The following is a 57,671-nucleotide window of genomic DNA, read 5'->3' as shown; positions in this document are numbered from 1 at the left end:
GATTTTTACCCGCCCATCATCGATCAGGAGACCTTCGACAAGGCAGAAGCCATTCGTCTGGAACGTGCCGGTAAGCTCGGCCGGCTGAACCGGGTGAAAAAAGCAAAGCCTCTCACGGTGCCGACACACTTTCGGTTTGCAGAGGCAGAGGAACACTATGACAATCCGAGGCTACAGGCAGAATACCTCTACAGCCTCATTGAAAGCGAGGCGATCTAATGGGAAGCGTTATGGTCATCCCGGCCAAACGGCAGGTCGGGAACACAGTAAAACAATCCGAACAGAAAAAGCTCCGGGTGGCAGCCTACTGCCGTGTCAGCACGGATTCTGAAGAACAGGAAACCAGCTACGAGGCGCAGGTCACACATTACACGGAGTACATCCAGAAAAATCCGGAATGGGAGCTGGCGGGCATATTCGCGGACGACGGCATCTCCGGTACCAATACCAAAAAGCGTGACGAGTTCAACCGCATGATTGACGAATGCATGGCCGGGAACATCGACATGATCATCACCAAGTCCATCAGCCGATTTGCCCGAAACACTCTCGACTGCCTGCAGTACATCCGACAGCTCAAGGACAAGAATATCCCGGTCTATTTTGAAAAGGAGTCCATAAACACGCTGGATGCTAAGGGCGAGGTGCTCCTTACGATTATGGCGAGCCTTGCCCAGCAGGAAAGCCAGTCCATGAGCGAGAATATAAAGCTGGGACTTCAGTACCGCTTCCAGCAGGGAAAGGTACACATCAATCACAATCGTTTTCTCGGCTACACCAAGGATGCGGACGGTCACCTGATCATCGATCCGGAGCAGGCTGAAATCGTAAAACGCATCTACCGGGAATACCTCGAAGGCTCCAGCATGGACAAAATTGCCGCCGGACTTATGGCAGACGGAATCCTCACCGGCGCGGGCAAGGAAAAGTGGCACACCAGCACCATCAACAAGATTCTCCGCAACGAGAAGTACATGGGCGATGCCCTGCTTCAAAAGACCTACACCACGGACTTCCTGACGAAAAAGCGTATCAAGAACAACGGCATCGTGCCGCAGTACTACGTCGAGGACGACCACGAAGCAATCATTCCAAAGGAGCTGTTCATGCAGGTGCAGGCCGAGCTTGTCCGCAGGCGAGTCGTCCACACGAGCCCTTCCGGGAAAAAGCGCACATTCTCCTGCAATCACTGCTTTGCACAGATGGTTTTCTGCGGCGACTGTGGCGAGTTTTACCGGCGCGTCCACTGGAACAACCACGGCTGCAAATCCATCGTCTGGCGCTGCATCAGCCGCTTGGAAATCACCCACGCAGAAGTGCCCTGTGAGAACCGAACGGTCAACGAGCTCCTGCTGCAAGAGGTCACGGTCAAGGCCATCAATCGGATTCTGACGGAACGTGGCACCTTTCTGAAGCAGCTGCAGGCGAACATCGCCAAGGCCGTGGTCAGCGCCGACACCCTCTCACCGAACGGCATTCAGGCAAGACTGGAAGGGCTGCAAAAAGAGCTCATCAAGAAGGCCAACAACAAGCAGGACTACGATGCCATCGCCGATGAGATTTTCCGGCTCCGGGAACAGAAGGAAAAGTCCGAGGTCGATAGCCACAACCGGGAAGAAGCCATGAACCGGATCAAAGAGCTGCAGGACTTCATCGCTAAACAGAAAACTGACATCACGGAGTTTGATGAGGCTCTTGTCAAAAAGCTCATCGAGAAAATTACGGTCTATGCCGACCACTTCACCGTGGAATTCAAGTCCGGCCTCACAATCGAAATCGAAGCGTAAAAAGACTCCTCGCCACTGAACCGAATCAGTAGTGAGGAGCCTTGGTCTGTCTTAATCTTCTTTTGTTAGAACTTTTTTCTGCCAGCTGCGCTTTCCGCATTCAGGGCATTTCATGTATCTCGTCCGCCCCATGTGCATGGCAAGGTTTGTCTGCCAGTATGTAGGAACATATCTGTGGTGGCAATTCTGGCATTCATAGTATCCAGCCTTTTGCTCGATCCCCACAGCGATAAAAGCGACCGTAAACATCATTACGAGAGCAAATACGATAAGTGCGATTCGCAGCCAGACCGGCATCTCTATAAATGAAGCCACAAACACCATGACCAGTCCGGCAATGACGGCAGGAATCGCAATCAAGTATTCCGTCCGAAGCATCTGCCTGTTCTTTTCTTCAACCTCTCGTCTCATCGCCAGCAGGTTTTCTTCTGCCCGTTTGTCATATACTTCTGCCATAATTCTTTCGCCCGACAGGAGTTCGTTGACGTTGATTTTCAGAAGCTCGCACAGCTCCAGCATAATCCCGGAATCCGGCATGGACTTTCCAGTCTCCCATTTTGATATTGCCCGGTCACTGATTCCGAGCTTCTCGGCAAGGACTGCCTGAGTCATGCCCTGTTCCTTCCTGCAGGATGCCATGAATTTTCCAATTTTGATTTGATCCATATCGGGCACCTCCTTTCATGACTCAAGCATAGTCGGAATTGATGTGAATTTACACGAACCGGCAGTTGATTTTTGCCCACTCTACCACTGGTTGAGTCCAGTAAAATGCGCTTCTCACCTCCACTGATGGCAATGTAGGAGTCTTGGTCTGTCTTAAAAAATAAGGGATATGTTCCCGTGTAGCGCAGGCCTGATGAGCCCGATCACAATACTTTTATCTGATTTGCATTTAGCTTCTTTTGTCTCTCCAAGTTATATCTCTCCAAAGTTCAAAAAATTTCTGACATCTATCTCGAACACTCAACTACCCTGACATCTAATCCACTAACTCCACTTATTGACATCTATCTCGGCAACTCCACTCTCACATTTTTCCGACCGTGCCGCCGTAGATAAGTTCTCTCAGAGCGTTCACCGTCTCCACCTGCTCGAAGCTGCCGGAAGCCGAAAAGTGCCTGAAATCAAGGGCTTTCGAGCCTATTTTCCTTCGACCCTTGACATCAATACCACCGTCTCCACATGTTTCGTTCGCGGAAACTGGTCAAAAGCCGTTATTTTCTCGATGCGGTAGCCGCCGTCGCGAAAGAGCGCCAGGTCGTGGACCTGGGTGGTGGGATTGCAGGAGATGTAGACGATGCGTTCGGGTTGGGCGGCAAGGAGGTGCTGAATGGCTTTGGGGTGAATGCCCTGGCGCGGAGGGTCGAGGAAGACGACGTCGGGGCGTTCGCCGATGTCGGCAAGACGGGTCAGTTCGGCCAGGACGTCGGCAGCAATGAATTTGGCATTGGCCAGGTGATTACGCACGCAGGCTTCTTTTGCCTTCTCGACGGCTTCTTCGACAATTTCAACACCGATGACGCGCTGCGCATGGGCAGCGGCAATCTGGGCGAGGGTGCCTGTGCCCGAATAGAGGTCGTAGACCGTTTTTCCGCTGATGTCGCCGGCAAATTCCAGGGCCTTGGCATAGAGGTTCTTGGCGCCGGGGACGTTGGGCTGAAAGAAGGAAAAGGGCCCCACATGGAAGGTGAGCTCAAAAAGTTTTTCCTCCAAATAGGCGCGACCGGCCAGAAGGTCGAGTGCATCCGCTTGAACCACATCGGCAGGGCTGTCATTGATGGTATGAAAGACACTCACAAGGCGCATGGAGAGAGGCAGAGCGCGCAGGCAGGACAAGAAGGCCTCCGTATCCGCCTGCGTCCAAGAATGGGCCGACGTGGTGACCAAATTGACCATAATTTCATCTGTCGTAAGCGATGCACGGAGCACGAGATGGCGCAGGTAGCCCGTTTTTTTCGAGCGATGATAAAACGTCCATTGCTGCTGTTGGCAAAAGTGCTCCACGGCCTTGCGCAGGGTATTGAAATCCGGCGGCACGATATTGCAGCAGGTCGTCGGTAAAATGTCGTAGAAATGACGCGGGCGATGCAGGCCGAGGGTCAGAGGGCCGCCGGGCGTGAGATCACCGAAGGCATATTCCATCTTGTCGCGATAGCCTTCGATCAGAGGTGAGCGATGCAAAGAAATATCTTCCGAAAAGCCGGCATTGCTGTAAAGCGCACGCATCTGCTGACTCTTTAACATCAATTCCGCCTCATAAGAAAGAGTCTGGTAATTGCAGCCGCCGCAAACGCCCGCATGCGGACACTTCGGGCGTCGCTCCATGGCGGAAGGCGCTAAAAGCTCCAAAGGATCCACTTCCTTCACGCCCTTATGGGAACGCTTCACACGGCATCGCCAGACTTGCCCCGGCAGCCCGCCCTTCATGCGCATGGGCGCCATGGCTTCACGGCTGGCGTGATCCACCGGCAGCTCCAGCAGTTCCCCCACCGGATCCGGCGGCAAGGGCGCCAGCACCACACCGGTGGCTAAATTTGGATACGCCAGATGCTCCAACCGCACATCGACAATGGGATGTTTCTTCTTCGTCATAATCGGACCCTTTCTATTGCTAAGCTACTATTGATTATAGCGAAAATTGCCCCTTTCGCCCATCGACAGTGGAGGTAGAAAGCAATGGCCAATTCGTGTATACTTATTTCGTAGCGACTCCTGTAACGGAGCCCTGAAGAGAGAGAGGAAAGTATGAAACAAAAAAAATTATTCCTCGCTTTGGCGCTAAGCAGTATGTTATTAACCGCTTGCAGCGGAAAGCCTGGTTTTGAGCTTGTCGATGTGAGCAGTGAAGACAGCAGCACCGAGGTTGAAGAAACGAAACAAGTGACGGAGAAGGTGGAACAGGAATTCCCGATTACGACGGAAGTCGACAGTTCCCTGTCTCCCGGCGAATATAAGATTGTACAAAAGGGCGAACGTGGGGAAAGCAATATCACCTACGAAATTTCCATGCGCGAAGGTCAAGAAGTTTCACGCAAAGCCATGTCCGAAGAAGTGCTCAAAAAGCCCGTGGCAGCCATTGTGAAGATTGCTCCCACGCAGGATTTTAGCGATGTCGGCGCGCGCGAAATCATTGCGTATTCCGAGCCGAAGTCCGACAAATACGCGGAACCGCCCCGTATCAATAATACCCGGACGGATCACGACTTAGTAAAGCGCATTCTGGCAGATCCCGCAGCCCTGGAGAAGGATGGCGATGAACAAGAAGCATCGTCCGATGCGTCATCGCAGCAGTCCTCCAAAGTCAAGGACATTCGCATTGTCCCGGCCGGTCCCGAGGACAAGCCGGCGCAATCTTCCAAGACCGGGAAGCCTTCCAAGCCCTCGAAACCTTCTAAACCCAACAGTTCTTCCCACACGGAACAATCCTCGAAGGCCCATTCGCAATCCAGCGCTCCTGCGCATTCCGAAGCGCCCCACACCGAAGAACCCGCCGAAGAGCCCCTGATCATTCCCGACACGGAGCAACCGACACCGCCCCAAGCCTCGAATTACATTCCGAGCATCCTGGATTAAATCCTATGTATCTAAGAGCCGCCCCAACCGGGGCGGTTTTTATGTGCCGTAGTTCGCTTTTCTCCTAGCGTGTAACTATTCTCCTGCTATACAATCCCTCGTCTGCCGCGTAACCCTTCGTCTGCCGCGTAACCCTTCGTCTGCTACGCAACCCTTCTTCTATCGCACAAAAAAAGAAGGGGCGTGCGCCCCTTCTTTCTTATTCTTTTTCTCCCCTTACTTGCGATACAGATGAGAGAGATCCTTCAGTTTGAAGTTAGGAGTATACTGAGGACCTTGTTGACCATAAACGGCATCCCAATAGAAATGACCATCTTCAGCCTCAAAGACACCAATGCCAATATTTGTAAATTTTTCATTAGTTACAGTATGACGATGAGGTGCATGATCCATCAAACTATTGATGAATTCTTCAGCGGTTTGCATCGAAGCCACTGACTCTCCCATATAGGTATACATGCCAGTTTTATCAAACTCACGCTTATAGTTATCTCCATTCGGACGAATATGAGTCATAAGTCCGGTAGCTTCGCGGGCACGCGCCTCAGCCAGCTTTTGCAACACAGGATCCATTTTTACTTCGGACACTCCATGTTTTCTTCGCTCAGCATTTAAAAGTGTTAAAACTTCACTTGCTTTCTCTGCATGATATTTACCATTCATAATACGGCGATATTGAGTGCCGCTACTTGCATTATTCAATGCACCACCCATATAAAAGCTCCATACGCCGTTATATTTTGCTAAACCGATCGAATCAATGGTCGCTGATCCGCCGCTTTGCAGAAACACGCGATTTAAGTTTTGCATCAAGTTCGGATTCATCCCAAAAACGCCTGTGACACGATAATATTCATCCCCAGACCAATACTGTCCACCTTCGGGCAGTTTTTTGGTTAACTGGGCTGTCATTAAACGATAAGCTGCTTCTATACTTAAATTAGGATCATATTTAAGGGGGCTAAGGCCAGCGTCTTTACGCAGCCGATTCAGCGCCGTTACGAATTGTTCGGCTCCCTCTGTGGACATATCCTGCTTTAACGTTTTTAATGCCTTCTGGACGTCTTTAGGCAATTTACTGATATCTACTACAGTATTCGGTCCTTTTATGTCCGAAATATCCGTTTCTTCGGGGTTTAAGATATTTTTGACCGTGTCCAGAACGCTCGGTGCAATCGTGTTGACACCGCCCATGACATAGAGCTTGCTGAGCTTGCTATTGTCTTTCATGGCATCCAATACGGCCGTTGAAATCACATGCTTCTGTGTCAAAAGGATCGGGGCGTTGAGCTTCTGTGCCGCTGAACTTGCGGAAAGCGCATCAGAGAAGACTTGGCCGCTAGCCAGGAACGCGTACTGCGCATTGCCAAAGTTCTTTTTAGCCAAAGAAGCGCTTACTTCATAACGATCGGCCCCGCCGATACGGTTCGGATACGTACCCGCAGAATAAGCAATCTCTTGTTCCATCGCAGCCGGTACATAGCGTTTGCCACCGATGATTTCCGTCTGTACTTTTGAAACCGAGTTCAAATAGTTTTTAGCACTCTGGGAAAGTGTGTTTCCGACCAATAATACGGTGGCTTTTTCCTTTTGCGCATACGGAGCCGCAATCAAAGCATCGGAATAGACCTGTCCGGTCGTAATCATCACCTTCTGCGGCGCCTTACGGAATTGCGCCGAATTTACACTGACTTCATAGCGATCTTTTCCGCCAACACGAACCGGTGTTTTTCCGATAATGTTCTTTACTTCTCCGGCAACTGCTTCGGATACGGAGTTCTTTCCGCCCATGATATACACCTCTGAGGGCTTCAGTTCCCGTAAGGCTTTTGCGGTCGCTTCCGGCATAGACGCCTTATGCGTATAGAGGATGGGGTATTGGCCTTGCGAAATATTCGTGGAGCTGATAGCATCCGCAAACGCTAAATCGTTAACGAGAATCACGCGATGCGCTTTAGTCGGCTTCGTAAAGAAGGTATCACTGACTTTCTTGGCCACATCCTCGCGGCGAGCGCCGGATAATCGGGTAACGGTAAACTTTTCTGCCGCCGCATTGGCCGTTGTGGCAAACATGCCGGTAAATGCTAACGCTCCGGCGAGCAGCAGAGACAGGGCTACCGATTGTATCCTTTTCTGTTTCATGAGGACTCCTTTCTGAGTCAAAGTAATGTAAACGGTTTGAATCAAGCGCAATCGATGGAAGAAAAAAGGAGGAGATTCCGAAGAACCTCCTCCGACGAGGTCACCATATTGGGTAAACCCCTTCATTCACACCAATAGCAGTGCGTTTTGACTCAATTACTTGCGTTTCTTGGAAGCAACGTATGCGCCTGCAGCCAATACAGCGGTTCCGGCATAAGCAAGAACGGCAATGTCACCGGTCTTCGGAGCTTTGTTGCTCTTCTTGGTGGCTTTCTTGTTGTCCTTCTTGTTGTCTTTCTTGTCGGTTGCCGGTTTGTCTTCCTTGCCCGGAACGACCGGAGCCGGTTTGTCTTCAGAAGTACCCGGTTTCTCTTCGTTTGGCTTGGATTCATCCGGTTTTTTGCTCTCTTCTTCCTGAGAAGATTCTGCCGGAGCTACCGAACCTTCATCCGCCAAAACATCATGATACTGTTTCAGCAAATCTTCAGAAAGATTCAGTTTCTTCAGAGTGCTTTCAGTGATGTACCAATCGTCAGCTTGCAGTTTAACTAAGAAATAGGTCAAGAAATCTTCTTTAGCCAGTTTTACCAAGGCAGGATTGGTTTCGTTCTTAATCGTCTTCTCAGTAAAGTAACCCTGTAGTTCTTTAATACGATTCAGATTGTCCTCTTCAGTTGCCAAGACATGCTTTTTGACAATCATATCTTTCCATGCTTGGGTCCACTTCTCTTGCGTTTCCTGAGCCCACTTTTCAGCATCATCATATTTAGCTTGTGCGATGTCCTTCTTAGTAGTAAGCGCTTTCAATGAAAGTTTGGCATTATCGATATCCTCTACCAATTTTTCATCTCTATCTTGGAACGGCTTAATTTTTACTAAGAAGTAGTCTAACTGCTCTTGTAATGCTGCAGCACCAGCTGCATCGTGAGTGTTCTTCGCATAAATGATGGCATCTCTGTATGCTTTTTCATTTCTTAACGGATTGGCTTTATTGAACTTCTTGGAATACTCCATCTCACTGTGGTCTTTTGCATTTCGAACATCCAATTGCAATGCAGAAAGCGCATCGATCTTGTCTTTTACCTCATCAATGGCGTCCTGTGCGTTTTTCAGATCAGCAGCTCTTTTAGCTTTCCACTGGCGAGCAGATTCATCTTCCTTCTTTGTTTCTGCTTCATATTTTACAGCCTTGTCATAATTGCTCTGTGCTTCTTCGACTGTGTTGGCCTGAGCCTCAACAATTTTTCCATAAGCTTCCGAAGTCTTTTTTGCAGTCAACTCTTCAAGTTTAATAGTTTCCGCATTCTTCGTTTCCTTCGCTTCCTCAGCAAATGCCGGGGTAACTGCACCCAGTGCCAGTGCACCGGCCAGTGCTAAAGCAACAATACGTTTTGTTTTCATAGTAATCCTCCGTAATGATTTCAACCTGCTTTACATATCAACTGCTATGGTTGTGCATGTAATCAGTGAAGCTTCCTCGGAAACTTCTTGATTTACAAGCTGATAATACCAATTTGAGTGAGTGTTGTCAACGCCTGAAGCACCCAATCGGGCAAATTATTACAAAAAAGTAACTATTTTTTGGCATAATTTGCCTTTGGGGCAACGTTTCCGTGTTTTTTCATCGGTTTTCGAAGAAAAAGGGGAATTTGCCCCCGTTCCCGTGCAAGAATTTAGCGCGAGCGGGTGGTTTCCGGCGTAAAATCGGTAAATGTCATCTTCCCGGTCTTCTTCTGCTGCCCGTGGTAGTAGGTGACGGTGACCGTATCGCCCTTCTTATACTTAAGAAGGAGGGTTTTTAAGGTATTCATGGATTCCACGGTCTCGTCGTTAATGGCCGTAATAATGTCATAGGGGGCAATGCCCATGGCGGCGGCGGGAGAACCGGCTACGACATCACGCACGACAACACCGCTGTCCGTGGGGAGACCTTCGACGCCGCTGGCCGCTACCAGCTTCGTGTTTGCGCCGTTGATGCCCATATAGAGGGGCGTATAGTTGCCTTCCGCCACGATCTTCTCCACGATGGGCTTGGCCGTAGAGACCGGAATGGCAAAGCCGATGCCATCCGCCGATTCCGGCTTGGCAGTATTGATACCAATGAGCTGGCCCTTGGCGTTTAGGAGCGCGCCGCCGGAGTTGCCACCATTGATGGCGGCGTCGGTCTGAATCAGGCCGTCCATAATGTTGCCGTCCTGCAGGGTAATGGAACGATTAAGGCCGGAAATGTAGCCGGAGGTCAGTGTGGATTGCAAATCCAGGCCCAGCGGGTTCCCGATGGCAATGGCCTTATCGCCCACCTTTACGTCGGCCGCATTGCCAAACTCGATCGTTGGTAGATTTTTCTTTTCGACCTTGAGCACGGCCAAGTCCAGCGTGGCATCGGCCCACAGCACCTTGGCTTCTTGTTCTTCCCCCGTGGAGAGGCGCACGCGGACGGTGCGGGCGTTGCCGCCGTTAACGACATGGGCATTGGTCAGGATATAGCCGTCGGGAGAAACGATAACGCCCGACCCGACGGATTCGGAATATTGGGGAGTGCCGTAAAGAAACGGATTGCGGCTTACGTTCTTGGAGACGGTCGTGATGCCCACAATGGCCGGGATGGCCTTGGCCGCAATGGCATTTTCAACGGTTCTTTCCCCTTCCTTCAGCGATATCTGTACCTTTTGTGTGCCGTTTTGTGTGCCGGTGGCTGTGTTTGTATATTGCGCGGGCAGGGGTACATTCCCCGATGCCACAAGGGCTGCTCCGCCGCCGGCACCGAGCAAGGCTCCCGCCAGCACAAGGGCTAAGCCGCGCGCCAGACCACCCTTCGGACGATAGTTGCGCGCAATTTCCTCACGCACAATGCGGCGCGTCGCCGCGTCTTCGTTCTGTTGTGTAAAGTTTTCATAGCTATCTTGGTCTGTCATGCTGTTCCCCTTTCCTTCTTTCATGGTGCCCTAAGCCTATCCGACGGCTTTGAAGGAAATATGTTACACAAAATTCACATATCCCGTGTGAGGCGGGTCAAGTAGCGAATCATGCGGCGACGCAATTGTTTCAAATCGCTCAGGGCGCGGTTCATTTCTTCTTGATACGCGAGTAGCGTTCGGCGCATCCGACGCGGATTGTCCGCTTGTCCCGGGAGCGGTTGGGGTGCAACCTTGAGCGGTTCCATGGCGGCTACCTCGTCGCGGAATGCCGTGTGGTTATGCACGAGGCTTAAAAACCTTTCCATAGTAGTTGCCGTCTGCAACAGTCTTTTGCGCAACAGATGCTGCTGTCCCGCTTCCGTCAGCGGATGCAGGGTGGAGAGGACAGGCTCCTCCCGCTCTTCCAAGCGCTGCCGCACACGACGAATCCCTGTCTCCAATGTAGCAATAAGCTGATCCGCTTCTTCAATCCGCTTCCACACCCACATCGGTTCCGTCTCTATGCTTTTACAAAACCGTTCATAATCCCGCACCCGCTCTCTTTCCTTGCGGCGATTGGGAAAGCGTCGCTGTACCTTGTCAAAGGCACGCAGCGGCTTTTGATCTCCATACATAATGCCTCCTTTCCTTTCCTTACTATGTGTACCCCATTCCGTCACGGACAAATTGCTCTTCCGCCCCCCCTGCGGAAATCCTTTTTCCATTGAGATTCCTCGCGCCTTGCGTTACTATATTATCAATGGTAATACGTCAGTTTGCCCCGCTTCGGGGCCGTACCGTAGAGAAGTGTCCCGCACTTCGGGCTTCTAGGATGCGGGCAACCGCATGGAACCTTGCCCCGCCAAGGCCACGCCTTGTCGACGGCATAGAAAGAGAACGCTATGTCCACAAAAACGAAATTTTCTCGTGAGGAATTAGGTCCCTCTCTGTCAGCGATGAGCGCTTTGCGCACCATCGTGGAAACGCCTTTCTATGGCAATAATGTCGTAGAGGTGAAAACGTTGGCGGAAGCCTATGAGATGGCCAAGAACTCCACCGGCACCGTCGTGACGGATCTTCCCATCGAGCAGCCGGAAAAGCTGGGCCTCCCCGCCGATGCCAAAGTTTTATTGTTCAACGATGGCGCCGTCACCGGCCGTACCGCTGCCGCGCGTCGCATCGTCGGTGATGAAGGCGTGGATTCGAACACCTTGAATCGCCGCGTGATGGAAGCGGTCTATGACACGCGCTGGGGCACGATGTATCACGCCCAGGTCTTTGTAGGTCTGGATACGGATTTCATGGTGCGCGCCCACCTCTTAATCCCCGAAGGAGAAGAAAACATCCTTTATAACTGGATGCTGAATTTCCAGCCCTGCACTCCCGAATACGAAGAACTCTATGCTAAATCCAAGCCCATCGATGGCGAGGGAGACATCTACGTTTTCTCGGATCCGCAATGGTCGCATGAAGAGCACCCGCTGGGTCTCACCTACTTCGATTCCCAGCACAACTGCGCTGCTCTCCTGGGCATGAGATACTTTGGCGAACATAAAAAAGGTACGCTGACGCTGGCATGGTCCATTGCCAACCGTCACAACTACGCCTGCTGCCACGGCGGTTGCAAGACCTTTAATCCGGACGGCGATTCCCCATTCACGCTGGCGGTCTTTGGTCTTTCGGGTTCGGGCAAATCCACCCTCACCCACGCCAAACACGACGGCAAATACGACATTCGCGTTCTGCATGACGATGCCTTCATCATCTCCACGAAGGACTTCAGCTCTGTGGCGCTCGAGCCGTCCTACTTTGATAAGACGGCGGACTATCCTGCTTCATCGCCGGATAACAAGTATCTCTTGACCGTTCAAAACTGCGGTGTCACCTTGGATGAAAATGGTAAGAAGATCATCGTCTCCGAAGATATCCGCAACGGCAACGGCCGCGCGGTGAAATCCCGCCTCTGGTCCCCGAACCGTGTGGACGTCCTGCATCAGCCGATGAGCGCCGTCGCATGGATCATGAAGGATCCGGTTCTGCCGCCGCTGGTACGCGTGCATGACCCGAAGATTGCTGCCCTTATGGGCGCCACTCTTTCCACGAAGCGCACCAGCGCCGAACGTCTGGCCAAAGGCGTTGACCCCAACAAACTGGTCATCGAACCCTACGCCAACCCGTTCCGCACCTATCCTTTGAACGACGACTACCGTAAGTTCCTGGCCCTCTTTGAGCAGGGCATTGATGGCTATATCCTGAACACCGGCTTCTTCCTGGATCAAAAAGTGCCCAAGGAAGTTACCATTGCTGCCATCGAAAGTCTCGTGGACGGCACCACGGAGTGGAAGCCTTTGAAAGCCATGAAGGGCATGGAATATGCCGTGATCCCGGGCTTCGAAGTTCCCGATGACGCCGACTATCGCCAAGGCGTCCATCACAGCCTCGAGAACCGCACCAACTTCCTAAAAGAGCAGAAGGGCTTCAACCGCCTGCCGGACGACGCCATTGCTCTGCTGCTGGATCTGGAGAAGTAAAAGCGCCGGCGATTGCTCGCAAGCGAGCGCGGCCTACAATTTGAATTAGGAAACGCCCCGCAAGGATCCCTTGCGGGGCGTTTTTACCATTAAGGAACGACGTCTGCGGCGTCTTAGTCACTACGGCGGCTAGGTAAAAAGCGTATATAGAAAAATACCTAGTCTCCATGGAGCACCTATGCGCAATTTCCGACTAGGTAAAAAGCGTATATGGAAAAATACCTAGTCGCCGTGCGGTGCCCGTGCGCAATTTTCGGCTAGGTAAAAAGCGAATTTGGAAAAATACCTAGTCGACACGCTGCATCCGTACGCGATTTTCGGCTAGGTAAAAACGGTATTTGAAAAAATACCTAGTCGCTGTGGGGCATTCATGCGCAATTTTCGACTAGGTAAAAAGCGTATTTGGAAAAATACCTAGTCGCTACGCTGCATCCGTGCGCAATTTTCGGCTAGGTAAAAAGCGAATTTGGAAAAATACCTAGTCGACACGCTTTGTTGCGCCGCACGAACCAGGCAAACAAATGCCGATCCTTGGGTATCTATAAAGAAAATATGGGAAATCGCCGCGGCGATGGCCATAACTGCAGGAGGAGCAATGATGCAAAGAGAGGATCAACAATTGGAGAAAACGCCTACGGCAAAGGTTCCGCGCGTCGCCGCGCGCCCTGCCTCGCGTGAAGATGCCTCCCGCCCCCCGCGAGGCAATAGCTCCCGCACTCAGCATGGCAATGCCACCCGCGCGCCGCTGCAGCAGCGATTCCTCGGTTTTCTGTTTGGCTTTTTGCATCGGATGCGCAACCAAGATCTGCTCTATCGCGCCTCATCGCTATCCTACGACCTTTTGATGGCAAGCATTCCGCTCCTGCTACTCTTTGTGATGCTTGCATCGCTATTCTTTGCCCATCCCACCAATTCCGTCTACAGCCTTCTGCGCCTGTTGCCAGACGCCATCGCAAAAATCCTCGCCGAAGTTCTGGCGGTTCTCACGCAAAATGTCAATCCCGGCACCATCGGGTTTGGCTTGCTCTCCGCCATTTGGCTGGGCTCCAACGGCTTTAACAAGCTCATCTTGGACGTCAATACATCGCTCGGTTTCCGTCTGCGCGGCAAAAGCCTCATGCGTCGCTCCTTTGCAATGGTCTATACGGTGCTCTTTCTGACGGCCATTTTGCTTCTGCTCGTCCTCTTCGTCTTTTATCGCGGCTTAATGGGCGTCGCCGACAAAGCGATTCACGAGTTTGGCATTCGTGAGTTGGATGTGCTTGTCCGCCTCCTGCGTTCCTTCCTGGGCCGCGCGCTCCCCCTCTGCTTCTTCCTCTTTACGCTAGTGCTCTTCTATCGCACCGCTCCCTTGGTCAGTCATGGCAACATCACCTGGCGAGAATCCGCTTACGGCGGCATCGTCGCCGGCATCGGCATTCTGCTTTTGACCGGGATTTACGGCTACGTCCTCGACCACGTCTCCCGCCTTTCCCTCTACTTCGGCTCCCTAGCTGGTATTCTTGGTCTTTTTGTCTGGCTCAAATACACCTGCCTCATTCTCATCATCGGCGCTGAAACCATTGCGGTAGCTCGTTTGCGGAAGGCGAAGGCTAAAGGCATGGCGATGGAAAAAGGCGGAGCGAAAAAGGGAAAGGCGCGTTAGACACGGCAACTGGCGATAGCGGAGCAGGCAAGGCACCGCACGGCGACTAGGTATTTTCCCATATTCGCTTTTTACCTAGTCCGAAATCACACACGGGCGCCGCGCAGCGACTAGGTATTTTTCCATATACCGTTTTTACCTAGTCGAAAATCGCACACGGGCGCCGCACGGCGACTAGGTATTTTCCCATATTCGATTTTTACCTAGTCCAAAATCACACACGGGCGCCGCACGGCGACTAGGTATTTTCCCATATTCGATTTTTACCTAGCTAACGAAGTTGCTGAAACGTGCTGCAACGCAATTTTCGGCGAATCCAAAATGCAACCATAAAAATGGTTCCGCCCAAAAGGTGTCTGCCTGGCGGCCGACGGTTATATAATAAGGAAGCCCGGCTTTGCCGGGCTTTAATAAAAATAAAAAAGGAAGGCGGCCCGAAAGGCCGCCTTCTGCTTCTTCTCTATTCGCCCGCTGCTGACGGGCATTGGCGTTGCTCAGCCGGCACAAGCGCCGGCGGGTAATAACCTTGCTCAGTCCGCAGGGCATTCACCTCCCTCAATCCGCCCAGGCGCAGGCGTGGGCAAAGACAATCTTGGCGCGCTTGATCATGGCTTCACGGGTAAAGTAGCCGATGTGCGGGGTGAGGAGGGTGTTGGGCGCGTGGAGGAGGGGCTCGGCGTCGGTGAGGGGCGGTTCTTGGTTAAAGACATCCACCGCCGCACCGGCAAGAACGCCATCGCTGAGGGCTTGGGCCAGATCGGTGGAGTTCACAATGGGACCGCGGGCGCAGTTGATGAGAATCGCGGATGGTTTCATCTGCGCAAATTCGCGGGCGGCAAGAAAATCTTTGGTTTCGGGGGTGCTTGGCAGGTGGACCGTGATGATGTCGGCGCGATGGAGGAGTTCGTCCAGGGGGACGTATTGAAGTCCGAGGGCTTTGACGTCGTCGTGTTCGGAGCGATTGGTGCCGATCAGGTTGGCGCCGAGGGCGGCAAAAAGTTGGGCAACGCGTTTTCCGATGTGGCCGGTGCCGATGATGCCGACGGTGCGGCCGGCAATTTCATTCCCAAGGAAGTCGGCGGCGCGGCCGCCGTGCCGAAGGGCTATGTCGGCTTCTCCCAGGCGGCGCAAGAGGCTAATGGTCATGCCGAGGACAAGCTCAGCAACGCCTTCGTCAGAGTAGCCGGCGGCATTGATAACCTGAATGCCCTTAGTTTCGGCTTGCGCCACGGGCACGTGATCCGTGCCGGTAAAAGCGATATTGATGTATTTCAGGTTGGGAGCGGCGTCCAGGACGGCTTCCGGCATGGGCGTATTGGCTAAAATGAGTTGGTCTGCATCGCCAAGGCGAGCGATCCATTCTTCGGGCGTGGCCGGCTTCGTGTCATAGGCGGTGAAAGTGTTGTTCCCATCGCGAAGCGGGGCGGAGAGAATGTCCAACAATTCTTTTGAAATATTTAACGGCTCCATCAATACGGTTTTCATAACAACTCCTTTCGTGGCATGGCGTGGCCATGTCGTGGCTGCCTTACGCTATCAATCTTTGGACGGGGTGTCTTTGCGTTCTTGTTCCTCCGGCGTCGGGTAACGCACGCAGGCTAAGGTGAGGCCGACGGCATAAAGACCGTTGGCATAGAGGGTGCTGAGGCCTTCCTGCATCGTGTGACCGGTGGTATAAAAATCATCGCAAAGGATACCGACGCCGGAAGGCGGTTGGCGGAGGGCATCGGGTAAGGGGCAAAATGCGCCTTCCACATTGCGAATGCGTTCCAGTGCGCCCGCCTTCTTTTGGGCACGGCGATGGCCGGCTTTTTCCAGCAATGGACGCAACGGAATGTGTAGGTCGCCGGAAAGGCGTGTGGCAAACGCTGCGGCCGGATTCGAGGCACGAAGCACTTCATTGCGATGGGTCTGCGGTATAAAGGATACCCAGCGCAGACGGGAGAGCAACGGGTGTTGCCGGACATAGGCGCTGAGCATGGCACAAAAGACGGATTCGTAGGCCGTTTGGCGCTGGAATTTATAGGCGCTGAAATGGTCGCGCAGGAAGCGATTATAAAAGTAGGCGCTGAAGGAATAAAAAGGGGGCGTGGTCGGCAGGCTGTGACAGGCGCCGACTGGTTCCAGGGCGTCGGTACAGGAACGGCAAAGACCGTAGGCGCCGTCAGCCACTTGACCGCAGAAGGGGCAGACGTCTTTGGAAAGAAATAAAAAGGACATGGCAACTCCTTATATTTCGCGATACCGCGTCAGAGCGTCGCGCAGACGTTCATCCAGCGATGCATTGCGTCGACGGGTGTAGTTGTTTTCGACCATGCGCTGAAGCGTTGCTGTATCGCCGACGCAAATGCATAGATTGCGGGCGCGCGTCATAGCGGTGTAGAGAATGTTACGGGTGAGGAGCATCGGAGCGCCGGGCACGATAGCAATCACGACGCAGGGAAATTCGGAGCCTTGGGATTTATGAATAGTGATGGCATAGGAAAGGTCCAGTTCGCGGAACTGCTTTGGTTCGTAGTGCGCCAGGCGCCCGTCATAATCCACGGTCATGGCATCGCCATCCGGATCGATGGCGGTAAGAACGCCAAAGTCTCCGTTGTAGACCCCTTCTCCTTCATCGCCATGAAGCTTCCATGGCAAGTCATAGTCATTTTTAATTTGCATCACCCGATCGCCTTCGCGAAACAGGTGATCGCCCACTTCCATTTCATTTTTGCCTTCGCGGGGCGGGTTTAATGCGCGCTGCAGGCGCTCGTTCAAGGTGATGACGCCGCATTCGCCCTTCTTCATGGCGGAGAGCACCTGAATGTCTTCAAAGGGAGAAAAGCCGTAATAGGCGGGCAGGCGGCGCGTGACGAGATCTTCGATGAGATCGGCGGCATCGCGCACATTGCGCGTGGGAAGAAAGAAGAAATCGCCGGCATCCTCGTTGGCCACGGGTGCTTGGCCGCGACGAACGCGGTGGGCATTTTGTACGATGCTTGAGCGTTCGGATTGGCGATAAATATGTTCGAGGCGCACGGTGGGAATGATGCCCGAAGCAATAAGATCATGCAGGACGTTGCCGGCGCCGACGGAAGGCAACTGATCCGTATCGCCCACGAGAACCAGACGGGCGGTATCGCTAAGAGCGGAGGTGAGGTGTGCCATGAGTTGCAAATCCACCATGCTGACCTCATCCACAATCACCGCATCCGCGTCCAAGGGGTTCTCGGCATTCCGTTCCGGAAGAGATGTTTCTTCCCCGCCGCGATAGCCGAGCAGGCGATGGATGGTCAGCGCTTCTCGGTCAGTGGACTGTTCCAATCGCTTTGCGGCGCGTCCAGTCGGTGCTGCCAGCGCTGTGGCCAAATGATTTTCATCAAAGAGTTCCAAGACCGCGCGCACGATGGTGGTCTTGCCGGTGCCGGGGCCGCCGGTGATGACTAAGACGGGTGATGCTGCCGCTTCAGCAATGGCCGCTTGTTGCTGTGCGTCGGCGGTGAGGCCGATAGCCCGCTGCAATGCCTCCAAGTCCACGGAAAGCGGCTCGCGCGGCTCCTCCAAGAGCGTCACAAGGCGCTGTGCCACGTCGTGTTCCGCTGTATCCAAGCGACGCAAATACAGTCGGCGGGTTTTCGTGTCGCGGACGAGTCTCTGCTTCAAAATCAGATCAAAGCATGCCTCTTCTTTTGAGGAAGGCACTTCGCCCAAGAGTTTCTCCAAGCCGCGATCCAGCTCCTTGTCCGTCAAATAGCAGGCGCCGTCGGAAAGTGCCGCGCGCTCGCAAAGATACGCAATCCCCGCTTTCGTGCGTTGTAAGGAGTCCTTTTGGACGCCGGTCTTTTGCGCAATGGCGTCGGCGGTGAGAAAGCCGATGCCTTCCACCTGATCCACCAATGCATACGGATCTTTCTCAATCTGTTCTTTGGCATCCTGCCCATAAACGCGATAGATTTCCTGGGCGGTGTGCGGACCGATGCCAAGCCCCTGGAGATAGAGCATGGTTTGCTGGGAGGCTTCTTGCGCAATGAGCGCTTCCTGAATTTCCGCGGCTTTCACGGGACCGATGCCGCGCAGCTGCAACAGAATGGAAGGCTCTTCCCGCAAAATCGTCAGCACATTCGTACCGTATTCTTCCACCAATTGGTGCGCACGTTTGGGACCGATGTGCGGAATGGCATCGGAGGCAAGATAGCGCTCCAACTGTTCTGTGGTCGTGGGCTCGATTTTTTGAAACTTTCTGACTGACAGCTGTTCACCGTATTTCGGATGGTAGACGAGATCGCCCTCAAAGGCCATATCCTCCCCTTCTGAAAGCGCAAAAAAAGTGCCTACGCAAGGGAGATCGCCATCCGGTGTGGACAGCACGCAAACGGTCCATCCACTCTCTTCATTGCGATAGCGGATTTTTGATACCGTTCCCTTCACTTGCATAGGCACCTCGTTTTTGATTGTTATTCGACAAAGCGCTCAATATCGGCGCCCAGTCCCTTGAATTTCTCTTCCAAATGGTAATAGCCGCGATCCAGATGGTAAATATTGTGGACTTGCGTTTCCCCATCTGCAACAAGGCCCGCCAAAATCAACGCAGCACCGGCCCGCAGGTCCGTTGCGTTCACTTTGGCGCCCACCAAATGATCCACGCCACGCACAATGGCTTCATTGCCATCCGTCACAATGAGCGCGCCCATTTTATTGAGCTCATCCACGTGCATGAAGCGATTCTCGAACACGGTCTCTTCAACGCGGCTTTGCCCTTTCGCAATGCACATCAGTGCCATGAACTGCGCCTGCACATCCGTCGGAAAGCCCGGATAGGGCAATGTCCGAATCTTCGTGGCTTTCAAACGCCCGTTGGACTGCACGAGAATCGTATCGTCATCATTATCTTGAATGGTTACGCCGACCTCTTGGACCTTCGCCAGAATCGGACGAATATGGTCGGAGAGAACGTTACGAATCTCCACGGTACCGCCCGTCATCGCCGCAGCCACAATGAAAGTGGAGGCTTCAATGCGATCGGGAATAATCGTATGACGCGTACCATGCAGTTTTTCGACCCCTTCCACTAGGATGGTCGAGGTTCCCGCGCCGCGTACTTTAGCGCCCATTTTATTCAAGAAATTCGCCAAATCCGTGATCTCCGGCTCCTTGGCGGCATTCTCAATCACTGTTTCACCTTTCGCCATGGTCGCCGCCATCATGATATTTTGCGTCGCACCAACCGAGGGAAAATCCAAGTAGACCTTGCCGCCGACTAAACCGCCATCCGGCGCTTTTGCCCCCACGGCATCCGGCTCTTCATCGATTTCTGCCCCCAACGCCTTAAATCCCTTAAGATGTAAATCCACCGGTCGTTTTCCGATATTGCAACCGCCGGGCATCTTCGTATAGGTGCGTCCCAAGCGCGTTAAAAGCGGCCCCATCACAACAAATGAGGCACGCATCCGATTCATAAGCTCCCCCGGCGTGACCGTTTTGGTCACCTTCGACGCATCAATACGAATGGTTTCCTTATCCAAATACTCCACTTCCACGTCCAGGGCGCGCAATACTTCAATCATGACTTCCACATCTTTTAAGGGCGGCACCTGTTCCAGAATAATTTCTTCCGTCCCCAACAGCGATGCGGCAAGAATCGGCAAAGCGGCATTTTTCGCGCCACTGATCGTGACAGATCCTTTCAACGGGCCACGATTGCGCACACGAATATATTCCATAGAGCCTCCTACCTTATCTTTACTTCGTGCCAAACAGACGGTCTCCGGCGTCTCCCAAACCCGGCAGAATATAGGCATCTTCGTTCAATTTCCGGTCCATCGCTGCTAAAGTGATATCCACATCCGGATGCTTTTCCTGTACCAGCTTTACGCCTTCCGGCGCACCAATAATGCAAACCGCATTAATTTTCTGGCAGCCGGCCTCTTTCAAAAAGTCGATGGACGCTACCATAGAGCCACCCGTTGCCAGCATCGGGTCCAACACGAAAATATCGCGATTGGCAACGTCTTGCGGCAATTTCAAATAATACTGCACCGGCATATGAGTGCTCGGATCCCGATACAGACCCACATGTCCGACCTTGGCCGTCGGGACGATATCCAAGAAGGAATCCACCATGCCCAGACCGGCACGCAAAACCGGAACAATGCAAAGTTTCTTGCCCGTCAAACGGTACCCCGTTGTCGGCTCCATCGGCGTCTCCAACGCGTATTCTTCCAGCTGCAGTCCCCGTAACGCTTCGTAGGCCTCCAACAGAGCAATTTCCTTGACCAAATGACGAAACTCATTCGTTCCGGTATTTTTATCCCTCAATATAGACACCTTGTGTTGAATCAGCGGATGATCCAGTACGACCAACTTTCCCATCTTGTCCCCCTTTCCGGGTGTTTTTTTTAATTTTATCACAGAATGGACAGGGACGCCGCCTCCTTGCAAAGATTCACGGGAAGCGAGGGGATGGTGGGCTTTTGGGGGGTGATGGGGCTTGCGGCCGGAGGGCTGGAGGCAAGGACGGCTTTTCGCACTTTTGCCTTTTTCCCCCGTAATGAGCGCCGGTTTTACGGCGGCTTTTCGCACTTTTGCCTTTTGCGATAATTCCATTCATGTTTATATATGAGGAAGACTCCTTCAGCGATGTTATAAGAAGGAAGGCGGCCCAAAAGGCCGCCCTCCTTTTTTTCTATAGCCGCCCGCCGCAGGCGGGCACCTTCTCTTACAAACCGCCGGCCGCAGGCCGGCTCCTTTCGGCGCTGCGGGCGCCATATCAAAGTGCTGCGCTAGCGGCGCTTTTTTTACCGTGCCTTTTCCCATTTTTCCCAAAAGGCACGGTAGCATTCGACCTTCACGCCGCTTTTTTACCGTGCCTTTTCCCATTTTTGTCAAAAGGCACGGTAGCGTTCGACCCTCACGCCGCTTTTTTATACCGTGCCTTTTCCTCTTTTTGCCAAAAGGCACGGTAGCATTCGACCTTCACTCCGCTTTTTTTACCGTGCCTTTTCCTCTTTTTCCCAAAAGGCACGGTAGCGTTCGCTCTTCACGCCGCTCTTTTTACCGTGCCTTTTCCTCTTTTTGCCAAAAGGCACGGTAGCGTTCGACCTTCACGCCGCTTTTTTTACCGTGCCTTTTCCCCTTTTTGCCAAAAGGCACGGTAGCGCACACACCTTCATCCGCCCTTTTTTACCGTGCCTTTCTCTCTTTTTGCTAAAAGGCACGGTAGCGTTCGACCTTCACGCCGCTTTTTTTACCGTGCCTTTTCCACTTTTTGTCAAAAGGCACGGTAGCATTCGACCTTCACGCCGCTCTTTTTACCGTGCCTTTTCCTCTTTTTGCCAAAAGGCACGGTAGTTTCAGCCAATCCGCCAATTTTTTATACCGTGCCTTTTCCTCTTTTTGCTAAAAGGCACGGTAGCGTGCACCACTCCAATCAGAGCCATGTCAAACCGCGATACCGGTGGGAACCTTCTCTTATCCCTCGCTTGGCGGCGAAGAGGAGAAATTCGCCCTGCGGCGTTCTTTTTTATCAAAATAATCGCCCTGCGGTGTTCTTTTCATCAAAATAATCGCCCTAGGCGTTCATTTTTATCAAAAAAAAATGGCGCCGACGCATTCATTGTTTTATCAAATCAATGGCGCTGACGCGTTGCTTGTTATATTGAAATAATTTCGTTGACGGGCTTATTGCTGAAAGGAAACTATCGATTGTTGCCTTATACATTAAGGCAAAAAAAAATCAGGAAACGTGGATAATATTGCCGCCGGCGGATTTCATCAGGCGATTCATGATGGCTACGCCATAGCCTTGCGGCCGTATGCCCATGACAAAGATTTCGTCGCACTTGGCGCGGTCCAGTTCCCGCATGAGACGAAAGATTCTTTGGCCCATGGTATCGATGAAGGTACCGTTGCCCATGGAGCGGATTTCTGTGTTTTTCGCGGGTAAGGTATCGCGTAGATACTGGGCGCCTTGATTGAAAACCATAAAGCCGACTTTTTTGTCCATGGCTTCCCGGAGATGGAAATCCTCCACCATGCGCTTCAATACTTTGGTATCTTCGCCGGCATAGATGGTCACGAGCGCTTTTGGGGCATAGTGGCGATACTTCATACCTGGCGATTTCGGCGGTGCTTGTTTCGGATCTCTCTTGCTGTGCCGTGCCGCTTCAGGCGATTCCAGCGCGGAAAGATTTTGATATTCGAGTGCGGGGTCGAGACGCACGCCAGGGAAATAATTATTCAGCATGCTGAGCGGATAGAAGCCGGGGCGCAGTATGGTCGGGATGGGTTCCGTTAAATCCAATACGGTAGATTCCACGCCAATATCGCAGGCGCCGCCATCCAAAATGAGCGGAATGCGTCCCTGCATATCCTCCAAAACATCGTAAGCCGTCGTCGGGCTGGGGCGTCCGCTGCGATTGGCGGAAGGGGCAGCAATGGGCGTATCCGCTTGTGCAATCAGCGAGCGCGCAACTTCGTTCACAGGCATACGAATAGCAACCGTCGGGCCACCAGCGGTTACTGCGTCGGGCACAAGATCGGATTTCTCGAAAATAAAGGTGATGGGACCCGGCCAAAGGCGGGCGAACGCCGCTTTATGAAGCGGATTGACATAGGTAACCAAAGGGTCGAGCATGGCTAAGTTAGCAATGTGCAAAATGAGAGGGTTGTCCTGAGGACGTCCCTTTGCTTTAAAAATTTTAGCTACCGCTTTTTCATTTAAGCCGTCGGCTCCCAGGCCGTATACGGTTTCCGTCGGGAAAGCGACGACTTCCCCGGCTCGAATCAGTTCCGCTGCTTCCGCAATGGTGGGCGCCGAGGCGCGCGTTGCCGGCAATACCCGCGTCATAAAGAGCGGAATCACGTTAAAATCGTCATCCTCGTTCGGATCCAAGCCGTCAAAAAAACTCATCGATTCTTCTCCTTTGCTCGACTGATTGCTGCGGTCAGCTTTGGCACCAGTTGCTTCTTACGGGACAACAAGCCGATGCCGGGAAAACAATGGTCTTGCAGTTTTTCGTGAAATTCCTGTGCAATTTCTTCTGCGAAAGCTCCATCGATAAAAATCAGGGAGTTCTCGGCAAAAATATCCGTCACCACCAACAGATACGTTTCTAAGCCCTGCTCTTTACGCAGTTGCTGCATGGAGCGTATCAGTTCCGGTTCCATTTCCTTGAGACTGTCACTGTTGAGCGTAAACACTTGCGCGACCTTGACCTTGGAGCCTTCAATATCAAACGGCTTTACGTCGCCCGTCAATAGATCAATCGGATCTTTGCCCGTTAGGTCTGTACCCGCGCGGAACATTTCCATCGCATATTTTTCAACATTTATCCCGGCAATGGGAGCCAGGCGTTCCAGTGCCAATCGGTCCAAGTCGGTCGTGGTCGGGGAACGCAACAGAAGCGTATCAGAAATAATAGCAGAGCACATCATGCCTGCTGCTTCTCGTGACGGGCGAACGCCCTGCTCAAAGTACATCTGCGAAATAATCGTGGAGGTACAGCCCACCGGCATGACGCGAAAATAGATGGGCGCCGCGGTATTGACATTGGCCACGCGATGGTGGTCGATGATTTCCAAAATATCCGCGCGATTCAGATCCGGCACGGATTGTGTGGATTCATTATGGTCCACTAATATGATCTTCTTTTTCGGCGTATTGATCAAATGATAGCGACTGATGGAGCCCACGACTCTGTCTCTTCCGTCAAGCACCGGGTAGGAGCGAAAGCGCGTTGTTGCCATGATTTCCTGTACTTCATCCAGATATTCCGAGAGATGAAAAGTCACCAGATTTTCGGAGGTCATCAGGAAACGAACCGGCACCGCCTGCGGCAACAGGCGCGCCGTGGAATAGGTGGAATTCGGCGTGCGCAGCACCGTCACGCGATACGCTTTGCACAGTTCCTCCATGCCCTCGGCCAGCTCGGCATTGTTGGTCAAAATCAAGACCGAGGCGCCGATGCGAATGCTTTCTTCCTGCGCTTTTGGGCGATCCCCCACCACGACAATATCATTTTCCGCAATGATTTCGTTGATATGATCCATGGCGTGAATATGGATGGATCCGCTACGCTCCCGCGGCTTCTCCGGCCAATAGACGATCTGCCCTGATAGCACTTCAACAATGTTTTCCAGCGGTGTCTCCGAGCGTCCCAAAATATTGTCGTTCCACACCGTCGCATACGAATTCGTGATATTGGACAGTGAAATGACGCCCAGCAATTTTTGATCGTCGTCCACGATGGACAGCGAGTTTTGATGATTTTCCTGGATAATCTGGGTGGCGCGCGCTAACGTCGTCGTTGGTGAAATACCGTAACTGGTATCGATATTGATTTCGGAAAGCTGCGCCTGCATGGTATCACGGAAAATTGGCGATTTCACACCAAAATAGTCTAGGGCAAAACGCGTTTCCTGATTGATATCACCGAGGCGAATGGGTACCGCCTCATAATCCGTCGTGCGGTTTTTCAGTTCGGCATACGCAATGGCGGAGCAGATGGAGTCTGTGTCTGGCACCTGATGCCCACTGATATACAGAATTTCGTTGTGCTTCATTCCTTCTCCTTTGTTTCTTGAAGGGGCTTTTCCGCCTCATTCTCCTCTGCCACGCGAATGGGCTCTTTCCCGTTTTCCACGCGCGTTTGATTCAACAGCTCCATGAACTCTTCTCCCGTAATGGTTTCGCGTTCCAGTAAGAATGAAGCGATGGCATGCAGTTCCTTTTCATTTTCTTTCAGGATCGTAAGCGCCGTCTCGTGGGCTTTTTTCAGAATTCCCGCCACACGCGCATCCACATCGGCTGCCGTCGCATCCGCCGCCATCAATGCCGTATCCTCGCTAAGATAGGGGCTATTCACCGTTTCCAGCGCCATGAAATCAAACGCATCGCTCATGCCAAAGCGCGTCACCATCGCGCGTGCCATCTTCGTGGCGCGTTCAATATCATTCGAGGCGCCCGTGGTTTTCGTATGGAAGATCAGCTCCTCCGCACTACGGCCACCGGTGAGCGTAGCGATGTCACGGAAAATATCGTCGCAGGTCATGATGACTTTTTCTTCTTCATCTACTTGCATAGTATATCCCAGCGCACCCGACGTACGCGGAATAATTGTGATTTTCGTAACCGGTGCCGTTTCCTTCTGAATGGCTGCCACCAGCGCATGACCGACTTCATGATACGCAATAATCTTCTTGTCCCGATCCGTAATGACGGCGTTTTTCTTTTGCTGACCGGCGATGACCGTTTCCACGGATTCAATCAAGTCCTCGGTTTCCACCACATCGCGCCCTTCACGCACCGCACGCAGCGCGCCTTCATTAATGATATTGGCCAAATCTGCGCCGGACGTGCCGGCCGTCATGCGAGCCACCTGCTTAAAATCCAGATCATCATGCGTTTTAATCTTCTTCGCATGCACGCGTAAAATGGCTTCTCGACCACGAATATCCGGCAGCTCCACCCGAATCTGTCGATCAAAGCGCCCCGGACGCGTCAACGCCCGATCCAAAATTTCCGGTCGGTTCGTTGCCGCCAAAATTACAACGCCGCTGTTGCCCTCAAAACCGTCCATCTCGCTCAACAGCTGATTCAACGTCTGTTCGCGTTCATCGTTGCCACCAATCCCCGCCGTATCGCGGCGTTTGCCGATCGCATCAATTTCATCGATAAACACGATGCACGGCGCTTTTTTCTTGGCTTCTTTGAACAAGTCGCGCACCTTTGCCGCACCCATGCCGACGAACAGCTCCACAAACTCCGAACCCGACATGGAGAAGAATGGCACATGCGCTTCACCGGCCACTGCCTGTGCCAGCAATGTTTTTCCGGTTCCCGGAGGCCCTACGAGGAGCACGCCCTTCGGCGATACCGCCCCGATTTCACTGTATTTTCCTGGATTTGACAAAAAGTCCACCACTTCCAGCAATGAATCCTTGGCTTCATCCTGTCCCGCCACATCGGCAAAACTCTTGCCACTCTTGGCTTTCACATAGACCTTCGCATTCGACTTGCCGAAGCTCATCGCTCCTGAACCCTGCACCTGCGTGATGATGCGCCGTCCCATGTACCACAGAAGGCCCAATGGCAACAAGAACGTCAGCAAAAATCCCAGCAGCGGATTGGGCGTCGTCGGTATTTCCGCCGTGTACTGCACGCCCTTCTCCTCCAGCTTCTTGGTCAAGTCCTCACTCTCCCACGGGCCGGTCTTCATCTTCACGACGCTGCCGTTCTTTTGCTTCACTTCAAAGGTGTAGCCCGTTGCACTCTTCTGCACCTTATTGACTTTCCCTTCGTCCAACAATTGTACAAACGAGGAGTACGCAATCTCTTTCACGCGGCTCTCCGTAATCATCGGGCTGATAATCAGCTGAATAATGATAAGCACCACAAAAACGGCTAAGTAGTAGTAAATTATTGGTCGCTTCTTGTTGTTGTCATCTTGCATATTTTCCTCTTCCTTTCAGCTTTTCTATCCGAATCGCAAGCGCGTCGCGCTTTTATCCCCTCTTGGCGATGGCGGCGCTAGAGCTGCTTGCTTTTTTTAGTATTTGTTTCGTTATTATACCCTTTAAATATGAGGTTTGCGTGTTGCTAACGATCGTACAGAGGCGATAGTACTTCGTGTAAAAAATAGATTTCCCCGCAGAGTTGGGTATAAGGACGATAGAAGTCGGAAGAAACGTACCGAGCGTTCCGCTCTCGGGGTGACTAGCTTTTCCGATCGTCTAGGGTTGACAGCAGAGGATGTTAGAGCGTACATAGAACCCACCTTAGGAGGTAAGAATGGGCATTATTCGCGCGTTAGCCGGTGCCATCGGCGGCGGTTTGGCCGATCAGTGGCTGGAAGTTTACGAATCGGACTATATGGGGCCGAGCACTATTACAGCACCAGGCGTTATGGTGCGACAGAATGACTCCCGCAATTCGAATCGCAAGGGGACGGCAGATACGATTTCCAACGGCTCGATTATCCAAGTGAAGGAAGGCCAGTTCATGCTGTTAGTCGATGGCGGAAAAGTGATCGACTACTCGGGCGAAGCCGGTTATTTCAAAGTGGATAATTCGTCCATGCCATCGCTGTTCAACGGGGAATTGGGCGATACCGTAAAGGAGACCTTCAATCGTGTGCGTTTTTCAGGTACGACGCCGTACAAACAAACCACGTATTTCCTCAATATGCAGGAAATCCGCGGGCTGAAGTTTGGAACGCCGGCACCGGTCAACTACTTTGATAATTTCTATAACGCGGAGTTATTTCTGCGTGCATACGGTTCCTACACCATTCGCATTACGGATCCGCTGAAATTCTATGTGCAGGTTGCCGATCATGATGCGGATAGCAGCATTGATGTGGCAGATATGAGTGAACAGTATCGCAATGAGTTTTTGACGGCATTCCAAACGGCTCTCAATAAGATGAGTTCCGACGGACAGCGCATTTCCTTCGTCCTCTCGCGTGGCGATGATCTGGCCAAGTACATGCAGGATGTGCTGGATGAGAAGTGGCAGGAATTGCGCGGCTTCCAAGTCGAATCGGTAGCGATTGCTTCGATTTCTTATGATGAAGAGTCGCAGAAGCTCATCAATATGCGTAATCAGGGCGCTATGCTCTCGGATGCCTCCATCCGCGAAGGTTATGTCCAAGGCTCCATTGCTCGCGGACTGGAATCCGCCGGCAGCAACAAAGCCGGTGCGGGCCAGGCCTTCTTCGGCATGGGCGTAGGTATGTCCACGATGGGCAGCGGCTTTGGCACATTCTCGCAAAATAATGCGGAACAAATTCGCCAACAACAGGCACAACAAGCCTCGCAGGCGCAGCCGGCGCCGAATCCCGATGCGGCAGAAAATCACGCAGGAGCGGAGACGGTAATGGCCGGTGTCGCAACGTCAACATGGACTTGCCCGCAATGCGGCATTACTAATACCGGGAAATTCTGCAGTGAATGCGGCACAAAAAAGCCGGATGCATCGCTGAAATGCCCGAAGTGCGGCAAACCGGTAAGTCCCCAATCGCGCTTCTGCCCGGAATGCGGCCAGAAGCTGCAAAGCGAACCTCCGTCCGAAGCGTCGGATGCTAAAACAACCGACGAACAAGAATAGAATTTGAAAGGAGTGCATTTTGAATAACAAAGACATTAACAAGCAGAATGAGGAGGCCATGAAGGCTAATAACGCAGAATTGAACCGTAATGCACGCAATACGGATTTCTACACGGATAACGCCATCAATAACGACAAGCCTCTTGAGGAGCATGACAACCGGGAAAAAGGCAAGGAAAAAACCGATGCCGCTAAAAATCTGAGTGGCCAAGAATAAAAGGAGGGTGAGAAGAAGACAGAAAAATAAAGTAGAGATGAACAAAACAGAAGGGAGGCGGTTGACGTCTCCCTTCTGCTTTGTCGTATGGTTTAGAGCCTCGTATTTTATACAAACGGCTGTGCAAAACTGGCATAATAGAAGGGTACGGGACCGCTTGACCGGTTTCGAGCACAAAAAAAGCGGCTGACGGGAATCGAACCCGCGCATCCGGCTTGGGAAGCCGGTGTTCTACCATTGAACTACAGCCGCAAAGATTGCATTTATGATAACACTTTTTGTGGTGGGGCGCCAGACGGGCGTCCAAGATTCCCTTTTTAGAAAGGATGCCTATGTACTCTGTATCCCCTGACGCATATGAACCGAGGCATGACAAACGTGATTCGATTCATGACGCGCGAGAAGTGATCCTTAACGAATTGCCACGCCTCGATTGGAAGGTGGAACTTCTCAATGCCTTAACCCATGGCATCGGTGTCGTGTTGGGCGTTGTGTTTCTGGTAATGCTTCTCATTACCGAGGTGCACCACCAACGTCCGATCGGTATCGTGGCTTTTGCGATCTATGGCGGTTGCTTTATTTTTCTGTTTTTGGCCAGCACGGTCTACCATTCCGTCCCCGCACCTAAAGTTAAATCCATCTTGCGAATCTTTGACCATGTTGCCATTTTTCTGTTCATCGCCGGCAGCTTCACGCCGCCGATATTGCTCCTGATGACGGGCCTGGAACGCATTCTTCTCCTGAGCGTAATTTGGGTCATTGCTGTAGGCGGGACCGTGTTTAAGGCCGTCACGTTTCGTAGCTACGATCGCCTCAAAGGCGTTTCCACCTTTTTATACATCTGTATGGGCTGGCTGGGCATTTTCCTGGTGCGCCTTCTTCTTACCGAGCGCCCCTGGCCGCTCTTTGCCCTGATTCTTCTCGGCGGCATTCTCTATTCCGTCGGTACAGTCTTTTACCGCATGAAAAAATGGAAATATCACCATGTGATCTGGCACCTGTTCGTGCTGGCAGCCGCCGTGGCTCATTTCATCGGCTATTACTTTTACTTATAGCCGTGGCAATGCCGCCATCCGGCGCTCCACGGTGCAGCGTCTCGCGACAAGTCCATCGCCAAGAACAAAACGGAAAGGAAAACCATGCAAAACATTTTAATTGTGATCGATATGCAAAATGATTTTATCGATGGCGCTTTGGGCTCCAAAGAGGCGCAGGCCATCGTCCCCTACGTCATCGATCGGGTGAAGACGTTTGACGGCACTGTGCTCTTTACGCGCGATACCCATCGCGACAATTACATGGATACGCAAGAGGGCAAATATCTGCCTGTCCCGCATTGTCTCCGCGGCAGCGACGGCTGGCAAATTCAAAAGGATCTGGAAGCGCTGCGCACCACGGAAGCCATTGATAAGATAACTTTTGGAGCAGCATCCCTCCCGGCCATCCTGTCCGATCTCGACGATCACGATCGCATCGCCTCTATCACATTGCTGGGACTGGATACCGATATCTGCGTCATTTCTAATGCCTTACTCATCAAGGCCTTCTTCCCTGAAATTCCTTTGAAGGTAGACGCCCGCGGCTGTGCCGGCGTCACCCCCGCCTCCCATCGCACGGCTCTCGAAGCGATGAAGGCTTGTCAAATCGAAATTTTAAACGAGCGCAATCATTAAAACAGCGATGCACTTTTACGACAGGGAACTTTAGTGACTGGGAGGCATTATGAAAAAAAGTATTTTATGCGTCGTCGCAGCAATGCTCTTGTTAACGGCTTGTTCGTCGTCCTCGAAGAAGGCAGCGCAACAGGCCATGAATGAAAACGCCGCTTCCTATTCGGAAGAAATTCGTGCGTTAAAGGACAAACTGGAAAAACTGGAACAGGAGAATGATACGCTGAAAAAGAGCGCACAAGAAGAGGCTAATGCGATGAACGATTCGGCAAAGCCCGAGAAGCTCCGTCTGGGCGAAACGTGGAAAGTCCCGAGCCTCTTCACCCTCACCATCAATTCCGTCACATCGACAACGAAGCGTAATGAATATGCCGAGAAAAAGCCCGAGCAGGTGGTCATCATTAACTACACCTATGAAAATCTCGGCTTCCAAGGCGACTCGCAAGATCTCTACATCACGCCCGAGCGTGTTGTTGACGCAGAAAAATCCATGGGCTTCTCCTATCCCATCCAGGAAGGCGCCGACCCCATTCCCACGCCCATCGGCGCCAAGATGGAAAACGCCACCTCCGCCCATGGTCTGCTGCACCCCAGCAAGGAAATGGACATTTACTTTTCCGTCTACGAATCCAACGGCAATAAGCACACCGCCGTCTTTCGCGCGCCGATTACGGAAGCAAAGTGATAATAAAGGAGGCGGCCCAACAGGCCGCCCTCCGCTTCTTCACTAACCGCCCGCCGCAGGCGGGCACCTTCTTTTACAAATCGTCGGCCGAAGGCCGACTCCTTACGGCGCCGCAGGCGCCAATATCAATCCGCGCCGCGCAAGCGGCGCTCCTTTTTATGCTCGTTACAACCGTCGGCGACATTTGCTGTCGCCAGTGACTTCTTCTATTGCCAGCGACTTGTTCTATCCCAAGCGACTTTGTTCTATTGCCAGCGACCTCTTCTATCACATACTGCTTCTTGACGTTTTATGGCTGCGCGCCCCATGTTATTTTCAGAAAGTAGAAAAAACATGGGTACTCGCATTTGCACTACCCCATGTTATTTTCAAAATGGCAAAATAACATGGGGCGCCAGGCCTGCCTTTTTGTCGATTTACCCCATGTTATTTTTCAAATCACGAAATAACATGGGGCGTCGGGACTTGTTTTTTGTCGTTTTACCCCATGTTATTTTTAAGAAGTGGAAAAAACATGGGGCGCGCTGGCTGTCGCTACCCCATGTTTTTTTGAAATTCAGGATATAACATGGGGTAAAACAGCGTTTTTAAGAATTCATCGCCCCATGTTATTTTCAAAATAGCGAAATAACATGGGGTAAAACTGCATTTTTGCAGATTCATTGCCCCATGTTATTCATAAAATTGCGAAATAACATGGGGTACTCCGACTATCGATAGCATATCGACCCCCACGCTGCTTGCCGCTGCCGGTGCGGTTGGCAGCGCCTCTTCTCACTTTGCGTTTTCAGTCGCCAATAGTGAATAGAAGGTGTCGGCCCCACGGCCACGGCTTGCCCGGAAGGTGTCAGCCCTCACGGCCCACGGTCTAACACGGACGGCGTCAGCCTCACGACCGGTGGTTTAGCCCAAAGGTGTCGACCTCACGGCCGGCGGTTTAGCCCGACGGTGTCAGCCCGCGGCTGTCGTTTTACCCAGAAGGAAGCCAAAGGCCCGAACGTTTCCGTTCGGGCCTTTGGCTCTGCTTTAATAATTGGCGTCACGCTTTGCGGCGTCTTCATGCCGTTCATAGGCTTACTTTCTCACGGCATGAATGCCGTTTCACGCGACTCTCTATTTTTGTTTAGACTTTGACTTCGCGTATTTCTGTATCGTTTTTTCTTTAAAGGCCGCGCCGTCATAGATCTTCACATCGGGGACGTACTTCTGTGCTAAGCGCAGGATGCGATTGCGCTCGGAGGTTGGAAACAGTGCGCGACGGGTGAGATCGCCCAAGGTGAAATAAAGGATGGTGATCTCCGGATGTTCTTTCAATTTCTCATAGGTGATCGTATCAATTTTTTCCCAAGGCACGATACGATGATTGGTGAAAAGGAGCAGATTGCTCATTTGCTCCAGGCCTTTTCCGGTCACGGCTGCATAGCGTTTGGAAAGAAGTGCGAGCAAAAGAACCAATCCCATGACAAGGGTCAAGCGATAGGGTGTGAAGATGCCTAAGCCAATACAAAAGAAAATAAGCACAAACGCGTAGGGTTGCACCCATTTTTTAAAAAAGCGCTTTTGCTCCATTTCAATGGCTTCGTGATCGTTTTTCCAAGGGCGTTCTTTTTCGAATAATGACTTCATCGCTATCTTTCTAAGGTTCAGAGTCTGTGTGTCCCTGAGGTTCCAAACCACGGTTTCCTGTGTGGTGTTTGGCATCGGGGCAAGGCACAGTGCCTTTGTTCTGCTTCCATCCGTCAAGCGCTCTTATTGTACCACAGCGGGTACGGCGGCTTTAAAAAAATGGGAAGGTGCTCCGCGGAGCACCTTCCCAGAGTTTGCTACTAGCGTGTATTAGCTGATGCGCGGTGCTTTGCCGGCCTGGCGCAGTTCTTCCAGAGCCTTCAAAGCCTTTGCATGTTCTTCTTCCGGAGCTTCCGCTACCTTACCCTGACGGGTTTTACCAAATACGTTGGTGTAGGCACCGTCGGCCCAGAAGATGTTGCGTTTGAATAATGCTGTAACCACAGCGTAGACCGGGTTCAGCAGGTTAACAAACGCATACGGGAAGTAGTAGAGCGGGTTGACACCCAAGGTCTTGAATTGGTAAGCGCCGCAAGCAGTCCACGGGAACATAACGGCCCACAGGGTACCGGCATCTTCCAAAGTACGGGAAAGCATGTTGCGGGCAAGACCCATTTCATCGTATTTATCAGCGTACAGCGGAGCCGGAACGCCAATGCCCAAGAACTGGTCGCACATAGCGGCGTCGCAGAAGATGGAGGTCAGCATGGTAGTCAGGATCAGACCCGGCACCGAGTGAATTCTTCTCTTCAGGTTGCCGAACAGACGCTCGACGATACCGCAGCGCTCAAGGGCGCCACCGAAGGAAACGGCGAGGATGATCAAGTTGATCGTCCACATCTGGTTATTCATACCGCCTTTTGCCAAGGCTTTGTCCAAGAATTCGTTGCCCGTTTCAACAGTCGGACCATAGTGCAGGATGGCGAAGATGTCTGCCAGGCTGTGGCCGCCTTGGAAAATCAGAGCAAAGATAACACCGGTGAAAACCGAAACCAGAACGCCCGGCAGTCCCGGAACACGCAGTAAGCACATGGCAATAACCACGAGGATCGGAAGCAATACCAGCGGGTTCGTGTTGAAGTGCGTATAGATCGCTTCACGAATGCCATCCGCGATAGCCGGATTGTAGCCGGCGGTCGAACCGGAAGCAAAACCGATGATGGTGTACAGAATCAAGGAGATAACAAAGACCGGAGCCGTCGTAGATACCATGGCGGTCACGTGGTCAAACAAACCGGTTTCCGAAACACCGGCAGCCAAGTTCGTCGCATCGGACAACGGGGAGAACTTATCGCCGACATAAGCGCCGGAGATAACCATACCGGCGGTGATTGCCGGGTTCATGCCCAAGCCTTCACCGATGGTCATGAAAGCAATACCGATGGTGGCAGTAGCTGTCCAAGAGGAACCGCAAGCCAAACCGACGATAGCAACCAGAATGCAGCCTACCGGGAGGAAGAACTGCGGGGTCAATAATTTCAGTCCATAATAAATTACGGCCGGAATAGTACCGGACATCATGAAGGAAGAAACCAAAAGACCAACAGTAAACAGAATCAAAATAGCTTCCAAGGTTGCGTTAATACGATCAATAATGCCGTCCAGCATATCCTGGAAAGAGTGGCCACACAAAAAGCCAATCCCACATGTTACGATCAATGCGATGATCAGTGGCATATGCGCGCCGTCATAAGCTCCATCGCTAAATCCGAAGACGTAGACCATGAGAGCAATCATGACAAGAATGGGGATAATTGCCTCGAAAATACTGGGCAATCTAACTTCCCGTTTGTTTTGGGTGCTCATAAGCAATCCTTTCTTGCCCCACGTTGGGGTGGTTTTCTCGTTTGGCAATATTCACTGCCGATGAGAAAAGGAGAAACGATGATCCGGCAAGGTTCGAAAGGAACCTTACACTTACAAGTGCTTCTGTGAACGTTTTCCGATTAACACAGCAGCACCCGCTGCTGAGGCAACACCGCTACGGGTAGCGGTGTGCAGGTGCCCCGCAAAATGCGGGGCTTCTGCAAACCTTCTTTGTTTGTAACAGTATCTCAAATTTTTGCTATATCGGCTACCCCGACATGGCAGAAACCGTTGACCGTTAGAAAAGTTTAGAAACGGCGTTCTTTACCTGTTCCTCATCCGCCAGATACGGAATGGTGATGTGGGCATCCGGATGTTTCTTATTGAAGGCCACAGCCACTTCCATAGCGTGTTCATTGCGTGCCCAGTTACGACGCGCTACGCCGCCGATAACATCCCAGGACAGAGACAGGCGAATGATTTCATCCACGCGCTCAGAGCCATCCAGCACAAGGCCAAATCCGCCGTTGACCGCTTTACCGATACCAACGCCACCGCCGTTATGCAGAGCGATAAGGCTCATGCCGCGTGCTGCGTTTCCGGCGTAGGTCTGTACCGCCATGTCAGCGCAAACCTTCGAACCATCGTAGATGTTCGAGGTCTCACGGAACGGAGAGTCCGTACCGGATACGTCGTGATGGTCACGGCCGATCATGACAGGACCGATCTTGCCTTCACGTACCAGCTTGTTGAAGGCCAAAGCGATGTTGACACGGCCCTCTTCATCCTGGTAGAGGATACGTGCTTGGGTACCAACGACCAGCTTGTTCTCCTCTGCGTCGCGGATCCAGTTGTAGTTGTCGCGATCCTGGTAGCGACGGTTCGGATCGATTGCATCCATCGCAGCATGGTCGGTGGCTACCAAGTCTTCATGTTTGCCGGAGAGGCATACCCAGCGGAAAGGACCATAACCGTAGTCAAACAACAGCGGTCCCATAATGTCTTCTACATAGCTCGGCCAGATGAAGCCTTCCTTATCATCCACACCGTTCTTGGAGATTTCTTTGACGCCGGAATCGTAAATGGCTTTCATGAACGAGTTGCCGTAGTCGAAGAAGTAGGTGCCCTTTTCGGTGAGCTTTTTGATGATGGCAAAGTGACGTGCCAGCGTTTTGTCGACCAGTTTGATGAAGCCATCATGATCTTCCGCCAACATGCGCGTGCGCTCTTCAAAGGAAATGCCTACCGGGCAGTAACCGCCGTCATACACATTGTGGCAGGAGGTCTGGTCGGAGAGCAGGTCGATATGCACGTTGTTTTCGTACATGTATTCCAACAGATCGACGATGTTGCCGTGGTAAGCGATGGACATGGCTTCCTTCTTTTCGAGGGATTCCTTTGCCATCTTGACGGCTTCTTCCGGCGTTTCTGCCAGCTTGGAGATCCAGCCCTGTTCCAGACGTGTCTCAATGCGGCTGATGTCTACTTCAGCGACGATGCCGACTGCATGTGCGATCTCGGCCGCTTTACCTTGTGCACCGCTCATGCCGCCCAAACCGGACGTAACAAACAGTTTGCCGGACAGATCGTCTTCTGCGCTCAGGCCCAGTTTCAAACGACCTGCGTTCAGGATCGTATTGAAGGTACCATGGACGATACCCTGAGGTCCGATGTACATCCAGCCACCGGCCGTCATCTGGCCGTAGTTGGTGACGCCCATCTCTTCCGCAATTTCCCAGTCTTCATGGTTGTCGTATTCGCCGATCAAGAGACCGTTCGTGATGACCACACGCGGAGAATTCTTGCGGGATTTGAAGAGACCCAGCGGATGACCTGATTCCATAACCAAGGTTGTTTCATCCGTTAAGTTTTCGAGGTATTTCTTAATCAGGCGATACTGCATCCAGTCATGGCAGACCGAACCGGTTTCACCATAAGTAACTAATTCATAAGGATACAAAGCTACTTCAAAGTCCAGGTTGTTGTCGATCATGACCTGGAAGGCTTTGCCCTCCATGCATTTGCCCTTATATTCATCAATGGGCTTGCCATAGATGCGACCTTCCGGACGGAAGCGATAGCCGTAGATGCGGCCGCGGGTCTTTAATTCTTCGAGAAATTCCGGAATCAACTGTTCATGGAATTTCTCCGGGATGTAGCGCAGTGCGTTCTTCAGCGCAATTTCGGTTTGAGACTGCGTCAGACGAAAGCCGCGGTCCGGGGCACGACGAATGCCTTCTTGGAACTTCGGCATTTCCGGAAGCTCATCCATCTCCAGACGGATGGTCATGGCCTCCTTAATCTCATCATTTTTTAACATAATTTCCTCCTTCATAGGAATCCGTGGGAACAAAATGGACAAAATCCTAACACGAAATGGTTTTCATTTGTCGATACGTTCATCCTAACGGTGTCTCGTCTTTGTAGAGTCTATGAGAATGATATAATTTTGTCGTAGCGTCTAATGCGATGCATAAGCGGGATCTTTGCTTAAGTTGTCTCACCTTTGACGCCATATGGAGAGACTAAAGAAGATGGAAAATGGGTATGACTTGGGTGTGTGGAGCGTGGCGAATTTTCGGGAAAACGGGAAAACGGAATCCCAAGGCCGATCGGCGCCTTCAAAAAATTGACGGCTTGCTTCGGATAGAAACGCCTCTTATGCGTTTTCGCTCCGCTTCGGATGACGCCTACTCAGCAATAAAAGAATAGAGGAGGAACTATGGCAGCAACACTGGTACTGACACATTTTAACGAGCTCTTCGTCCCGAACGATCCGGGACACCCTCTGCGGGGCAAGGAGATGAATAAAGGCACCATATTAAAGGATGCCTATGTTGCCTTTGACGGTGACAAGATTCTGGCCATCGGTGAAGGCGATGTTCCGAAGTCCCTGATAGATGCCAATACGAAAGTGGAAGAGCGTCGCGGCATGGTGGCAACGCCGGGTCTCATCGATGCGCACACGCATCTGGTCTATGGCGGTAGCCGTGAGCATGAATTTTCCAAAAAGCTCAATGGTATGAGCTATCTGGACATCCTGGCAGAAGGCGGCGGCATTCTTTCGACGCTGAAGGCAACCCGCGCTGCGTCGTTTGAGACGCTCTATGATAAAACGCATGATTTGCTGGAACAGATGATGATTCATGGCGTGACCACCGTGGAAGCAAAAAGTGGATATGGTTTGAATTGGGAGACGGAAAAACGTCAATTGGAAGTGGCAAAAAAATTAAATGAAGATTTGCCCATTGATCTCGTTTCGACCTTTATGGCGGCACACGTGATTCCGCCCGAATACAAAGAGAACCCGGATCCGCTGATTGATGAGATCATCAAGATGCTGCCGAAGGTAAAAGAGGAAAAACTGGCCGAATTCGTGGATGTCTTCTGCGATGCTGGCGTTTATACGGCAGCACAGTCCAAACGCCTCCTGGAAGCGGCAAAAAAAGAAGGCTTCTCTTTGCGCATTCATGCCGATGAAATTGAATCCATCGGTGGTTCTGCAGTTGCTGCGGAATTGGGCGCTACCAGCGCCGAGCATCTGATGGTTATTACCGATGAAGACATCCAAAAGCTGGCGGATGCGCACGTGATTGGCAATTTACTTCCGGGTACCACCTTCTCTCTGATGGAAGACACCTATGCGCCGGCACGCAAGATGCTGGATGCGGGCATGGCTATTACGATTACGACCGACTCCAACCCGGGCTCCTGCCCCATGGCCAATTTGCAATTTATCATGCAGCTGGGTTGCCTGTACCTGCATATGACACCGATCGAAGTGTTCAATGCGGTCACCATCAACGCCGCGTATTCGGTACATCGCAATGAAACCGTCGGTTCCCTGGATCAGGGCAAAAAAGCGGATTTAACCGTATTCAAGGCGCCAAACTTAGATTATCTGCTGTACTATTTCGCGACGAACCACGCCGTAGAAGTATATAAGAACGGAAAATTGATCGTGAAGGATCGTCAATTGGTCTAAGCGTCATCGTAAGCGGATTGTTGTCGACAACAATCCGCTTTTTCAGCCGATGCGAAAGTATCGTTATGTGTCAAGACCGCGCAAACGGCGTTTTTCAGGCTTTTCATAAAAAAGAAAAAAAACGTCGAAATATTTCGAGAATCTTAAATCATTTTGACGTTTAGTAGATTTTATGGTCTTATGATGATGCCGACATCGGGTGGCGATTTGTGTGAACGACAATCGCTCTCATTGCCACGAATACCCGATTTAAAAGACGTCAAAGGATCGTCAAATGGCATAGACGATTCCCTCTGTAAGAAGCATGATGTAGCTGTAGTATGGAACGTCGAACAAAACTATTAAGGAGGAACTATGAAACGTGTAATGTGTATCCCGAATTATTCGGAAGGACGCGACCTGGAAAAGGTTGAGAAAATTGCCGATTGCTTCCGTGCCAAGGAAGGCCTGAAGCTCGTCGATTACCAGCCGGACAAAGATCATAACCGTACGGTTGTGGAAGTCATTGGTGAACCGAAAGCGGTTATGGATGCCGTGATCGCCTCCGTCAAAGTCGCACAGGAAGTCATTGATATGACCAAACACAGCGGTGGTCATCCGCGCATGGGTGCTGTAGACGTTGTGCCGTTCATTCCTATCACGGAATGCACCACGGAAGAATGCGTTGAATACGCCAAAGAAGTCGGCAAGGCCATCGGCGAACTGGGCATCCCGGTTTATCTGTACGAAGATGCAGCTACGAAGCCGGAGCGCAAGAACTTGGCTAAAGTCCGTAAGGGCCAGTACGAAGGCTTCTTCGAGAAGATCAAAGAAGACGGCTGGGAACCGGATTTCGGTCCGCGTGAAATGAACGCGAAGAGCGGCTGCACAGCTGTTGGTGCTCGTTTCCACCTGGTTGCTTTCAACGTCAACCTGAACACGGATAAGGTAGAAATTGCTGAAGCCATTGCGAAGAAGATCCGTCACATCGGTGGTGGTCTGCGCTTTGTAAAAGCCATCGGTCTTCCGCTCGAAGAACGTCATCAGACTCAGGTTTCCATGAACTTGGTTAACTTCGAGAAGACACGCATTTACCAGGCTCTGGAAATGGTGAAGTCCGAAGCTCGTCGCTACGGCGTTTCCGTCTATGGTACGGAAATCATTGGTATGGTTCCCCTGCAAGCGCTGGTTGACTCGGCTGCTTACTACATGCAAGTGGAGAACTTCCGCGCCGATCAAATCATTGAAACCCTGTTAATTGAGGAGTAAGTCATGGCCGAAGTAAAAACGGATATTGAAATTGCAAATTCTGTCGAAATGAAGCCAATCGTCGAAGTTGCCAAGACCGTAGGTCTGGAAGAAGACGATCTGGAACTGTACGGAAAATATAAAGCCAAGATTTCGCACGATGCCATTCAGCGTCTGTCCAAGAATAAAGACGGTAAGCTGATCCTGGTGACGGCTATCACCCCGACACCGGCCGGCGAAGGCAAATCCACCTGCTCCATCGGTTTGACGATGGGTCTGAATAAGATCGGTAGGAAATCGGTTGTTGCTCTGCGTGAGCCCTCCTTGGGACCTGTTTTTGGTGTCAAGGGCGGTGCTGCCGGCGGCGGTTATGCACAGGTTGTTCCGATGGAAGACATCAACCTGCATTTCACCGGCGACCTGCACGCCATGACGGCTGCCAACAACCTGCTGTCTGCTTTGATTGATAACCATCTGCAGCAGGGCAATGCACTGAATATCGATGAACGCCGCATCGTTTGGAAGCGCGTTTTGGATATGAACGACCGCTCCCTGCGCAATGTTGTCATCGGTTTGGGCGGCAAAGCTGCCGGTGTGCCGCGTGAAGATCATTTCATGATCACCGTGGCTTCCGAAGTTATGGCTGCTCTGTGCTTGGCTTCCGGTCTGGAAGATCTGAAGGCTCGTCTGGCCAGAATGATCGTGGCTTACAACAAAGAAGGCAACCCGGTAACGGCTGGTGATCTGAATGCCCAGGGTGCTATGGCAATGTTGCTCTCCGATGCGATCAAGCCGAACCTGGTACAGACGCTTGAGCATACGCCGGCTCTGATCCACGGCGGTCCGTTCGCGAATATCGCACACGGCTGCAACTCCCTCATTGCTACGAAGTTGGGCCTGAAAATGTCCGATTACCTCGTCACGGAGGCAGGCTTCGGTGCTGACTTGGGTGCTGAGAAGTTCTTTGATATCAAATGCCGTTTGGGCGGCCTGAAACCGGATGCGGTTGTCATCGTTGCTACGATCCGTGCGCTGAAGATGCACGGCGGCATGGACAAAAAGGAACTGAAGGAAGAGAATGTGGAAGCTTTGAAGGCCGGTTTTGCCAACTTGGCACGCCACATTAAGAACATGAAGGGCTTTGGTCTGCCGGTCGTTGTTGCTATCAACCGCTTTGCCTTTGATACGGAAGCTGAAATTAAGGCCCTGACTGAGCTGTGCAACGAGCACGGTGTTGAACTCTCCCTGGCTGATGGCTGGGCAAAGGGCGGCGAAGGCATGAAAGACTTGGCCGAAAAAGTGGTTAAAGCTGCCGATGAGAAGAATGATTTCCATTATCTCTATGATACGGAAGCCTCCATCCCCGAGAAATTGAACACCATCGTTAAGGATTACTACGGCGGTGCAAAAGTCACCATCACGGCTGCTGCCAAGAAGCAGATCAAGACCCTCGAGAAGTTGGGCTTGGATAAGATGCCGATCTGCATGGCTAAGACACAGTTCTCCTTCTCGGATGACAAGAACGCCGTTGGCGCTCCGGAAGGATTCGAAATTACGGTTCAGAACGTTCGCGTATCGAACGGCGCCGGATTCGTCGTTTGCGAAACCGGTAACATCATGGTTATGCCGGGTCTGCCGAAAGTACCGGCTGCCGAAAAGATGGATGTTGACGAACTGGGCAACATGAAGGGTCTGTTCTAAACGAATCGATAACGTCTGCGGCGTCTGCCTCGGCGGAAAGCGAGAAAACCACCGAGGCATTTGTCCGCATCGGCTACGACAGAAAAAGGAGAAACTATGTTAAAGGATTTAACCGTTACCGGTTTTATTGAAGAATTGGCTTCGGATTCTGCCGCTCCTGGCGGCGGCTCCATTGCTGCTCTCTCGGCTGCGCAGACTGCCGGATTATTTGCCATGGTCTGTGAACTGACCATTGCGAATAAGAAATACGCAGATGCTAAGGACGAGATGGCAGGATATATCCCGGAACTGAAGGAATACGAGAAATTCTTCATCGATGCGATTGATCGTGATGCTAATTCGTTCAATGGCGTAATGGCAGCATTCAAAATGCCGAAAGAAACGGCTGAAGAAAAAGCCGCTCGTAGTGCAGCGATTCAAAAAGAATACAAGAATGCGGCGAATGTGCCTTTCACCACCGGCATTCAGGCCATGGAGCTCATCAAGTATGCCGAACCGCTGATCGTCCGCGGTAACCAGAACGCCATCACGGATGTTGGTGCCGGATTGCATTGCCTGCGCGCCGCCGTCATCGTGGCCTTCTACAACGTCAAGATCAACTTAGGTTCGATCAAAGATGAAGCCTACGTGGCTGAGAAGCTTCACGAAATGGACGAGGCGTTAAAAGATCTGGATGCGAAGATTTCTGCCTGCATCGCAAAAGTCGAAGCGGCGCTGGAATAATCGTCACGGATTCGATACTTCTTATCCGTTTAGAGAAAAAAGAACCACCCTCATTTCTAGTCAATGAGGGTGGTTCTTTCGTTCTGCGCGAATTTCGCGCTTCGTAAAACGGTCAGCATCGCGATCGTTTATTTTGGAATGTCCAGAGCATCTACGGTAACAGGCTCCAGGCCTTCAATGGGCATGTCGAACTCAAATCTATCGTTTTCTGTTAAACCGCTGATGATCGCCTTGACGGGTGTCTTCATGTCTTTGATCTTATAGCAGAGGAAGAAGGTCCCCGTCTTCCCCGGTTCGACTTTTTTAAATTCAAAATCGCTCAGCGTAGTGATATCGTCTTTTCCACCGTAATTAATACTGCCCGTGTCAACCAATTCCTCTTCGCCCTGCTTGAAATGATAGAAGAAAAGGAATAATGACGAGAGTGCTTCTTTCTCATTGTTGGTAAATTTCCAAGTCATGACAAAGTTAGTATCTCCCGCAATATCCTTTATCAGGCAATACGAAGCCAGCTCAAAAACATTGCCATCCAGAGTGTACTTTTTATTGACTGCCGTAACCTTTGCGCCGCCGGCATTGCTCTTCGGTTCTTTTCCTTTTTCTTCCGTATTTTCTTGCGCCTCTGAAGCCTTACTTTCGGTCGGCGCTGCCGCCGACCCACTATCGGTTTGATCTTTCTTCCCTTTTCCACAGCCGACGAAAAGCGGAAGGAAAAGAGCGAAAACGAGCAACATGGCCACTGTAGATTTAATCATTTTCCGATTCTTTTTCATTGTGTGCCTCCTTCGCCAGTTATGTATCTTTTTTACTTGCTAAGCGACATCTTCTTCACTTGGCTCGCGCCGACGATATACGCCACCGGCAAGATTAAGCCGATAATAATGGAGATGAAGTCAAACTGATTTCCTGCCTTCATATTGAGGATTTGACCAACAATCGTGAGTATGACAACAAGCACGCCTAAAATGATGCATGTACCGGATTTTTCCGGTTTTTTGCAGGCGCTTACGCCGATAATGCCGGCGATCAAGCTAATAACACCGCTTGCCAGGGCTAATCCGGCAACCGCATACAGTAAGCCCAGAGGGATCTCCCCGCCGAATACGGCATGGAGTGCACCGACGCCGAGAAGGGAAACGATGCCCAAAATGGTGGCAATCGCTCCACCGATGATCAACAAAATACTGCTTATCTTTAACATTTTGATCCCATTGTTATTGTTTTCCATATACTTCTCCTTTCGTTTTGTTATTCTTCCTTTTGTTCATTGCTAGAGGTCGATTGTTTCTGCCATTGGGCGAATTGACGAAATTCATACGGCATGATACATTTGCTTCGAAAGAGGACGGACTCTGTTTGTTGCCGGCGAAAACAGAATTCTTATGTACGGATCCTCTCCGGTTATGGAAGCATCGCCCTCCGATTGTGGCCTTAAGAGTAACTTTTCTCTCTCCTAAGTTGCTCTTCTACTAACAGAATACAAATTGGCAAAATTTTGAAACCGTCAATATTGCTCAGATCAATAGGAAATGACGAAAATATTATTTTTTATTTTTATGATTTCGTCGTTTTGACGGCAAAACCGATAGGTTTTCAATGGCAACATATCGCATAGGAGGTCCCAATGAAAAAATCGTACTCGTTCTTGCCGTTCTTCCTGTTACTATTGCTACTGGTCTTTACCGGTTGCGCAAAAAACACGGCATTAGATCCGCAACACCCGGTTACCTTAACCATGTGGCACGTTTACGGCGAACAGGTGGATTCGCCGATGAATCGCTTGGTCGAAGAATTTAATCAGACGACCGGTCGGGACAAAGGCATTCTCGTGAATGTCACGCTCCTATCCAATGCCACCGTAATCGGCGATAAACTCCTGCAAGCACAAGCGAACGCTCCGGGTGTTCCCGAGATGCCTGACTTATTTTTTTGTCATCTCACCAATGCCGAAAAGCTGGGTGCCGATACCTTACTGGATTGGAAAAAACAATTCCCCGAAGAAGAACTAAATCAATTCGTTCCCGCTTTTGTTGAAGATGGGATCATCGGCGAAAGATTGTCCATATTGCCAGTCTCCAAATCAACGTTTATGCTCTATCTGGCCGGTGCGCCCTTTGCACGATTTTCCGCCGCGACCGGCGTTCGCAAAGAAGATTTGTCTACCTGGGAAGGCTTTTTTGACGTTGCCGAAAAATATTACACGTGGTCCGGTGGAAAACCTTTTTGTGCCTTGGATTATCTGCTTCGCTGCGTAGATCTGGATGCGATGGAAAAGGGGGCAAGCAATTTCTATACCGATGAGGGCTGATACGATCCCAACAATGCCCAATTCAAAGCATCGTTCATGCCTTTTGCCCGTGCGCTTTCCAAAGGTCACATTGTGGTTTCCGATCTGTACTCCAATACGCAGGTCATGACCGGTGAAGTCATTGCCGGAATCGGCTCAACCGCATCCATCCTGTATTACAACGATGCCATTACCTATCCGGACGGCAAGTCGGAGCCCATGGATTTGCAGGTGCTTCCCCTACCGAAAGCGGCAGGGAAAGAATTTCTGGTAACACAAGCCGGTGTGGGGCTCTGTGCGCGGAAAACGACCGAGCAGAAAGCCGAAGCGGCCACCGTTTTCGCCAAATGGCTGACGGAAGCAGACCGCAACCTGAACTTCTGTGTGGAAACCGGCTATATGCCTGTTCGAAAAGACGCGTTTGCTAARATCAAAGATCATACGTTCCGCTCCAAGGGATACGAAAATCTCTATCATTCATTGGAAACGGTGAACAAAACGGCAAGGGCGGTTCATGAGTCCACCAATGTCCAGTACTTCGACAATGTGCATGTGTTTTATGATGCATTGAGAAAGAAACAAGCGGGACTTGCCGGAAAAATTCACACGGAAGAAGAAGCACAAAAACGAGCGGAAGAAATCTGGGCGTTGTTCTGCGCCATCCGGTAATTGAGGCATACGATGGTCAATTTATCTTCACTGAATCTACGCAAGCACAGCTTGCAGCGTCGACTTTTCTTGACCATGCTGGTTCTTTCCATGCTGCTGTTGGGTCTGTTTTTTGTGGGCATGCATTTTGTTTTAGGCTATACCGACACCAAGCAACGAATGGTTAGGAATCTTGACTTTCAATTGGATATCTTTGCGCGCGAAACAACCTCTTATTACCGAGGCTTAGCAACAATGAGCATTCTTCTCTCGAGGGAATCCGGCGGTATCGTGGAAAATTACCTTGCGGAAAATCACCTTGCAATTGATGATCTGAATCACTCCCAAGAGCGTCTCATGGACATCCAGAAACGACTGATTGATCCGCTTCGCCATAAACTCTTTGAGGCGAATTGTACCGGTGCCTTTCTGATGCTGCAGGCAACGGTAGACACGAAAAGTAATCATGCGGATTCTTCCCGTACCGGGCTCTATCTCCAGCGAGGGACGCTGGATGCCTCGGATCATAATGTTCTTCTCTATCGCGGCTTCTCCTCTATTGGTAGAAAAAAGGGCTATATGCCGCATAGAAAATGGCGGCTGGAATTTGATACCGATTTATTTCCGAACTATACCGATCTTTTACAACATGCTATAGCGCCCTTGACCACGAATTTTTGTACCACCGACATTTTTACCTTACCGGGTACATCCGAAAAAGCCATGTTAATGGTGGTTCCTTTGCTCGGCTCGCATGGAGAAGTTTATGGAATCTGTGGTTTGGAAGTGAATCAAAGCTATTTTAAGCAGACCTTTGCACAACCCTCGCCTCTGAACCGCGCCACTTTTTGTCTCAGCAAAGGCAATCGACAATTTACCGATGCGAAGGATTGTTTCAATGCCGGCATCACCAGTGGATATTATTCGGCACCTTTAGGCACCTTTACAAAGAAGGCCTTCGGACAAGGTCTCTCTCTATACGAAAACACGGCGTCGACTGCATATATCGGCGCAACGAAGGAAATCACGATTTTCCCAAAAAATGCCGATTTTTCGCTGCACGTTCTCATTCCGAAACAGGACTACGACTATCTTGCCTTGCAAAATATGTTTCGCGTGGTTTCGTTAATTTTAATAGTTTTGCTGTTGGCGGCCGCACTTTGTATTTATTTCAGCACGGCCTATCTCATTCCGCTGAAAAAAAGCATTCAAAAGATACAGCAGAAAACCTATATGGCAACCGACTCATCCATTACCGAAATCGATGATCTTTTCGTGTTTTTGGATGAAGAAAATCGTGCCAATGAGGCGCTGCTTGAAAACATGGAGCAGGAAAAACAGCATGCTGAAAAAGCACTTCATGAAATGCAGGAAGAGTACGATAAAATTACACAGAAAATTGAACGCCTGTCGTATTCCCGCAAAAATGAAATTGATCCGGACGACTATGAAAACTTTAAAATTGGTTTCAAGTTGTTAACCAAAAGAGAAAAAGAAATTCTTCAGCTCTACATGGATGGAAAAGGCGTCAAAGAAATTATGAAAGAAGCGGATTTAAAAGAATCCACCGTGCGCTTTCATAACCGCAATATTTACAGCAAACTCGGCGTGCATTCCCAAAAACAGCTTCTTCGTTGCATTGCGATTCTCGAACAGGAGGAACAAAAAAATACACCAAAAGCCTGAAGTCCCGTACATAAAATCACCCGTTTAGAGGATGTGGAAACACAATAAACCTCCTATCATGAAGCTACCAATGGATATGTCTTTCCATTCAACGTACGTTTCACGTAGCAAAAAGGAGGATGCATATGGGGTTTATTAAGGCTTTCACAGGCGCTTTGGGCGGTACCTTCGCCGATCAATGGTTGGACTTTTACCTTCCGGATGGCTCCATTCCGGCAACGGCAGCGATTTTCCCCGCAAAACCACAGGGCACCAATCAGGGACGCGGCGAAAACACAAAGGGCAACGCCAACATCATCAGCAACGGCAGTAAAATCATCGTTCCCGAAGGAACGGCGCTCATCACCATGCAGGATGGACAAATCACCGGCATCATTGCCGAAGCCGGCGGATTTATCTTCCGCTCGGACGATGTCAATTCCCAAAGTATTTTTGCCGGCGACGGTCCCGTTGCTTCTCTGATTCAATCGACATGGGAAAAAATTAAATTCGGCGGCCAGGTCGGCTCACAGCAGCTGGCCTTTTACGTGAACCTGAAAGAAATTCCGAATAATCGCTTTGGTACACAAGGCGAGATTTATTGGGATGACGCCTTCTTTGGCACCCAGGTCGGTGCGGTCACGCGCGGCACCTACACCTTAAAAATTGTCGATCCGCTTCTTTTCGTCAAAAATTTCGTTCCGCAGAAATATTTGTTGGCCGACGCACCGGTATTCGATTTTTCGGATATGGATAACGACGCGGCATCCCAGCTGTTTAATGAAGTGGTGGGAAGCCTTTCCGCCGCCTTCTCGAACTATACCAATGACCCAAGTCGTGGCAATCGCATGAGCAAAATTCAAGGCGACCAGATCGGTTTTGCCCAATCGCTCTCCCTTGCCGTTGAAGAAGGTTTCCAATGGAAGACAGATCGAGGCCTTGTCATTGTAAAGACGGCAATCCTTGCGATTGAATATGACGAAGACACCAAAAAACTCATGTCCGATGTCAAGAAGGCGGATGCCCTGTCCGGCAGCCGTGGCAATGCCTTTTTCCAACAGGCTGCGGCAAGAGGATTGCAATCCGCAGGTGAAAACGGTGGCGGAGCCAATATGGCCTTCATGGGCATGGGCATGAACGCAACCGGAAACATGATGTCCGGCACGCAACAGCCCAATACGCCAAGCACCTATCAGCCCAATTTTGGCGCTGCACAAATGAACCAAGGCCAAGGGCAACAGGCTCCCTCGCAACAGCAGACACAACCGCAGCAGAATGCGCCATCTCCGTCAGGCCAAAGTCCGGAAGATCCGACCGAAAAGCTGATTAAGATGAAGAAGCTCTTGGATGCCGGCGTCATCACCGAAGAAGAATTCAACAAAATGAAGTCCGACCTCTTGGGTCTGTAAAGAGAGGTGGTTTATGAATGCGGAAAATAATGAAGTTAAAATCATAAACACCCCGACCATGCAAAAAGACGGACAGGTGAAATGTCCGAAATGTGGTTCCACGGATATTGAAACCAATACCAAAACGGGAAAGCTGCGCTGTAATTTCTGTCGTCATGAATTCGAGCTGGAGCTTGCTTCGGAAGACCCGGACATCCGCACGTTGGAAGGTACGTCTTTGCGAAGCGGCGCACAGGATATTGATGAAAACAGCCAGGACATCATCACCCTGAAATGTGAGAGTTGCGGCGCGGAAGTCGTCATCGACACGAAAACATCCACGCAGGCGCGATGCCACTGGTGTCGCAACACGCTATCTCTGAACAATCAAATTCCCAACGGCGCCGTTCCGGATGTCATCCTGCCGTTTTCTGTCTCCAAAGAAGAAGCGCAGGAAAAGATCAATACCTTTGTGCAGAAGCGAAAATTTTTTGCCCATCCTCAATTTACGAAGGAATTTACGACAGAAAACATCTGCGGCGTGTACATGCCCTATATGCTGGTGGATGTAAATGCGCATATGCATCTTTCGGGCAAAGGAGAAATTCAAACCGCCTGTCGAGAAGTCGGAGACGACGATCATAAACACATGGAATATGATGCCGACGTCTATCACGTGGAACGCGAGTTCGATATTTCTGTGGACGATCTCTCCATTGAATCCAGCAGCGATAAACTGGATTACTCCTCCAAGGAGAAGACCACGAACATCATCAATGCGGTGATGCCCTTTGATACTGATAATTGTGTCACTTTTAATTCCAACTACCTTAAAGGTTATACGTCTGAAAAACGTGATACCAATATCGGAACGTTAAAAGAAGTGATTGATGCACAAAGCTCCGACGTGGCAAGGCTTGCCGCACAGGATAGTCTCGAACAATATGATCGTGGCGTCTGCTGGGACCATGAAGACTATGAAGTCAAGGGCGATTCCTGGAAAGCCGCCTATTTGCCGATCTGGCTCTACAGCTATATGCAAACCAAAGGCAAAAAACATCAATTGCACTATGTCGCCGTCAATGCTCGCACCAAAGAAACCATGGGAAGCGTCCCCATCAACTTTCAGAAGCTGTTACTCACTTCCTTCCTCGTGGAAATCGGCGGCGCCCTGTTGGCTTTTCTCCTGAATATCGTTGCGATGATGGATGTCTTCCGTAACACGGATATTCAGGAATACCGCGGATATGCATGGCTTCTTCTGCTGTCGGGCCTTGTGTTCTATTACACGATGTATCTGCGCTATCGCAATTCCAATCAACGCCACCACTACGAAAAGGAAACGAAGCATGAGATATCCAATCTCCTCCAGGTGGATGATTTTCTGGAGAGTAAATACGGCCTGAATTACGCTCGCATTTTGGGCGAAAACAGCGAAGATTTGAAAGGCAATAAGCTGGATTTGACAAAGGACGCGAAGCTCAAAAAAGCAATGGAAAAAGGCGTTCTGGAGGAAGCCATCCAAAATCAGAAACGCTTAGAAGAAATGGATCGAAAAGACGCCGGGGAATAAACTTTCCCCGGCCACGTCTTTTTTATGTATCAAGAAAGATGCCGACGCACCAAATCTTATTCGTCTTCGATCACAAAGCCCGTGATACGTGATTGAATGGCTAGTTGCGTGCGACTGGAAAATCCCGTTTTTTCCAAGAGATGTTTAATATGGGTTTTCACCGTATTCGGAGAAATGTACAATTTCTCAGCAATCTCCTCGTTTCCGGCACCCGTGGTAAGAAGGCGCAGCACCTCAATTTCACGCGAAGTAAGGTCCGTCGATTTCGTCAGGCCCAACTGAACCTCTGGTGTTTCCGACGGATATATGGATTCCCCGGCTAACGTGCGATCCATAATCTCCAGGATGGTTTTTTCCGACACCTCTTTATACCAAAAACTGTCAATGCCGATTTTCTTTGCCCGTTCCATCCACGACACCTCGGGCATGCTAGTCACAGCAATAATCTTTATGTCCGGCCGTAACTGTTTTATTTTTTCGGCTGCGTCGAGACCATTGGAACCATCTTGCATGAGAATGTCCATGATGACCAGATCAATGGGACTTTTCAACACATACGTGTCTGCAAACATTGCCGTATCAATCGAATAGACCACTTCATATTTTGGCGATTGCCGGATATACAGGGTAAAGAGCTCGCGCGATACGAATTGGTCATCGACGATCATAACTTTATAGGTCATTGGTTTCCCCTTTCGACCAGGACAGAGCCAGTGTAAAATACGGTGTCGTAGAAATGGACATCTCGCCGCCATAGAGCGTGATACGTTCACGAATGTTTTTTAATCCGCCCTTTTCGCGGATGGGTCCATCAGGAGGAGTCCCGTCATTTCGAATGGTGCAGCGAACCATCCGATCCTCTTCTTCGAGCGTAATATCAAGGTTATTGGCCGCTCCATGGCGGATCGCATTATTCAACGCCTCATGTACAATATCCACAAAAACGGAGAGCTCCTTTTTTTCTGTAGGCAACGTGCCGTTCAAATGAATCTCTACCCCAATTGCTCGCGCGGTAGACACCAGTTTTTCCCATGCCGAATCGACTTTGGGCGGATCCGATTCTTCCTCCAGCACCAACAGACTTTCTTTCCACAGTTGAAGCAGGCGATCTCGATCTTCTTTGGTTTTCTCCTTCTTTTCTAAATAGTGTTTGAAATAGATTAAGGATTGACCAATTTTGTCATGGATATGGATTTTTGCCTGGAGAATTTCCTTTTGCCTCGTATATTCACTGACCCGTTTCTGATAACTCTTCAGGTGCGCGTTTCGCTGTTGAATTTCGATATTTTTCTTTTTTATCTCCTCATATAGCGCCCACTTTAGCGTAATGTCATAAGCCAAGGTTTCCTTTATGTCGCCATGAAAAATCACCTGAATCAGCCAAGTTTTCTGATTGCTTCGAATGACTAAAGGGTCACGTTGCAGGATCGTCGCTCGAGGCTTAATTCTATTGGCTCGTATTGCTTCAGCGCAGGCAACGTCATTGACCAACCACTTTCCAAACACGGCATAGCTGATCTCCTGCATGGTGCGATTGACCAATAGGGGGGTTCCATCCAATCGCGAAAAACACACGCCATCCGGCAGATTGTCCAGGCTTTCCTTGATCGAGTTTTCTCCGATCTCTTTCTTTTGTCTCTTCCGAATCCATCGGATAAAAAGCATTTCCAGCAGGAAAAGAACAACAAGGCTGGCGATGAGATATTGGACGGAAAGCGGTAAAAACCACCTGCCAAGTCGCATTCTATCGCTCCCGATTTCCGCTAAAACCTGCGCTGCCAATAAGCATGCAAAAAAGAGGAGGAGACTGGCGAGTACAACCGGAGCATTGGAGCGCGTATCCACCATTTCGACTACAATTTGAATGCTTAGCATCAGCAGGAAAAGGCAGAGGGCAAAAAGAAGGGCGAGACTTCCTTGTGGTATGCTATGCAAGGTCATTTTCTCCTCCTTCCACCGCAATACGCCAAAATGAATGGGTTCCTTCCCTTTTCTCCTCAATGTGAAGTGTGACACCGTCTTCTGTCTCTTCCACCCGATCCAAGACGAAAAAATGCTTCGTCGTCTCCATCGTCACGGTCCAAACCGGGCATTTTCCCTGTTGTTCCAGCACAATCGACAACGAAGAGAGAAACGGAAAATGGGGCTCCAGAATGGTTTGAAACACGGCATACATTCGTAAACATACAGCAGGATCCACAATATCATTGCTCTGCCAATGCAAAACCGTTGTAACACCTCTCAATCGTATGTAATTCAAAGATTCGCCAATAGCCAGGCCGACCTCGGCAAGAGAAAGCTGTTCTTTTGTTTTGGCCAATAAAAACAGATTGGAATAGCGTTTAATATACACGTTGTAAATGCAGGCGTCTAGAAGGGCGTCTTCAAACGCTTTTTCCTCTTCCGGCATATGGGCAATGATCTCTTCCAGACGCCGAAATTGCGGATTCAGCTTGGCATCAATCGCCAAGCGAATTTGCTTTTGCTCATCGAGTTTCGCCATTTTTTCCTTTAATTTATTATCCGCGTCAAGAAGATCATTTTCGCTCATCATATCCTCGTTCAAGGCAAAGAGGCGAGCTTTTAAGACGTTAAAATCGGTTAAGTCCACAAGCCAGAACGATCTTCCTCCCTGAATTTCAGCGCTTTCCAAAAGCGTATTGGTATCCAGGGATACCGGATGTTCCTTCGTCTCCATGAGCAGATCGCGACGGACGGCAGGGCCTTTATTTGGGGCAATAACTATCTCCCCTTTCGCATTCATAATTCCAATATTGAGTGCAGACATTTTTAAAAAGCGTTCATACCCTCTGTTGGAAGGCAAGAGCCGCATAAACACTAACGCTTCGATGAATAAAATGACTGTCAGAATGTTAAATTCCGCGCTCCTGACAAACAGGCGGACGGGATAAAATGGCTTCCAATCGCAAACATAGAGCAATGTATAGAGCATCCACAAACAGAGAACCCCCATCGGCAGCACAATTGGTCGAAACTGTTTTGTTTCAAATGACGGAATGAGTGTATGGATAATGGTGGCAATCGCTAATAACAAGATGTAAAGAAGTACTAAATAAAATACCGGGCCGTACTGGTGCGCGCCTCTGTCGGTCAGCGAAAACGCAAGGCCGTGAAACTTGTTCGTCAAGATCAGCAAAACAAGAAGTTCTGTCGGAATCCACAACAGATTCCAACACTTGTTGATGTGTTCATGCTCCGACTTCGAAATCAACAAGGAAGTAATAAAGACGAGATGGACAATATTGAGCGTGAAACAATAGTAGCCATAGCGTATATACGCCTTCGCCAAAGGATTCTCCAACAAGATTTCGTACTTTACTGTCCGTAATGCCAAGTAACCCATGAGCAGCACGCTGATGCACTGAAAAAGGCGAATCGAAGACCTGCGCAACAGGCGATTTTCCATATTCCGTCGCCATAAGAAAATGATAAAGCCATACGAACAGAAAATAAGAACATGCACAGAAAATGAAATCCCGTGAAAAGCGTCCAGAAAATGCAAAGCCATGGCTGTGAATACGAAAAGGACGGAAAGACAATAGCTGAGAGCCTCTTTGCGATACATATTGCCTCCTTTCACGCGATTGGACATAAAGAATGACGTGCGTCACAATCGGTTTTCGATGAGGTATCTGCCTGTTTCTTTTTTTGAACTACAGCAGCATAAAAAGAATATGGGCCGCAATGCCTGCGCACAATCCGCCGATCGTGTGGCTTAAAATGGAGCGACCGGTCAAGTCTTTGCAGCCGAGGGCTTCCATCATCGCAACGTGTGTGGAGAGATAGCCCGACCAGCACATGCAAATCGCGGTGAAAACAGCAATGTCATTTCCGCTGACGGCGCCGACCCGTGCCATGTTCTTGACTACGCCGATGGCAGCGCCGCTGGAGCCCAGCGCCGTGATGGGTACAGCGATGCCTTCAGCGCTTGTAAAGCCGAAGAGCGGACGAAGCACAAACGAAAGTTTCTGTCCGATCCAGGGCAGAACCGGAACCCCTTCGCCGGCCGCTCCGGTATAGACGCCACCGGCCCCCGGGCCGTTGGTGAGCAGAAGGACAATCGTACAGATGCCGAGGACGCCGGGAATGATGGCCACGCCCATGTCCACACCTCGTTTCCCGCCATCTAATAGTGCTTCGATAAATCGCTGTCCGACACTTCCCGGACGCACAATGCGCATGGTTGAGGGCAGTTTGTCCTGCACGGCAAGGCCTTCTTGCGCATGAACCCCATACTTCTTTTTGGTTGCGCGCAGCATCAGGCGTACACTGACGACACTGCCGACAACCGCACCCAGATTTCCAATACAGGCAGCTTTTAAGGCGCCTTCCACGGGAAGCGCCATCATGGTGGTCGTGGTAATCAATCCCATACCGAACGCCGTGCCGAGGTTCGTCAATGCCGGCTTTTGATAATTTTTAAAATAGCGAATAAAGTTTTCTTCCGTTGCTAACGTTAAAATGGCCGGATTGTCGGATAAGTAGCAGTTCATGACGCCCAATGACGCCGCCCCCGGCAAATCGTAAATTGGCTTCATGATGAGTGAAAGCACTTTGTTCACCAGCGCAATGAGGCCAAATTCCGAAAATAGACCGGACACTGCGCCGGCCATTACCGAAATGGCCATAATATAGAAGCAGGTGTGCATCAGGCTTTCATAGGCCGTATTCATGAGCGTCATCAACATATTTGTTGCGCCCATGACCTTGCCCATACCGATGAAAAAGCCGAAAAAACAGACAAGAAATAAAACGCTCTCCAAACCAAAAATCTTTTTTAATCGTTGTTCACCGTCCACCCTCGCCCCTCCTTTATATGTAGATATGCTGTAAAAATTATAGCAAATTTACTACGGGATGGAAGATCCGTGAATGGCAATAGGAAATTATTCGGCAAGCAGCCAATCGATAAGCAAAAGGAAGGCTGTGCCCGTTCACGCATAACCTTCCTTTTGCTTCCCTTTTACTGCATACCTTTTCGCTTACAATAGGTGATATTCCTTGAGCATTGCCTCGATTTCCGTGCCGCCGATTTTCTCGGCGAGTATTGCGCGCACGCCAAATGGCAACTCGATTTTCGGCTCTTCCCCATCAAACAACGCACTTGCGCCGGAAAGCATATAGCGCACATCATAGCGAGAGCCAAACACCTCGGGCACGCGCTTTTCCACGCCTGTAAGAACGTAGACCGCTTCCATGGCGCAACGAGCGGAATACTCCGTCGTGAATACGGTATCACGGCCGGGGTCGTCAAGTGTTTCCACAAATTGTCCGAGGAAAGCAAAGTTCACTGCGTTTTTCGGAACGACATAGGGTCGATCGCCAAAGCTTCTCGGCATAAATTGAGCCGTGATATAGGGCATGAATACCGGAATTGTGGAGGTCTGCTTGGCAAGTCGGTCAATGTCCGTTTCGACCACGCCGATTTGGTAGAGCCATTCCTTCGCGATCTCTTCTCCGGTGCATTCTACCATCGGCTTATGAATATAGTCGCCCTCTTTATCCGTAAAAAGCGCATACACCCAAACGGCTATCTCATCCTTCGGTTGGTTGATATATTGCCCCTGACGATTGATGGTCCAACTCATGAGCCAAGGGGAATCCAAAGCGGTCACAATGCCGCCGGTGACAACTTTTCCGGTGTAGGGGCTGCGCTTGGTAATTTTTTCAATATAAGAAGCTATTTCTTCGCTCTTTACTGTAACCGTTGCCGATTCCCAGTTAGTCTCATCGATGTTGGACGTAAACACATCCGGGTTTCCAAATTCCGGTGATTTTCGCGCGATATTCTTCCAAAGTTTGAAGCTCTCTTCCGTATTGATAGCAAGATTCGGCGCCGTCTCATTGTCTCCATACGACGAAGATTCTACAAGAGACCCCGTTGTTATGAATACCAAATCATTTTCGCTAAGCGGAATGGATTTGTCCTCGCCCGTCTTGGTGTCCTTCGCAATGATTTTTGTTGCCACCTTTTTCTCGTCGGATAGCTCGAACTCGATGTCCACCACCTCATGATTGTATTCCGTGCGCACGCCTTTTTCTATCAGCCAACGCATCATTGGCACCACGATGGATTCGTATTGGTCATAACGCGTAAATTGCAGTGCGGAAAGATCCGGCAATCCACTGACATGATGGATGAAGCGATTGATGTACAGTTTCAGTTCCAAGGCGGAATGCCAGTTTTCAAAAGCAAACATGGTACGGTAATACGTCCAGAAGTCGCTTTCTAAAAATTCCTGTGAGAAGACTTCTTCTACCGATACTTCCTGCAATTTCTCATCCGGCGTCAATACCAGATGTAAAATTTCCTGAATAACCTCTTTGGAGAGATTGAATTTTCCGTTATCATAACGTTCGCCGCGATTTTTCGTAATACGGCAATTGCTGTAATTCGGATCATCGAGGTTGGTATAGTACAGATCATCCAGAATCGACATTCCCGGATCTTCACGGGAAGGGATATAGCTTAACAGATCCCACAGCACCTCAAAATGGTGACCGGTTTCGCGTCCACCACGCGCAACATACCCTAAATCGGAAAGCAGACGGCCATCCAGCGCTCCGCCGGCAATGTCATCCTTTTCCAAAAAGATAATTTGGGACGGATCCATGCTTGCGTCCTTAATGAGAAATCCCGCCGTCGACAATCCTGCGATACCGGTTCCGATAATGTACGCTTTTTTATTTTCAATGTCCTTCGGTTTTCTGGCATGAACTAAGCGATCATAATCGCCATTGCCCAGCTTTAATCGTTCATCAAAAGTTTTAATTTCCATAACGTTTCCTCCTTTTTCTGTTCCGTGCTTTCATCTTATTCGGGCACTTCACCGCATACAACGGGTAAAAGGGGGCTTTTGTAATGGTTTCGGCTAGGGATAGAAAATTGACCAAAAATGAAACAAAAAAGCAAGATTGTACAAGTAAATTACTTGCGCTGCGGATTTTCCAAATGCTCACTTATGCGCAGCGAACGCTCAATATTGCCATCAAAGAGTTTGCCAATGCGAAAAATCATTTCATTCGGAGATTCCGTCATCCCCTCCTGCATCCACTTATCCAGCAGGCCAACCAATGCAGCCCGATAAAAGTCGATGACAATGCGTTTGTCCCGCTCCTTGGCAGCGATCTTTTTGGAACGGCATTCATTCTCCACGTATTTGCTCATAACGGATTCGCAAATTTTATACAGATACGCATCGGTGTCCTTCTTATCAATGGAATGAAAGAGATTCTGAGCCGCTTTTTTATTTTCGAGAAGAAACGAAGCTGCATGGAGCAGGCTTTCTTCCCACGAAAACGTGGCATTAAATTCTTCATCCACTTTTTGCAGTTCATCCCGAAGGATTTCCTTGACTAGAGAATAGATGTCTTCGTAGTGATAGTAAAAGGTGTTTCGACTAATTTCACAGCGATCGGAAAGCGTGGCGATCGTAATAGTATGAAAGCTTCGCTCTTTAAGGAGCTGCATAAATTCCTTTTTGATTAAATTTTTGGTGTACTGCTTAGCCATCTTCACCTCTTTTCAGGATGCCAACAGGCATCAGATAACATTCGTGATTACTATGCCCATTATACCGAGCGAAAACGGACGTCGCAATGGCGCGATTCCATCGACATATCCACACAAACCTGTGCAACGGTTTCAAACACGCATCCAAAGGGGTACAATAACGGGGAATTCCCGCACAGTTTCACAGGCCATTTTTCTCTGCGAATCGAATGCGCGAAAATCCGAAGGAGGCTTCTATGGATTATCCGTTGTTGCTCTATTTTTTTGTCTACGCATCTATCGGTTGGATGATGGAGGTCGGTTATAACGCCGTTCATTCCGGACGCTTTATT

At 50.5% G+C, this 57,671-nt stretch carries 46 protein-coding genes and 1 tRNA gene (2 of these 47 cut by a window edge); 20 read left to right on the top strand and 27 right to left on the bottom strand.

Annotated elements, in window-relative coordinates:
* On the top strand, positions 1–219 hold the 3' portion of the coding sequence (locus BN98_RS07010; RefSeq protein WP_019190760.1) for an integrase. 198 nt of this gene lie to the left of the window's left edge; only the last 219 of its 417 coding nucleotides appear in the window; its start codon lies off the left edge, out of view; the stop codon is at positions 217–219.
* 11 nt (positions 220–230) lie between these two features.
* Complete coding sequence (locus BN98_RS07005; protein WP_019190759.1) at positions 231–1,787, top strand: recombinase family protein; 1,557 nt, start codon at positions 231–233, stop codon at positions 1,785–1,787.
* Positions 1,788–1,838: 51 nt separating this feature from the next.
* On the opposite strand, the gene BN98_RS07000 is transcribed toward BN98_RS07005, so the two are convergent.
* Both BN98_RS07000 and rlmD read right to left on the bottom strand, forming a co-directional pair.
* A complete protein-coding gene (locus BN98_RS07000; protein ID WP_019190758.1) occupies positions 1,839–2,453 on the bottom strand; it encodes a helix-turn-helix domain-containing protein in 615 nt (204 codons plus the stop codon).
* Between the two features lie 477 nt (positions 2,454–2,930).
* Positions 2,931–4,382 (bottom strand): 23S rRNA (uracil(1939)-C(5))-methyltransferase RlmD, encoded by a 1,452-nt coding sequence (rlmD, locus tag BN98_RS06995; protein ID WP_019190757.1) that lies wholly within the window; start codon positions 4,380–4,382, stop codon positions 2,931–2,933.
* Between the two features lie 153 nt (positions 4,383–4,535).
* Between rlmD and BN98_RS06990 the strand changes: the two genes are divergently transcribed.
* Entirely contained in the window at positions 4,536–5,363 is an 828-nt protein-coding gene (locus BN98_RS06990; protein ID WP_019190756.1) for a G5 domain-containing protein, read from the top strand.
* 216 nt (positions 5,364–5,579) lie between these two features.
* Here the strand turns inward: BN98_RS06990 and BN98_RS06985 are convergent, their stop codons facing one another.
* The 4 genes from BN98_RS06985 to BN98_RS06970 all read right to left on the bottom strand — a co-directional run bounded on the left by BN98_RS06985 (position 5,580) and on the right by BN98_RS06970 (position 11,037).
* Positions 5,580–7,505 carry a cell wall-binding repeat-containing protein gene (locus tag BN98_RS06985; RefSeq protein ID WP_019190755.1) on the bottom strand — a complete coding sequence of 642 codons (1,926 nt, stop codon included), beginning with the start codon at positions 7,503–7,505 and terminating at the stop codon, positions 5,580–5,582.
* A 156-nt stretch (positions 7,506–7,661) separates the two neighbouring features.
* Positions 7,662–8,906, bottom strand: coding sequence for an LPXTG cell wall anchor domain-containing protein (locus tag BN98_RS06980; RefSeq protein WP_019190754.1), 1,245 nt, complete (start codon positions 8,904–8,906; stop codon positions 7,662–7,664).
* Between the two features lie 272 nt (positions 8,907–9,178).
* Positions 9,179–10,420: a S1C family serine protease gene (locus BN98_RS06975; protein ID WP_019190753.1), complete on the bottom strand. Its 1,242-nt coding sequence runs from the start codon at positions 10,418–10,420 to the stop codon at positions 9,179–9,181.
* Positions 10,421–10,494: 74 nt separating this feature from the next.
* Positions 10,495–11,037 (bottom strand): hypothetical protein, encoded by a 543-nt coding sequence (locus BN98_RS06970; RefSeq protein ID WP_019190752.1) that lies wholly within the window; start codon positions 11,035–11,037, stop codon positions 10,495–10,497.
* Between the two features lie 267 nt (positions 11,038–11,304).
* Between BN98_RS06970 and BN98_RS06965 the strand changes: the two genes are divergently transcribed.
* Both BN98_RS06965 and BN98_RS06960 read left to right on the top strand, forming a co-directional pair.
* Positions 11,305–12,933, top strand: a complete 1,629-nt coding sequence (locus BN98_RS06965; RefSeq protein WP_019190751.1) for a phosphoenolpyruvate carboxykinase (ATP) — start codon at positions 11,305–11,307, stop codon at positions 12,931–12,933.
* 595 nt (positions 12,934–13,528) lie between these two features.
* On the top strand, positions 13,529–14,578 hold the full coding sequence (locus BN98_RS06960; RefSeq protein WP_019190750.1) for a YihY/virulence factor BrkB family protein: 1,050 nt from the start codon (positions 13,529–13,531) through the stop codon (positions 14,576–14,578).
* A gap of 267 nt (positions 14,579–14,845) precedes the next feature.
* On the opposite strand, the gene BN98_RS06955 is transcribed toward BN98_RS06960, so the two are convergent.
* The 9 genes from BN98_RS06955 to ftsH all read right to left on the bottom strand — a co-directional run bounded on the left by BN98_RS06955 (position 14,846) and on the right by ftsH (position 27,009).
* The gene (locus tag BN98_RS06955) at positions 14,846–15,124 is read right to left on the bottom strand and encodes a hypothetical protein (protein ID WP_019190749.1); all 279 of its coding nucleotides are present in this window, start codon (positions 15,122–15,124) and stop codon (positions 14,846–14,848) included.
* Positions 15,125–15,133: 9 nt separating this feature from the next.
* A complete protein-coding gene (locus BN98_RS06950) occupies positions 15,134–16,063 on the bottom strand; it encodes an NAD(P)-dependent oxidoreductase (RefSeq protein WP_019190748.1) in 930 nt (309 codons plus the stop codon).
* A gap of 51 nt (positions 16,064–16,114) precedes the next feature.
* Positions 16,115–16,798 (bottom strand): ComF family protein, encoded by a 684-nt coding sequence (locus tag BN98_RS06945; protein WP_019190747.1) that lies wholly within the window; start codon positions 16,796–16,798, stop codon positions 16,115–16,117.
* A 9-nt stretch (positions 16,799–16,807) separates the two neighbouring features.
* On the bottom strand, positions 16,808–18,994 hold the full coding sequence (gene recD2, locus BN98_RS06940) for an SF1B family DNA helicase RecD2 (protein ID WP_019190746.1): 2,187 nt from the start codon (positions 18,992–18,994) through the stop codon (positions 16,808–16,810).
* Between the two features lie 20 nt (positions 18,995–19,014).
* Positions 19,015–20,280, bottom strand: a complete 1,266-nt coding sequence (gene murA, locus BN98_RS06935) for a UDP-N-acetylglucosamine 1-carboxyvinyltransferase (RefSeq protein ID WP_019190745.1) — start codon at positions 20,278–20,280, stop codon at positions 19,015–19,017.
* Between the two features lie 19 nt (positions 20,281–20,299).
* Positions 20,300–20,929: a uracil phosphoribosyltransferase gene (upp, locus tag BN98_RS06930; RefSeq protein ID WP_040942859.1), complete on the bottom strand. Its 630-nt coding sequence runs from the start codon at positions 20,927–20,929 to the stop codon at positions 20,300–20,302.
* Positions 20,930–22,292: 1,363 nt separating this feature from the next.
* Positions 22,293–23,468 carry an L-threonylcarbamoyladenylate synthase gene (locus BN98_RS06925; protein ID WP_019190742.1) on the bottom strand — a complete coding sequence of 392 codons (1,176 nt, stop codon included), beginning with the start codon at positions 23,466–23,468 and terminating at the stop codon, positions 22,293–22,295.
* The gene (locus BN98_RS06920; RefSeq protein WP_019190741.1) at positions 23,465–25,120 is read right to left on the bottom strand and encodes a putative manganese-dependent inorganic diphosphatase; all 1,656 of its coding nucleotides are present in this window, start codon (positions 25,118–25,120) and stop codon (positions 23,465–23,467) included. The genes BN98_RS06925 and BN98_RS06920 overlap by 4 nt, the downstream gene beginning before the upstream one ends.
* Positions 25,117–27,009: an ATP-dependent zinc metalloprotease FtsH gene (gene ftsH, locus BN98_RS06915; RefSeq protein WP_019190740.1), complete on the bottom strand. Its 1,893-nt coding sequence runs from the start codon at positions 27,007–27,009 to the stop codon at positions 25,117–25,119. The genes BN98_RS06920 and ftsH overlap by 4 nt, the downstream gene beginning before the upstream one ends.
* A 338-nt stretch (positions 27,010–27,347) precedes the next feature.
* On the opposite strand from ftsH, the gene BN98_RS06910 reads away from it, so the two are divergent.
* Both BN98_RS06910 and BN98_RS06905 read left to right on the top strand, forming a co-directional pair.
* The gene (locus BN98_RS06910; RefSeq protein ID WP_019190739.1) at positions 27,348–28,664 is read left to right on the top strand and encodes an SPFH domain-containing protein; all 1,317 of its coding nucleotides are present in this window, start codon (positions 27,348–27,350) and stop codon (positions 28,662–28,664) included.
* A 19-nt stretch (positions 28,665–28,683) separates the two neighbouring features.
* Positions 28,684–28,881: a hypothetical protein gene (locus tag BN98_RS06905; protein ID WP_019190738.1), complete on the top strand. Its 198-nt coding sequence runs from the start codon at positions 28,684–28,686 to the stop codon at positions 28,879–28,881.
* Positions 28,882–29,062: 181 nt separating this feature from the next.
* On the opposite strand, the gene BN98_RS06900 is transcribed toward BN98_RS06905, so the two are convergent.
* A tRNA-Gly gene (locus BN98_RS06900) sits at positions 29,063–29,133 on the bottom strand.
* 80 nt (positions 29,134–29,213) lie between these two features.
* On the opposite strand from BN98_RS06900, the gene trhA reads away from it, so the two are divergent.
* From trhA to BN98_RS06885, 3 genes are all read left to right on the top strand, one after another.
* The gene (gene trhA / locus BN98_RS06895; protein WP_019190737.1) at positions 29,214–29,936 is read left to right on the top strand and encodes a PAQR family membrane homeostasis protein TrhA; all 723 of its coding nucleotides are present in this window, start codon (positions 29,214–29,216) and stop codon (positions 29,934–29,936) included.
* An 84-nt stretch (positions 29,937–30,020) separates the two neighbouring features.
* Positions 30,021–30,554, top strand: a complete 534-nt coding sequence (locus tag BN98_RS06890) for a cysteine hydrolase family protein (RefSeq protein WP_019190736.1) — start codon at positions 30,021–30,023, stop codon at positions 30,552–30,554.
* A gap of 49 nt (positions 30,555–30,603) precedes the next feature.
* Positions 30,604–31,236, top strand: a complete 633-nt coding sequence (locus tag BN98_RS06885) for a hypothetical protein (RefSeq protein ID WP_019190735.1) — start codon at positions 30,604–30,606, stop codon at positions 31,234–31,236.
* 1,113 nt (positions 31,237–32,349) lie between these two features.
* On the opposite strand, the gene BN98_RS06875 is transcribed toward BN98_RS06885, so the two are convergent.
* The 3 genes from BN98_RS06875 to BN98_RS06865 form a co-directional block, all read right to left on the bottom strand.
* Positions 32,350–32,862: a hypothetical protein gene (locus tag BN98_RS06875; protein WP_019190732.1), complete on the bottom strand. Its 513-nt coding sequence runs from the start codon at positions 32,860–32,862 to the stop codon at positions 32,350–32,352.
* Positions 32,863–33,072: 210 nt separating this feature from the next.
* The gene (nhaC, locus tag BN98_RS06870; RefSeq protein WP_019190731.1) at positions 33,073–34,608 is read right to left on the bottom strand and encodes a Na+/H+ antiporter NhaC; all 1,536 of its coding nucleotides are present in this window, start codon (positions 34,606–34,608) and stop codon (positions 33,073–33,075) included.
* Positions 34,609–34,906: 298 nt separating this feature from the next.
* A complete protein-coding gene (locus BN98_RS06865; RefSeq protein ID WP_019190730.1) occupies positions 34,907–36,928 on the bottom strand; it encodes a urocanate hydratase in 2,022 nt (673 codons plus the stop codon).
* A 402-nt stretch (positions 36,929–37,330) separates the two neighbouring features.
* Between BN98_RS06865 and hutI the strand changes: the two genes are divergently transcribed.
* From hutI to BN98_RS06845, 4 genes are all read left to right on the top strand, one after another.
* Positions 37,331–38,593, top strand: coding sequence for an imidazolonepropionase (hutI, locus tag BN98_RS06860; protein ID WP_019190728.1), 1,263 nt, complete (start codon positions 37,331–37,333; stop codon positions 38,591–38,593).
* Positions 38,594–38,947: 354 nt separating this feature from the next.
* Positions 38,948–39,841, top strand: a complete 894-nt coding sequence (ftcD, locus tag BN98_RS06855) for a glutamate formimidoyltransferase (RefSeq protein ID WP_019190727.1) — start codon at positions 38,948–38,950, stop codon at positions 39,839–39,841.
* A gap of 3 nt (positions 39,842–39,844) precedes the next feature.
* Entirely contained in the window at positions 39,845–41,521 is a 1,677-nt protein-coding gene (locus BN98_RS06850) for a formate--tetrahydrofolate ligase (RefSeq protein WP_019190726.1), read from the top strand.
* A 96-nt stretch (positions 41,522–41,617) separates the two neighbouring features.
* Positions 41,618–42,244 (top strand): cyclodeaminase/cyclohydrolase family protein, encoded by a 627-nt coding sequence (locus BN98_RS06845; protein WP_019190725.1) that lies wholly within the window; start codon positions 41,618–41,620, stop codon positions 42,242–42,244.
* 128 nt (positions 42,245–42,372) lie between these two features.
* On the opposite strand, the gene BN98_RS06840 is transcribed toward BN98_RS06845, so the two are convergent.
* On the bottom strand, positions 42,373–43,017 hold the full coding sequence (locus BN98_RS06840; protein ID WP_019190724.1) for a DUF5067 domain-containing protein: 645 nt from the start codon (positions 43,015–43,017) through the stop codon (positions 42,373–42,375).
* Positions 43,018–43,049: 32 nt separating this feature from the next.
* Positions 43,050–43,472, bottom strand: coding sequence for a hypothetical protein (locus BN98_RS06835; RefSeq protein WP_019190723.1), 423 nt, complete (start codon positions 43,470–43,472; stop codon positions 43,050–43,052).
* 396 nt (positions 43,473–43,868) lie between these two features.
* On the opposite strand from BN98_RS06835, the gene BN98_RS08030 reads away from it, so the two are divergent.
* The 5 genes from BN98_RS08030 (at position 43,869) to BN98_RS06815 (ending at position 49,805) form a co-directional block, all read left to right on the top strand.
* The gene (locus BN98_RS08030; RefSeq protein ID WP_019190722.1) at positions 43,869–44,552 is read left to right on the top strand and encodes a type 2 periplasmic-binding domain-containing protein; all 684 of its coding nucleotides are present in this window, start codon (positions 43,869–43,871) and stop codon (positions 44,550–44,552) included.
* 36 nt (positions 44,553–44,588) lie between these two features.
* Complete coding sequence (locus BN98_RS08025; RefSeq protein ID WP_019190721.1) at positions 44,589–45,200, top strand: extracellular solute-binding protein; 612 nt, start codon at positions 44,589–44,591, stop codon at positions 45,198–45,200.
* Positions 45,201–45,212: 12 nt separating this feature from the next.
* The gene (locus tag BN98_RS06825) at positions 45,213–46,865 is read left to right on the top strand and encodes a response regulator transcription factor (RefSeq protein ID WP_019190720.1); all 1,653 of its coding nucleotides are present in this window, start codon (positions 45,213–45,215) and stop codon (positions 46,863–46,865) included.
* A 125-nt stretch (positions 46,866–46,990) separates the two neighbouring features.
* Positions 46,991–48,253 (top strand): SHOCT domain-containing protein, encoded by a 1,263-nt coding sequence (locus BN98_RS06820; protein ID WP_019190719.1) that lies wholly within the window; start codon positions 46,991–46,993, stop codon positions 48,251–48,253.
* A 13-nt stretch (positions 48,254–48,266) separates the two neighbouring features.
* Complete coding sequence (locus tag BN98_RS06815; RefSeq protein ID WP_019190718.1) at positions 48,267–49,805, top strand: TFIIB-type zinc ribbon-containing protein; 1,539 nt, start codon at positions 48,267–48,269, stop codon at positions 49,803–49,805.
* Between the two features lie 56 nt (positions 49,806–49,861).
* On the opposite strand, the gene BN98_RS06810 is transcribed toward BN98_RS06815, so the two are convergent.
* The 6 genes from BN98_RS06810 to BN98_RS06785 form a co-directional block, all read right to left on the bottom strand.
* Positions 49,862–50,488 (bottom strand): response regulator transcription factor, encoded by a 627-nt coding sequence (locus BN98_RS06810; protein ID WP_019190717.1) that lies wholly within the window; start codon positions 50,486–50,488, stop codon positions 49,862–49,864.
* The gene (locus BN98_RS06805) at positions 50,478–51,746 is read right to left on the bottom strand and encodes a sensor histidine kinase (RefSeq protein WP_019190716.1); all 1,269 of its coding nucleotides are present in this window, start codon (positions 51,744–51,746) and stop codon (positions 50,478–50,480) included. The genes BN98_RS06810 and BN98_RS06805 overlap by 11 nt, the downstream gene beginning before the upstream one ends.
* Positions 51,733–53,391, bottom strand: coding sequence for a hypothetical protein (locus BN98_RS06800; RefSeq protein WP_019190715.1), 1,659 nt, complete (start codon positions 53,389–53,391; stop codon positions 51,733–51,735). The genes BN98_RS06805 and BN98_RS06800 overlap by 14 nt, the downstream gene beginning before the upstream one ends.
* An 88-nt stretch (positions 53,392–53,479) precedes the next feature.
* Positions 53,480–54,625 (bottom strand): CD0519/CD1768 family membrane protein, encoded by a 1,146-nt coding sequence (locus BN98_RS06795; protein WP_019190714.1) that lies wholly within the window; start codon positions 54,623–54,625, stop codon positions 53,480–53,482.
* A gap of 183 nt (positions 54,626–54,808) precedes the next feature.
* A complete protein-coding gene (locus BN98_RS06790) occupies positions 54,809–56,605 on the bottom strand; it encodes an oleate hydratase (protein ID WP_019190713.1) in 1,797 nt (598 codons plus the stop codon).
* Positions 56,606–56,754: 149 nt separating this feature from the next.
* Positions 56,755–57,339, bottom strand: a complete 585-nt coding sequence (locus tag BN98_RS06785; protein ID WP_019190712.1) for a TetR/AcrR family transcriptional regulator — start codon at positions 57,337–57,339, stop codon at positions 56,755–56,757.
* 236 nt (positions 57,340–57,575) lie between these two features.
* Here BN98_RS06785 and BN98_RS06780 point away from each other — a divergent pair, with 236 nt between their 5' ends.
* Positions 57,576–57,671, top strand: partial view of a putative ABC transporter permease gene (locus BN98_RS06780; protein WP_019190711.1) — the start only. The gene runs 675 nt beyond the window's last position; the window shows 96 of its 771 coding nt (coding positions 1–96); the start codon lies at positions 57,576–57,578; its stop codon lies beyond the right edge, outside the window.

Source organism: Levyella massiliensis (assembly GCF_000308275.2).
Taxonomy (GTDB): domain Bacteria; phylum Bacillota; class Clostridia; order Tissierellales; family Peptoniphilaceae; genus Murdochiella; species Murdochiella massiliensis_A.
Note: the sequence above shows the minus strand (reverse complement) of the source record. Positions and strands in the feature narration are given on the sequence as shown.

Bases quoted from the DNA above. Each gene is read 5' to 3' on its own strand.
- BN98_RS06925 (WP_019190742.1), bottom strand. From the start codon at position 23,468: ATGAGTTTTTTTGACGGCTTGGATCCGAACGAGGATGACGATTTTAAC.
- BN98_RS06910 (WP_019190739.1), top strand. From the start codon at position 27,348: ATGGGCATTATTCGCGCGTTAGCCGGTGCCATCGGCGGCGGTTTGGCC.
- BN98_RS06875 (WP_019190732.1), bottom strand. From the start codon at position 32,862: ATGAAGTCATTATTCGAAAAAGAACGCCCTTGGAAAAACGATCACGAA.
- BN98_RS06825 (WP_019190720.1), top strand. From the start codon at position 45,213: ATGGTCAATTTATCTTCACTGAATCTACGCAAGCACAGCTTGCAGCGT.
- BN98_RS07000 (WP_019190758.1), bottom strand. From the start codon at position 2,453: ATGGATCAAATCAAAATTGGAAAATTCATGGCATCCTGCAGGAAGGAA.
- BN98_RS06950 (WP_019190748.1), bottom strand. From the start codon at position 16,063: ATGAAAACCGTATTGATGGAGCCGTTAAATATTTCAAAAGAATTGTTG.
- BN98_RS06840 (WP_019190724.1), bottom strand. From the start codon at position 43,017: ATGAAAAAGAATCGGAAAATGATTAAATCTACAGTGGCCATGTTGCTC.
- BN98_RS06865 (WP_019190730.1), bottom strand. From the start codon at position 36,928: ATGTTAAAAAATGATGAGATTAAGGAGGCCATGACCATCCGTCTGGAG.
- BN98_RS06965 (WP_019190751.1), top strand. From the start codon at position 11,305: ATGTCCACAAAAACGAAATTTTCTCGTGAGGAATTAGGTCCCTCTCTG.
- BN98_RS06850 (WP_019190726.1), top strand. From the start codon at position 39,845: ATGGCCGAAGTAAAAACGGATATTGAAATTGCAAATTCTGTCGAAATG.
- BN98_RS06820 (WP_019190719.1), top strand. From the start codon at position 46,991: ATGGGGTTTATTAAGGCTTTCACAGGCGCTTTGGGCGGTACCTTCGCC.
- BN98_RS06955 (WP_019190749.1), bottom strand. From the start codon at position 15,124: ATGCCCTGCGGACTGAGCAAGGTTATTACCCGCCGGCGCTTGTGCCGG.
- BN98_RS06990 (WP_019190756.1), top strand. From the start codon at position 4,536: ATGAAACAAAAAAAATTATTCCTCGCTTTGGCGCTAAGCAGTATGTTA.
- BN98_RS06790 (WP_019190713.1), bottom strand. From the start codon at position 56,605: ATGGAAATTAAAACTTTTGATGAACGATTAAAGCTGGGCAATGGCGAT.
- ftcD (WP_019190727.1), top strand. From the start codon at position 38,948: ATGAAACGTGTAATGTGTATCCCGAATTATTCGGAAGGACGCGACCTG.
- BN98_RS06815 (WP_019190718.1), top strand. From the start codon at position 48,267: ATGAATGCGGAAAATAATGAAGTTAAAATCATAAACACCCCGACCATG.
- rlmD (WP_019190757.1), bottom strand. From the start codon at position 4,382: ATGACGAAGAAGAAACATCCCATTGTCGATGTGCGGTTGGAGCATCTG.
- recD2 (WP_019190746.1), bottom strand. From the start codon at position 18,994: ATGCAAGTGAAGGGAACGGTATCAAAAATCCGCTATCGCAATGAAGAG.
- BN98_RS06945 (WP_019190747.1), bottom strand. From the start codon at position 16,798: ATGTCCTTTTTATTTCTTTCCAAAGACGTCTGCCCCTTCTGCGGTCAA.
- nhaC (WP_019190731.1), bottom strand. From the start codon at position 34,608: ATGAGCACCCAAAACAAACGGGAAGTTAGATTGCCCAGTATTTTCGAG.
- BN98_RS06890 (WP_019190736.1), top strand. From the start codon at position 30,021: ATGCAAAACATTTTAATTGTGATCGATATGCAAAATGATTTTATCGAT.
- trhA (WP_019190737.1), top strand. From the start codon at position 29,214: ATGTACTCTGTATCCCCTGACGCATATGAACCGAGGCATGACAAACGT.
- upp (WP_040942859.1), bottom strand. From the start codon at position 20,929: ATGGGAAAGTTGGTCGTACTGGATCATCCGCTGATTCAACACAAGGTG.
- BN98_RS06845 (WP_019190725.1), top strand. From the start codon at position 41,618: ATGTTAAAGGATTTAACCGTTACCGGTTTTATTGAAGAATTGGCTTCG.
- BN98_RS06970 (WP_019190752.1), bottom strand. From the start codon at position 11,037: ATGTATGGAGATCAAAAGCCGCTGCGTGCCTTTGACAAGGTACAGCGA.
- BN98_RS07005 (WP_019190759.1), top strand. From the start codon at position 231: ATGGTCATCCCGGCCAAACGGCAGGTCGGGAACACAGTAAAACAATCC.
- murA (WP_019190745.1), bottom strand. From the start codon at position 20,280: ATGGAATATATTCGTGTGCGCAATCGTGGCCCGTTGAAAGGATCTGTC.
- ftsH (WP_019190740.1), bottom strand. From the start codon at position 27,009: ATGCAAGATGACAACAACAAGAAGCGACCAATAATTTACTACTACTTA.
- BN98_RS06805 (WP_019190716.1), bottom strand. From the start codon at position 51,746: ATGACCTTGCATAGCATACCACAAGGAAGTCTCGCCCTTCTTTTTGCC.
- BN98_RS06835 (WP_019190723.1), bottom strand. From the start codon at position 43,472: ATGGAAAACAATAACAATGGGATCAAAATGTTAAAGATAAGCAGTATT.
- BN98_RS06985 (WP_019190755.1), bottom strand. From the start codon at position 7,505: ATGAAACAGAAAAGGATACAATCGGTAGCCCTGTCTCTGCTGCTCGCC.
- hutI (WP_019190728.1), top strand. From the start codon at position 37,331: ATGGCAGCAACACTGGTACTGACACATTTTAACGAGCTCTTCGTCCCG.
- BN98_RS06810 (WP_019190717.1), bottom strand. From the start codon at position 50,488: ATGACCTATAAAGTTATGATCGTCGATGACCAATTCGTATCGCGCGAG.
- BN98_RS06975 (WP_019190753.1), bottom strand. From the start codon at position 10,420: ATGACAGACCAAGATAGCTATGAAAACTTTACACAACAGAACGAAGAC.
- BN98_RS06800 (WP_019190715.1), bottom strand. From the start codon at position 53,391: ATGTATCGCAAAGAGGCTCTCAGCTATTGTCTTTCCGTCCTTTTCGTA.
- BN98_RS06920 (WP_019190741.1), bottom strand. From the start codon at position 25,120: ATGAAGCACAACGAAATTCTGTATATCAGTGGGCATCAGGTGCCAGAC.
- BN98_RS06960 (WP_019190750.1), top strand. From the start codon at position 13,529: ATGATGCAAAGAGAGGATCAACAATTGGAGAAAACGCCTACGGCAAAG.
- BN98_RS06980 (WP_019190754.1), bottom strand. From the start codon at position 8,906: ATGAAAACAAAACGTATTGTTGCTTTAGCACTGGCCGGTGCACTGGCA.
- BN98_RS06785 (WP_019190712.1), bottom strand. From the start codon at position 57,339: ATGGCTAAGCAGTACACCAAAAATTTAATCAAAAAGGAATTTATGCAG.
- BN98_RS06885 (WP_019190735.1), top strand. From the start codon at position 30,604: ATGAAAAAAAGTATTTTATGCGTCGTCGCAGCAATGCTCTTGTTAACG.
- BN98_RS08030 (WP_019190722.1), top strand. From the start codon at position 43,869: ATGAAAAAATCGTACTCGTTCTTGCCGTTCTTCCTGTTACTATTGCTA.